At 71.6% G+C, this 54,726-nt stretch carries 56 protein-coding genes, 3 pseudogenes and 1 riboswitch (2 of these 60 running past the window's edge); of the genes and pseudogenes, 30 read left to right on the top strand and 29 right to left on the bottom strand.

Translation table 11 applies throughout. The features are described 5' to 3' along the window. The 8 genes and pseudogenes from ACFY10_RS41085 to ACFY10_RS41120 form a co-directional block, all read right to left on the bottom strand. Nucleotides 1–499, bottom strand: partial view of an alpha/beta hydrolase gene (locus tag ACFY10_RS41085; RefSeq protein WP_390670417.1) — the beginning only. The gene continues 1,097 nt to the left of window position 1, outside the view; 499 of the gene's 1,596 nt are visible here — the first part of the coding sequence; the start codon lies at nt 497–499; its stop codon lies beyond the left edge, outside the window. Nucleotides 500–638: 139 nt separating this feature from the next. Further along, nucleotides 639–1,406 carry an urease accessory protein UreD gene (locus ACFY10_RS41090; protein ID WP_390670418.1) on the bottom strand — a complete coding sequence of 256 codons (768 nt, stop codon included), beginning with the start codon at nt 1,404–1,406 and terminating at the stop codon, nt 639–641. Beyond that, the gene (ureG, locus tag ACFY10_RS41095) at nt 1,394–2,071 is read right to left on the bottom strand and encodes an urease accessory protein UreG (RefSeq protein WP_390670419.1); all 678 of its coding nucleotides are present in this window, start codon (nt 2,069–2,071) and stop codon (nt 1,394–1,396) included. Before ureG ends, ACFY10_RS41090 begins: the two co-directional genes overlap by 13 nt. Nucleotides 2,072–2,243: 172 nt before the next feature. Beyond that, nucleotides 2,244–2,918 carry an urease accessory protein UreF gene (locus ACFY10_RS41100; RefSeq protein ID WP_390670420.1) on the bottom strand — a complete coding sequence of 225 codons (675 nt, stop codon included), beginning with the start codon at nt 2,916–2,918 and terminating at the stop codon, nt 2,244–2,246. Nucleotides 2,919–2,931: 13 nt separating this feature from the next. Continuing rightward, nucleotides 2,932–4,653 (bottom strand): urease subunit alpha, encoded by a 1,722-nt coding sequence (locus ACFY10_RS41105; protein ID WP_390670421.1) that lies wholly within the window; start codon nt 4,651–4,653, stop codon nt 2,932–2,934. Beyond that, nucleotides 4,646–4,957 (bottom strand): urease subunit beta, encoded by a 312-nt coding sequence (locus ACFY10_RS41110; RefSeq protein ID WP_115914097.1) that lies wholly within the window; start codon nt 4,955–4,957, stop codon nt 4,646–4,648. The genes ACFY10_RS41105 and ACFY10_RS41110 overlap by 8 nt, the downstream gene beginning before the upstream one ends. A gap of 10 nt (nt 4,958–4,967) precedes the next feature. Then, a complete protein-coding gene (locus ACFY10_RS41115; protein WP_010355509.1) occupies nt 4,968–5,270 on the bottom strand; it encodes an urease subunit gamma in 303 nt (100 codons plus the stop codon). An 88-nt stretch (nt 5,271–5,358) separates the two neighbouring features. Next, a pseudogene (locus ACFY10_RS41120) lies at nt 5,359–5,782 on the bottom strand (TetR family transcriptional regulator C-terminal domain-containing protein); the annotation flags it as partial. Nucleotides 5,783–5,825: 43 nt separating this feature from the next. Here ACFY10_RS41120 and ACFY10_RS41125 point away from each other — a divergent pair. Next, nucleotides 5,826–6,587, top strand: a pseudogene (locus ACFY10_RS41125) (ABC transporter permease); the annotation flags it as partial. A gap of 94 nt (nt 6,588–6,681) precedes the next feature. On the opposite strand, the gene ACFY10_RS41130 reads toward ACFY10_RS41125, so the two are convergent. Then, on the bottom strand, nt 6,682–6,960 hold the full coding sequence (locus tag ACFY10_RS41130) for a type II toxin-antitoxin system Phd/YefM family antitoxin (protein ID WP_390670422.1): 279 nt from the start codon (nt 6,958–6,960) through the stop codon (nt 6,682–6,684). Nucleotides 6,961–7,022: 62 nt separating this feature from the next. Here ACFY10_RS41130 and ACFY10_RS41135 point away from each other — a divergent pair, with 62 nt between their 5' ends. From ACFY10_RS41135 to ACFY10_RS41145, 3 genes are all read left to right on the top strand, one after another. Further along, nucleotides 7,023–7,658, top strand: a complete 636-nt coding sequence (locus tag ACFY10_RS41135; protein ID WP_390670423.1) for an ATP-dependent Clp protease proteolytic subunit — start codon at nt 7,023–7,025, stop codon at nt 7,656–7,658. 7 nt (nt 7,659–7,665) lie between these two features. Further along, nucleotides 7,666–7,974 (top strand): hypothetical protein, encoded by a 309-nt coding sequence (locus ACFY10_RS41140; RefSeq protein ID WP_390670424.1) that lies wholly within the window; start codon nt 7,666–7,668, stop codon nt 7,972–7,974. A 338-nt stretch (nt 7,975–8,312) separates the two neighbouring features. Beyond that, nucleotides 8,313–8,533: riboswitch (cyclic di-AMP (ydaO/yuaA leader) on the top strand. A 3-nt stretch (nt 8,534–8,536) separates the two neighbouring features. Then, nucleotides 8,537–9,010 carry a C40 family peptidase gene (locus ACFY10_RS41145; RefSeq protein WP_390670425.1) on the top strand — a complete coding sequence of 158 codons (474 nt, stop codon included), beginning with the start codon at nt 8,537–8,539 and terminating at the stop codon, nt 9,008–9,010. A gap of 341 nt (nt 9,011–9,351) precedes the next feature. On the opposite strand, the gene ACFY10_RS41150 is transcribed toward ACFY10_RS41145, so the two are convergent. Further along, nucleotides 9,352–9,810 (bottom strand): ATP-binding protein, encoded by a 459-nt coding sequence (locus ACFY10_RS41150; RefSeq protein ID WP_390670426.1) that lies wholly within the window; start codon nt 9,808–9,810, stop codon nt 9,352–9,354. Between the two features lie 212 nt (nt 9,811–10,022). On the opposite strand from ACFY10_RS41150, the gene ACFY10_RS41155 reads away from it, so the two are divergent. Both ACFY10_RS41155 and ACFY10_RS41160 read left to right on the top strand, forming a co-directional pair. Next, a complete protein-coding gene (locus ACFY10_RS41155) occupies nt 10,023–10,883 on the top strand; it encodes a helix-turn-helix domain-containing protein (protein WP_390670427.1) in 861 nt (286 codons plus the stop codon). Nucleotides 10,884–10,892: 9 nt separating this feature from the next. After that, the gene (locus ACFY10_RS41160) at nt 10,893–11,120 is read left to right on the top strand and encodes a DUF397 domain-containing protein (protein ID WP_390670428.1); all 228 of its coding nucleotides are present in this window, start codon (nt 10,893–10,895) and stop codon (nt 11,118–11,120) included. Nucleotides 11,121–11,210: 90 nt separating this feature from the next. On the opposite strand, the gene ACFY10_RS41165 is transcribed toward ACFY10_RS41160, so the two are convergent. Continuing rightward, a complete protein-coding gene (locus tag ACFY10_RS41165) occupies nt 11,211–12,347 on the bottom strand; it encodes an 8-amino-7-oxononanoate synthase (RefSeq protein ID WP_390670429.1) in 1,137 nt (378 codons plus the stop codon). A gap of 147 nt (nt 12,348–12,494) precedes the next feature. Between ACFY10_RS41165 and bioB the strand changes: the two genes are divergently transcribed. Genes bioB through bioD form a run of 3 tightly spaced genes read left to right on the top strand, consistent with a single transcriptional unit; the run spans nt 12,495 to nt 15,695 of the window. Continuing rightward, nucleotides 12,495–13,688 (top strand): biotin synthase BioB, encoded by a 1,194-nt coding sequence (gene bioB / locus ACFY10_RS41170; protein ID WP_390670430.1) that lies wholly within the window; start codon nt 12,495–12,497, stop codon nt 13,686–13,688. After that, nucleotides 13,681–14,976: an adenosylmethionine--8-amino-7-oxononanoate transaminase gene (locus ACFY10_RS41175; protein WP_390670431.1), complete on the top strand. Its 1,296-nt coding sequence runs from the start codon at nt 13,681–13,683 to the stop codon at nt 14,974–14,976. Before bioB ends, ACFY10_RS41175 begins: the two co-directional genes overlap by 8 nt. 2 nt (nt 14,977–14,978) lie before the next feature. Then, nucleotides 14,979–15,695 carry a dethiobiotin synthase gene (gene bioD, locus ACFY10_RS41180; protein ID WP_390670432.1) on the top strand — a complete coding sequence of 239 codons (717 nt, stop codon included), beginning with the start codon at nt 14,979–14,981 and terminating at the stop codon, nt 15,693–15,695. Between the two features lie 24 nt (nt 15,696–15,719). Here bioD and ACFY10_RS41185 read toward each other — a convergent pair whose 3' ends face one another. From ACFY10_RS41185 to ACFY10_RS41225, 9 genes are all read right to left on the bottom strand, one after another. After that, on the bottom strand, nt 15,720–16,190 hold the full coding sequence (locus tag ACFY10_RS41185) for an SRPBCC domain-containing protein (RefSeq protein ID WP_390670433.1): 471 nt from the start codon (nt 16,188–16,190) through the stop codon (nt 15,720–15,722). A gap of 65 nt (nt 16,191–16,255) precedes the next feature. Continuing rightward, nucleotides 16,256–17,245 (bottom strand): NAD(P)-dependent alcohol dehydrogenase, encoded by a 990-nt coding sequence (locus ACFY10_RS41190; protein WP_390670434.1) that lies wholly within the window; start codon nt 17,243–17,245, stop codon nt 16,256–16,258. Nucleotides 17,246–17,412: 167 nt separating this feature from the next. Next, on the bottom strand, nt 17,413–18,111 hold the full coding sequence (locus ACFY10_RS41195; protein ID WP_390670498.1) for a TetR/AcrR family transcriptional regulator C-terminal domain-containing protein: 699 nt from the start codon (nt 18,109–18,111) through the stop codon (nt 17,413–17,415). Between the two features lie 52 nt (nt 18,112–18,163). Then, nucleotides 18,164–19,303, bottom strand: coding sequence for a pyrroloquinoline quinone biosynthesis protein PqqE (gene pqqE, locus ACFY10_RS41200; RefSeq protein ID WP_390670435.1), 1,140 nt, complete (start codon nt 19,301–19,303; stop codon nt 18,164–18,166). After that, the gene (gene pqqD, locus ACFY10_RS41205) at nt 19,300–19,572 is read right to left on the bottom strand and encodes a pyrroloquinoline quinone biosynthesis peptide chaperone PqqD (RefSeq protein WP_390670436.1); all 273 of its coding nucleotides are present in this window, start codon (nt 19,570–19,572) and stop codon (nt 19,300–19,302) included. The genes pqqE and pqqD overlap by 4 nt, the downstream gene beginning before the upstream one ends. Further along, nucleotides 19,569–20,306, bottom strand: a complete 738-nt coding sequence (gene pqqC / locus ACFY10_RS41210) for a pyrroloquinoline-quinone synthase PqqC (RefSeq protein WP_390670437.1) — start codon at nt 20,304–20,306, stop codon at nt 19,569–19,571. Before pqqC ends, pqqD begins: the two co-directional genes overlap by 4 nt. Then, complete coding sequence (gene pqqB, locus ACFY10_RS41215) at nt 20,303–21,202, bottom strand: pyrroloquinoline quinone biosynthesis protein PqqB (RefSeq protein ID WP_390670439.1); 900 nt, start codon at nt 21,200–21,202, stop codon at nt 20,303–20,305. Before pqqB ends, pqqC begins: the two co-directional genes overlap by 4 nt. Before the next feature lie 8 nt (nt 21,203–21,210). Then, nucleotides 21,211–21,351, bottom strand: coding sequence for a pyrroloquinoline quinone precursor peptide PqqA (gene pqqA / locus ACFY10_RS41220; RefSeq protein ID WP_390670440.1), 141 nt, complete (start codon nt 21,349–21,351; stop codon nt 21,211–21,213). Nucleotides 21,352–21,396: 45 nt separating this feature from the next. After that, the gene (locus tag ACFY10_RS41225; RefSeq protein ID WP_390670441.1) at nt 21,397–22,533 is read right to left on the bottom strand and encodes a PQQ-dependent sugar dehydrogenase; all 1,137 of its coding nucleotides are present in this window, start codon (nt 22,531–22,533) and stop codon (nt 21,397–21,399) included. A 557-nt stretch (nt 22,534–23,090) separates the two neighbouring features. On the opposite strand from ACFY10_RS41225, the gene ACFY10_RS41230 reads away from it, so the two are divergent. Then, the gene (locus ACFY10_RS41230; RefSeq protein ID WP_390670442.1) at nt 23,091–24,116 is read left to right on the top strand and encodes an alpha/beta hydrolase family protein; all 1,026 of its coding nucleotides are present in this window, start codon (nt 23,091–23,093) and stop codon (nt 24,114–24,116) included. 6 nt (nt 24,117–24,122) lie between these two features. Here ACFY10_RS41230 and ACFY10_RS41235 read toward each other — a convergent pair whose 3' ends face one another. Beyond that, nucleotides 24,123–26,393: a LuxR C-terminal-related transcriptional regulator gene (locus ACFY10_RS41235; protein ID WP_390670499.1), complete on the bottom strand. Its 2,271-nt coding sequence runs from the start codon at nt 26,391–26,393 to the stop codon at nt 24,123–24,125. 118 nt (nt 26,394–26,511) lie between these two features. Between ACFY10_RS41235 and ACFY10_RS41240 the strand changes: the two genes are divergently transcribed. Further along, nucleotides 26,512–27,198 (top strand): esterase/lipase family protein, encoded by a 687-nt coding sequence (locus ACFY10_RS41240; RefSeq protein WP_390670443.1) that lies wholly within the window; start codon nt 26,512–26,514, stop codon nt 27,196–27,198. 82 nt (nt 27,199–27,280) lie between these two features. Next, entirely contained in the window at nt 27,281–27,976 is a 696-nt protein-coding gene (locus ACFY10_RS41245; RefSeq protein ID WP_390670444.1) for a class I SAM-dependent methyltransferase, read from the top strand. On the opposite strand, the gene ACFY10_RS41250 is transcribed toward ACFY10_RS41245, so the two are convergent. Together ACFY10_RS41250 and ACFY10_RS41255 are read right to left on the bottom strand one after the other, a co-directional pair. Continuing rightward, nucleotides 27,977–28,351, bottom strand: a complete 375-nt coding sequence (locus ACFY10_RS41250) for a fic family toxin-antitoxin system, toxin component (protein ID WP_390670445.1) — start codon at nt 28,349–28,351, stop codon at nt 27,977–27,979. It abuts the gene before it with no gap. Between the two features lie 4 nt (nt 28,352–28,355). Further along, the gene (locus ACFY10_RS41255) at nt 28,356–28,607 is read right to left on the bottom strand and encodes an antitoxin (protein ID WP_390670446.1); all 252 of its coding nucleotides are present in this window, start codon (nt 28,605–28,607) and stop codon (nt 28,356–28,358) included. Nucleotides 28,608–28,795: 188 nt separating this feature from the next. Here ACFY10_RS41255 and ACFY10_RS41260 point away from each other — a divergent pair, with 188 nt between their 5' ends. The 9 genes from ACFY10_RS41260 to mug all read left to right on the top strand — a co-directional run bounded on the left by ACFY10_RS41260 (nt 28,796) and on the right by mug (nt 39,114). Then, the gene (locus tag ACFY10_RS41260; RefSeq protein ID WP_390670447.1) at nt 28,796–29,593 is read left to right on the top strand and encodes an ABC transporter ATP-binding protein; all 798 of its coding nucleotides are present in this window, start codon (nt 28,796–28,798) and stop codon (nt 29,591–29,593) included. Between the two features lie 4 nt (nt 29,594–29,597). Next, the gene (locus ACFY10_RS41265) at nt 29,598–32,165 is read left to right on the top strand and encodes an ABC transporter permease (RefSeq protein WP_390670448.1); all 2,568 of its coding nucleotides are present in this window, start codon (nt 29,598–29,600) and stop codon (nt 32,163–32,165) included. A 46-nt stretch (nt 32,166–32,211) separates the two neighbouring features. Further along, a complete protein-coding gene (locus tag ACFY10_RS41270) occupies nt 32,212–33,063 on the top strand; it encodes an LLM class F420-dependent oxidoreductase (protein WP_390670449.1) in 852 nt (283 codons plus the stop codon). A gap of 72 nt (nt 33,064–33,135) precedes the next feature. Continuing rightward, nucleotides 33,136–33,561 (top strand): GNAT family N-acetyltransferase, encoded by a 426-nt coding sequence (locus ACFY10_RS41275; protein WP_390670450.1) that lies wholly within the window; start codon nt 33,136–33,138, stop codon nt 33,559–33,561. Between the two features lie 168 nt (nt 33,562–33,729). Then, nucleotides 33,730–35,076 carry a hemolysin family protein gene (locus tag ACFY10_RS41280; protein ID WP_390670451.1) on the top strand — a complete coding sequence of 449 codons (1,347 nt, stop codon included), beginning with the start codon at nt 33,730–33,732 and terminating at the stop codon, nt 35,074–35,076. Continuing rightward, nucleotides 35,073–36,086 (top strand): hemolysin family protein, encoded by a 1,014-nt coding sequence (locus tag ACFY10_RS41285; protein WP_390670452.1) that lies wholly within the window; start codon nt 35,073–35,075, stop codon nt 36,084–36,086. The genes ACFY10_RS41280 and ACFY10_RS41285 overlap by 4 nt, the downstream gene beginning before the upstream one ends. A 67-nt stretch (nt 36,087–36,153) precedes the next feature. Further along, nucleotides 36,154–36,936, top strand: a complete 783-nt coding sequence (locus ACFY10_RS41290; protein WP_390670453.1) for an SGNH/GDSL hydrolase family protein — start codon at nt 36,154–36,156, stop codon at nt 36,934–36,936. A 193-nt stretch (nt 36,937–37,129) separates the two neighbouring features. Further along, the gene (purB, locus tag ACFY10_RS41295) at nt 37,130–38,572 is read left to right on the top strand and encodes an adenylosuccinate lyase (protein WP_390670454.1); all 1,443 of its coding nucleotides are present in this window, start codon (nt 37,130–37,132) and stop codon (nt 38,570–38,572) included. Further along, the gene (gene mug, locus ACFY10_RS41300; RefSeq protein WP_390670500.1) at nt 38,569–39,114 is read left to right on the top strand and encodes a G/U mismatch-specific DNA glycosylase; all 546 of its coding nucleotides are present in this window, start codon (nt 38,569–38,571) and stop codon (nt 39,112–39,114) included. The genes purB and mug overlap by 4 nt, the downstream gene beginning before the upstream one ends. 3 nt (nt 39,115–39,117) lie before the next feature. Here the strand turns inward: mug and ACFY10_RS41305 are convergent, their stop codons facing one another. The 3 genes from ACFY10_RS41305 to ACFY10_RS41315 are packed head-to-tail and all read right to left on the bottom strand — an operon-like array spanning nt 39,118 to nt 41,223. Beyond that, complete coding sequence (locus ACFY10_RS41305; RefSeq protein WP_390670455.1) at nt 39,118–39,519, bottom strand: hypothetical protein; 402 nt, start codon at nt 39,517–39,519, stop codon at nt 39,118–39,120. Between the two features lie 58 nt (nt 39,520–39,577). Beyond that, on the bottom strand, nt 39,578–40,300 hold the full coding sequence (locus ACFY10_RS41310; protein ID WP_390670456.1) for an ABC transporter permease subunit: 723 nt from the start codon (nt 40,298–40,300) through the stop codon (nt 39,578–39,580). Between the two features lie 2 nt (nt 40,301–40,302). Further along, a complete protein-coding gene (locus ACFY10_RS41315) occupies nt 40,303–41,223 on the bottom strand; it encodes an ATP-binding cassette domain-containing protein (protein WP_390670457.1) in 921 nt (306 codons plus the stop codon). A gap of 108 nt (nt 41,224–41,331) precedes the next feature. Between ACFY10_RS41315 and ACFY10_RS41320 the strand changes: the two genes are divergently transcribed. The 3 genes from ACFY10_RS41320 (at nt 41,332) to ACFY10_RS41330 (ending at nt 44,502) form a co-directional block, all read left to right on the top strand. Beyond that, complete coding sequence (locus ACFY10_RS41320) at nt 41,332–42,489, top strand: sensor histidine kinase (protein ID WP_390670458.1); 1,158 nt, start codon at nt 41,332–41,334, stop codon at nt 42,487–42,489. 14 nt (nt 42,490–42,503) lie between these two features. Beyond that, nucleotides 42,504–43,166: a response regulator gene (locus ACFY10_RS41325; RefSeq protein ID WP_390670459.1), complete on the top strand. Its 663-nt coding sequence runs from the start codon at nt 42,504–42,506 to the stop codon at nt 43,164–43,166. A 178-nt stretch (nt 43,167–43,344) separates the two neighbouring features. Continuing rightward, nucleotides 43,345–44,502, top strand: coding sequence for an ROK family transcriptional regulator (locus tag ACFY10_RS41330; protein ID WP_123963677.1), 1,158 nt, complete (start codon nt 43,345–43,347; stop codon nt 44,500–44,502). An 88-nt stretch (nt 44,503–44,590) separates the two neighbouring features. Here the strand turns inward: ACFY10_RS41330 and ACFY10_RS41335 are convergent, their stop codons facing one another. Both ACFY10_RS41335 and ACFY10_RS41340 read right to left on the bottom strand, forming a co-directional pair. Next, on the bottom strand, nt 44,591–45,352 hold the full coding sequence (locus ACFY10_RS41335) for a GntR family transcriptional regulator (RefSeq protein ID WP_390670460.1): 762 nt from the start codon (nt 45,350–45,352) through the stop codon (nt 44,591–44,593). A 190-nt stretch (nt 45,353–45,542) separates the two neighbouring features. Continuing rightward, a complete protein-coding gene (locus tag ACFY10_RS41340; protein WP_390670461.1) occupies nt 45,543–46,427 on the bottom strand; it encodes an RNA polymerase sigma-70 factor in 885 nt (294 codons plus the stop codon). Between the two features lie 111 nt (nt 46,428–46,538). Here ACFY10_RS41340 and ACFY10_RS41345 point away from each other — a divergent pair, with 111 nt between their 5' ends. Both ACFY10_RS41345 and ACFY10_RS41350 read left to right on the top strand, forming a co-directional pair. Further along, a complete protein-coding gene (locus ACFY10_RS41345) occupies nt 46,539–47,192 on the top strand; it encodes an NADPH-dependent F420 reductase (protein WP_390670501.1) in 654 nt (217 codons plus the stop codon). 111 nt (nt 47,193–47,303) lie between these two features. Next, entirely contained in the window at nt 47,304–48,134 is an 831-nt protein-coding gene (locus tag ACFY10_RS41350) for an alpha/beta fold hydrolase (protein WP_390670462.1), read from the top strand. A gap of 93 nt (nt 48,135–48,227) precedes the next feature. Here the strand turns inward: ACFY10_RS41350 and ACFY10_RS41355 are convergent. Then, a pseudogene (locus tag ACFY10_RS41355) lies at nt 48,228–49,073 on the bottom strand (EamA family transporter); the annotation flags it as partial. Between ACFY10_RS41355 and ACFY10_RS41360 the strand changes: the two are divergent. The 4 genes from ACFY10_RS41360 to ACFY10_RS41375 form a co-directional block, all read left to right on the top strand. Then, on the top strand, nt 49,064–50,536 hold the full coding sequence (locus tag ACFY10_RS41360; protein ID WP_390670463.1) for a PLP-dependent aminotransferase family protein: 1,473 nt from the start codon (nt 49,064–49,066) through the stop codon (nt 50,534–50,536). The pseudogene ACFY10_RS41355 and the gene ACFY10_RS41360 overlap by 10 nt on opposite strands. A gap of 186 nt (nt 50,537–50,722) precedes the next feature. Then, entirely contained in the window at nt 50,723–52,306 is a 1,584-nt protein-coding gene (locus ACFY10_RS41365) for an alkaline phosphatase D family protein (RefSeq protein WP_390670464.1), read from the top strand. 293 nt (nt 52,307–52,599) lie between these two features. After that, entirely contained in the window at nt 52,600–54,036 is a 1,437-nt protein-coding gene (locus ACFY10_RS41370; protein ID WP_390670465.1) for a GNAT family N-acetyltransferase, read from the top strand. Between the two features lie 160 nt (nt 54,037–54,196). After that, nucleotides 54,197–54,726, top strand: partial view of a DUF885 domain-containing protein gene (locus ACFY10_RS41375; protein WP_390670466.1) — the 5' portion only. Its footprint extends 1,162 nt past the window's final position; the window shows 530 of its 1,692 coding nt (coding positions 1–530); it begins with the start codon at nt 54,197–54,199; its stop codon lies off the right edge, out of view.

Raw genomic sequence — 54,726 nt, forward strand, 5'->3', positions numbered from 1 at the left:
GGTCAATGCAGGAGATGGGCGCGGAGTGGCCGACACCACGCGGGTCGAAGCCCACGAAGTCGTACGCCTTGGCCACGTTGGCCCACACCGCGTTCTTGGTCGTGACGCGGCGCGGGAAGCGCATGCCGGAGGCGCCGGGGCCGCCCGGGTTGTAGACGAGCGCGCCCTGGCGCTCCTCCTTCGTCCCCGTGTTGCCGATGCGGTCGACGGCGAGCTTGATCTGCTTGCCGTACGGCTTGGCGTAGTCGAGCGGGACGCTGACGTACCCGCACTGGATGGGCTTCTCAAACCCCCAGTCGGCCGGGCAGTCCTGCCAGTCGATCCCGGCCTTCGCGGCCCGCTCGGCCGCGATGGCGGCACCGCGGGCCTCACGGTCCTGCCCGTGCCGCGAGCCCGCAGTCGCGCTGGCACTCGGCGCCGCGACGGCGCCGGCTATGAGCGTCGCCGCGGCGAGCACTCCGGCCGAGCCGAGCGCCGCGGCCCGCTTATTTCGTCTCATATCCCTCAAGTGGGACCTCCCCCAACGTCATTGCGATTGTCAGGGGGATCCTTTCGGTTGTGAACATGCCGAGAACAGGGGTCGTTGACCTTCTTTACCAATCCGATAAACGGTGAACCCTGTCCCGCTCAGCGGAGACTCAGGTGACGGCGGCAAGCGCCTCGTCCAGCACCCGCCGCAGCCGCAGAGCATCGGCCGCCACGGCGCTGACGAGCACGGCGGGCCCGGCGAGCGGCATGACCACGGCACCCTCCCCCACCACCCGGGCCGTCACGGGTTCCACCCCGAACTCGGGCCGTACGACGACCAGTTGCCCCACGGCCCGATGCCCGCCCAGCACGGCCGGACCGTCCCACCCGCCCGGCGCTCCGGGCCCGCAGGCCAGCTCCTGGTCCAGGAGCGCCCGCCCCTCGACACACACCGTAAGACGGCTGGTCAGCCTCCCGGGTTCCTCCCCGGCCCGCCCGAGTACCTGCTCCTCGCGCAGCACGAGCCGGGCGGCACCGCCGAGCTCGACTCGGGTCCTGACGTACAGGTCACTTCCGTGCGCGGAGATCAACTGCTCGGGCAGCCACTCCAGTTCGCCCCCGTCGGCGACGTCGAGCCGTACGTCGTAGCGTGCCTCCCCCTTGGCCTGCCCGGGCAGCGCGATGGTGGCAGCGGCCGACCCGACCCGCAGCCGTGCCCCGCTGCCCACCGCCGCCTCGACGGCAAACTCGTCCCCGCCGAGCGGCCCGCTCATGGCCCCGACCAGCATGACCCGCGCCTCGGCGCCACGGCCCCGCGTCCGCCGCAGCGCGAGCGGTCCGTCCCCCTGGAGCACGGGCAGGGACGTACCACCCCTGCCGTCGTCCCGGGCGACGATCCGAGCGGTGGCCCGCACCCCGCTCACGATCACGCCGTCCACGCGGCGAGCTGCGCCCGCACCCAGCCGGCGACGTCCTTCACCCCGGCCTCACTCCTGAGCGACTGGAATACGACAGGCAGTTCGGCCCGCTGCGCCTTGGCGTCGGCCGCCATCCGCCCGAGGTCGGACCCGACGTACGGCGCGAGGTCGGTCTTGTTGACGACGAGCAGGTCCGCCGTGGTCACCCCCGGCCCGCCCTTCCGGGGAATGTCATCGCCACCCGCAACATCAATGACAAATATCTGGGCGTCGACGAGCCCCTTGGAGAAGGTCGCGGTGAGATTGTCCCCACCGGACTCGACCAGGATCAGATCCAGCGGCCCGACCTCGTCCTCCAGATCCTCCACCGCCTCCAGGTTGGCGGAGATGTCGTCCCGGATCGCGGTGTGCGGACAGGCCCCCGTCTCCACGGCAGTGATCCGCTCGGGCGGCAACACAGCTTCGCGGAGCAGGAATTCGGCATCCTCGCGGGTGTAGATGTCATTGGTGACGACAGCGAGGGAGAGCTCGTCGCGCAGGGCCCGGCAGAGGGCGGCAACGGTGGCGGTCTTGCCGGAACCGACGGGCCCGCCGAGCCCGATCCGCAGGGCACGCCGCGAGCCGTCGGGGCGGCGAGCGTCGGCGCTGACGGCGGCGGGGCCGTCGTGGGAGTGGTCGAGGTGCATATGGCGGCTCCTACTGTCTTTCTGCCTGTCTTTCTGCGGTGCCATCTCAGCGCCGGTCAGGCACTCTCAGCCCGTCCGGCGTTTGAGGACGAGGCCGTTCAGGCCGAAAAGGGGGTCCCGGGGGCAAAGCCCCCAGGGTCGGGCATGGGAAGGGGCGGCGGGGGCGAGACCGTTACGAGGCGAACAGCCGCACAGCCCAGGCGGCATGCACCTCCGCGGAAATCTCCAGCAGCGGCGCAGAAGCCGCAGGCAACGCATCGACCCCCTCGTCGACAACCCGCCGCGCCGCCTCCACCGCCCGATCCGCCACGCGATCCACCTCGGGCGCCAGCCGAGCCAGCACCCCCGTCGCATCGAACGGATCAAGACTCAGCAACCGCACGGTCGCACTCGCAGGCCCACTCACACTCTCGTACGCCGCGCAGTACGCCGCATCCACGGCCTCCAAACCCGCCGCCCGAGCGGCGAGCCCCAGCACCACCGGCTGATGCGCCCCCTTGGGAAACTCCCGTGCCAGGGCGTCGAGTTCACCCGAGGGCCAGGTCGCCCGAGCGGCCCGCATCAACTGCCGTCCGAGTTTCCGCCCGGCGACCCGCAGTGCGGGCGACGGCGTACGGGCATCCGCCGCCGCATCCAACACCACAGGATCCACACCGAGTACGGCAGCGGCAGCCAGCGAGGCCGAGACCAGCCCCGCCGTGTGCAACCGCCCCCGGCAGAAGGCCTCCAGGCTCGCGGCCCCACTGATCCGCCCGGCCTTCACGGCCGCCTCGGCCCCGCCGGAGTGCGCGTGCCCTCCGGCGGGAAAGCGTCCGTCGGCGAGAACGAGAAGTGCTGCTCTCGACATCACGACCACGCCATCAGAAGAGGAAGTACCGCTGGGCCATGGGCAGTTCGGCGGCGGGCGTCGCCTCGACGAGCTCCCCGTCGATGTGCACGGCGAAACTGTCGGGATCGATCTGTACCCGAGGCCGCGCGTCGTTCTCCCGCATGTCGGCCTTGGTCACCCCACGCGTCGACTCGATCGCGACGAACCGCTTCCCGAGCGAGAGCCGCTCCGGCAGCCCGTCCTCGATGGCGAGCGGCGCCACGAAGTTGAAGGAGTTCGAGGCGGGCGCGCGCCCGATCGCTCCGTACATCGGCCGCGGCAGGATCGGCTGCGGCGTCGGGATCGACGCGTTGGCGTCGCCCATCTGCGCATACGCGATCTGCCCGCCCTTGACGACGAGGTGCGGCTTGACCCCGAAGAACGCGGGCTCCCACAGCACGAGATCGGCGAGCTTGCCGCTCTCCACCGACCCGACCTCCCGCGCAAGACCCTGCGCGAGCGCCGGATTGATCGTGTACTTGGCCACGTACCGCCGCACCCGCCGGTTGTCAGCGCGCCCGTCACCCGGCAGCGCACCCCGCCGCCGCTTCATCACATGCGCCGTCTGCCAGGTCCGCATGATGACCTCGCCGACGCGTCCCATGGCCTGGGCGTCCGACGAGATGATCGAGATGGCGCCCAGGTCGTGCAGGATGTCCTCCGCCCCGATGGTGGACGGCCGGATCCGCGACTCGGCGAACGCCAGGTCCTCCGGCACCGCCGGATTGAGGTGGTGGCACACCATCAGCATGTCGAGGTGTTCCTCGGCGGTGTTGACGGTGTACGGCCGCGTCGGGTTGGTCGAGCTCGGCAGCACATGCGGCTCGGAGACGACGCTCATGATGTCCGGCGCATGCCCACCGCCGGCGCCCTCGGTGTGGTAGGCGTGAATGCCGCGCCCCGCGATCGCGGCGAGCGTGTCGCCCACGAACCCGGCCTCGTTCAAGGTGTCGGTGTGAATGGCGACCTGGATACCCGTCTGATCCGCCACGGTCAGCGAGGCGTCGATGACGGCCGGGGTCGACCCCCAGTCCTCGTGCAGCTTGAGCCCCAGCGCCCCGCCGCGGATCTGCGACAGCATCGCCTCGTGCGAGACGGTGTTGCCCTTGCCGAGGAAGCCGATGTTGAGCGGGTACTGCTCCATCGCCTCCAGCATCCGCGCGAGATGCCACGGACCGGGCGTGACGGTGGTCGCCTTGGAGCCCTCGGCCGGCCCTGTGCCACCGCCGACCAGCGTGGTGATGCCCGCGGACAGCGCCTCGTCGGCGATCTGCGGACAGATGAAGTGGACGTGCGCGTCGATGGCACCGGCGGTCAGGATCCGCCCGTTGCCCGCGATGACCTCGGTCTCGGGGCCGATGACCAGGTCGGGATGGACCCCGTCCATCGTGTCCGGATTGCCGGCCTTGCCGATCCCGGTGATCCGTCCGTCGCGGATGCCGACATCGGCCTTGACGATCCCCCAGTGATCGATGATCACCGCACCCGTGATGACGGTGTCCGGGGTGCCCTCTGCGCGCGTAGCACGCGACTGGCCCATGGACTCCCGGATGACCTTGCCACCGCCGAACACGGCCTCGTCACCGGCGAGTGAGGGCCCGCCGGAACGATCCTCCTCGATCTCGACGATCAGGTCGGTGTCGGCGAGCCGTATGCGGTCGCCGGTGGTGGGGCCGAACAGGTCGGCGTACGCGGCACGCGAGATCTCAGGCATCGAGGGCACCTCCGGTCTCCCCGCGCAGCCCGGGCACCACGCGGGCGCCGGCGAGCGGGACGAGTTCTACGTCGACGGGGATCCCGGGCTCGAAGCGCACGGCCGTACCGGCGGCGATGTTGAGCCGCTTGCCGCGCGCGGCGGCGCGGTCGAAGTCCAGACCGGGGTTGGCCTCGGCGAAGTGGTAGTGGGAGCCGACCTGGACGGGCCGGTCGGCGGCGTTGAGGACGGTCAGCCGGGTGACCTCGCGGCCCTCGTTGTACACGACGGGCTCGTCCGCGAACAGGATCTCGCCGGGAATCATCGAGGCCTCCTCAGACGATCGGGTCGTGGACGGTGACGAGCTTGGTGCCGTCGGGGAAGGTCGCCTCGACCTGGACGTCGTGGATCATCTCGGGGATGCCCTCCATGACGTCGTCCCGGGTGAGCAGCTTGCGCCCGGAGGCCATGAGCTCGGCGACGGTGCGGCCGTCACGGGCGCCTTCGAGGATGTGCGACGTGATGAGGGCGACGGCCTCGGGGTGGTTGAGCTTGAGCCCGCGGGCCCGGCGCTTCTCGGCGACGTCGGCCGCCACGTGGATGAGCAGCCTCTCTTGCTCGTGCGGGGTCAGTTGCACGTCCCACCTCACAGTCCTCGCTCCGGACCGTGCGGGGTCCGGTTGCCTCAGCCGCCGGGAAAAGTCCCTGGTGGCGTGGATCGGCAGGCTAGTTGGACCGAGTTTCAAGCAAGTTAACCGAGCTGTGATCCTGCGCGCTCATCAACGCCCGTAGACCGTCCCGCAGGACCTCGCCCGACGCCGGCCCGGACAGGGCCTGCTGGGCGAGGAAGCCCATCGAGGCGGCCGTCATCGTGCGGGCCACGTCGTCCGGGGACACGTCCGACCGCATCATCCCGGCGTCCTGGTACGCCTCGGCGATCCGTGTCCACGCATCCTGCACGGCACCGTAGCCCTCGCGCAGCTGGGCCGCGAGCTCGTCATTGCGGAGCGTCTCCGTCCACACCTGGACGACCAGCCTCGGGAACGCGGGCCGCCCGTCCACGGTCACGGATCCCGCCCTCGTGGACCTGGCCGAGCACCTCGACGACGATCGCGGAGATGAGCTCTTCCTTGCCACTGAGGTAGCGATACGGGTAGCGATACGCGGGCCTCGGTCGGACACAGACCCGCCGCCTGATCGCCGCCGTCGTCCTCGCCCCCGTCCTCGCCGCCCTGACGCTGTGGGCCTTCGCGTGGCCCGCCGCCCGCACCGCATCGCGCGACCTGCCGCTCGGCGTGGCCGGGCCTGCCGCGGCGACCGTCCAGGTGGAGAAGCAACTGACACAGCACGAGGGCGCGTTCAAGATCCACCGCTACGCCGAGGAAACCGCCGCTCGCGACGCCATCGAGGACCGGACCGTATACGGCGCGGTCGTCGTCACCCCCCAGGGCCCCGAGCTGCTGACCGCGTCGGCCGCAAGCCCCGTCGTGGCACAGATGCTGCAGCAGGCGGTGGCCCGGCAGGGATCCGCCGACGGCACGCAGGTCAGGACGGTCGACGTCGTGGCCGCACCGAGGAAGCGCCCTCGCGGCGCGGCCCTGACCGCCAGTGTGCTGCCGCTCGCCCTGGCCGTGAGCGGCGCGGTCGCCGGAATCGCCGCACTGGCCGGTCAGGCCGGCATCGGGATCGTCGCCGGTGTGGTGATGCTGTTCGGCAACCCCTTCTCCGGCGCGTCCTCGGCGCCGCAGATGCTGCCAGAGCCGGTCGGCACCATCGGCCAGTGGCTGCCGCCGGGCGCGGGTACGACCCTGCTCCGCTCGGTGTCGTTCTTGGACGGCGCGGCGGCGACCGGGCCCGCACTGACGCTCGCCCGGTGGGCCGCGTCGGGCCTGGGCGCCGTACTGCTCGGCCATGCACTCAAAGCGCGGGCGAAGGCCACCGAGCCCGCGCCGAACGGGAGCTCGCCCCCGTCGGCTGACTGTGCGGTCGCGCCGAACCGACCGTGCACCCCCGCTGTAGCGGACGGGGGTGCACGGTCTTTGCGTTTTTCTACGAGGCGCCGGTCCCCCGATGGTGCGCCGCGATGCCGAAGCGCTGTTGTTCGCGGGGAGCGGACGCCACCTCGCGGACGTTGGAGACCGAGCTGATCACCTGCTCCTCTGCGGGCTCCGTGAGCTCCTCCAGCCGTTCCAGGTCAGCGGCGGAGACCAGGGCGACGAGGGGCTTTCCGTGCCGTGTCACGACGACGCGCTCACCGCCGTACACCACCCGGTTGATCAGGTCGGCGAGCTCAGCCCTGGCTTGCGTCACCGGAATCTCGTAGGCCATGCCCCCACATTACGTCATGTACGTCCTGTACATTTTCTACAGACGCAGAAGGAGGGGTACCGATGACCCGACCGTCCGCCCGTTACGTCCTGCCCGAGTTCACCGAACGCACCAGCTTCGGCACCAAGACGATGGATCCGTACTCCAAGCTCCTGGAGGAGCGGATCGTCTTTCTCGGGACGCAGGTCGACGACACCTCGGCGAACGATGTGATGGCCCAGTTCATGCACCTCGAGTACCAGGACCCGGACCGGGACATCTCGCTCTACATCAACTCCCCCGGCGGCTCGTTCACCGCCATGTCGGCGATCTACGACACGATGCAGTACGTCGGCTGCGACGTGGAGACGATCTGCCTGGGGCAGGCCGGTTCGTCCGCCGCGGTGCTGCTGGGGGCGGGCACGCCGGGCAAGCGGTTCGCGCTGCCGGGCGCGCGGATGGTGATCCATCAGCCGCTCCTGGCCGAGCCCATCGAGGGGCAGACCAGCGATCTGGCCATCCAGGCCGAGGAGTTGGGCCGGATGCGGGCCCGGCTGGAGGAGATGCTCGTCCGGCACACGGGACGCAGCCCCGAGCAAGTGAGCGCGGACATCGAACGGGACAAGATCCTGGATGCCCAAGAAGCGGTGGAATACGGGCTGGTGGACCGGATCATCCCCAGCCGCAAGACCACCCTCGCCCCGCCCACCGGGCGGTGAACGGCCGGTGCTTCCCCCCGAACTTCCGCCGCTGCCCGCCCTCACGCGCGCCGAGGGCGAGTTGATCGACCGTTACCTCGATGTGGTCGACCTGCTCGGCCGCATCAACCCGGCCCACCACGGAGACACCTATGGCGGGCTGCGCGCCGCGCAGGCGCTGGTGAGCAAGGCGGCCCAGCTGCGCGACGCCCTGGCTCTGATGCACCAGCGGGGCGAGACCGAGCTGCACGCACCCACGCTGGGGCGGGCCCTGCGGGTGTTGGACGGGGAGCGGCGCACCGCCCGGGTCACGGTGCCGCCGCAGTCCGACAGTTGACGCCCGCGCGACCGGTCCGGACCTCCCGCCCCGGCGGCGGAGCGTCCGGACCGGAGCTCAAACGGACCAAATGGTGTACCCCCTTTTGGCGTAGGCGCGGCTCCTTTTTCGCGACCGTCGGGGTTGCACAAGACGCCTGCCCCGAGGGCGGAATGAAGTGCTCCGGTGCTGGTCCGAGGCTCCTCGGGGGCCTCAACGCCCCCTCGAACGCAGGGGTGTCCACCCGAACGGGTGAGTGGTGAGTAACGACACAAACCCCCGGTTCCATTGGGATTTTCGGACTTGTATGGGTGAAGATCCCTGTCTGACGACAAGCCCCCGCCACAGCGGCGGGGCGATCCGGGCGGACGCCGAGTCCTGCCGCCGCCCGGATGACCGGTCGACAGGAGTGGATCGGCAGGAGTGGAGGACCCAAGCAAGACGGGTCGCCGGAACGGTCAGCTCCGCAATGGAAGCGCCGGGTCGAGCAGCCCTTGGGGTGAAGCCGCAGCAGCGGCCGGGCAACTTCGCCAGCCCGAATCCGACAGGTCATCCTTCACAGGCGGCTGACGAAGGGTTGCGCATGACTGCGCTCAATCGTGTCCCGTCGCTGATGGTCCGGGCCGGTACGGCTTCGGCTCTCACCATCGCCGCAGTGGGCGGCTCCATCGTGGTCCCGGGTGTCGCTTCCGACGCCTCGGCGGCCCCCTTGGCGACGAAGGCACTCGAGATCGCGGCTTCCAAAAAAGGTTCCCCGTACAAGTGGGGCGCCACGGGGCCGCGCCGGTTCGACTGCTCAGGGCTCACGCTGTACTCGTTCAAGAAGGCGGGCAAGAAGCTGCCCCGTACCGCGGCCCAGCAGTACAACAAGACCCACCACATCTCCGCGAAGAGCCGGAAGGCCGGAGACCTTGTGTTCTTCCACTCGGGCTCCAACGTCTACCACGTGGGCATCTACGCCGGGAAGGGGAAGATCTGGCACGCCCCGAAGACCGGGGACGTCGTAAAGCTGCAGAAGATCTGGACCTCTAGCGTCTGGTACGGCCGGGTCAGCTGACTCTCCCGCGGGGGCGACGGAGTCCTGACAGACCGTCGCCCCCGTGGGGCCTGACACAGCCCCCTCAGCCGTCCTCACCCCCCAGGTACAGCACGTAGGCGTACGACACGACGCAGCGGTCCGGCAGCGCCCCTGAAGAGGCGCGGGGAACTGCGCGACCAGCCACGACGGCGCTGCAGACGATCCACGACGCATCCCCCACACCAGCGAACCGGCGCCGCCGGTCCCCCCTCCCGGCGTTCGTCGCCCTGGAGCACCTCTCTGCTCCCCCTCGCGGAACTCACCGGCCGGCTTCTGTCAGCATGGCGCCCCCGCATCCGTTCCGGCAGGGCGTCCAGCGGCTACGGCTCCTGCTGTCCCGCTGCCGTCACGGGCTGGGCCGGCACCGTCCACGGCAGTTCGATGGAGACCGTCTTGCCGCCCTCGCGGGTGGGGCGGACATGCAGTCGGCCGCCGCATTCGGCGGCCAGCCAGCGGATGATCACCATGCCACGGCCGTTGTCCTGCTGGACGGCGGCGGGCAGCCGCTTCGGGAAGCGGGGGTGGCTGTCGGTGACGCCGAGGCGGAGCTGTTCGTCACGGTGGAGTTCGATGTCCACCGTGAAGGTGGGTGACTGACCGAACGTGTGCTGTACGGCGTTGGTGGCGAGTTCGGAGACGATGAGGCGGATGGTCTCGGCGGCTTCCGTGTCCGCCGGCAGCCCCCACTCGGCCAGCGTGGTGACGACGAAGCCGCGGGCCGTGGAGACCGAGGCGGGTTCGCTCGGCAGAGTGACGGATGCTTCCAAATGGTCTGCCATGGCGCGGTCGTCCCTTTCCCACGGGACCGGAGTCCGACACGGAGCGGATGGTTCGAGTACGGTCCCGGACTGGTGGTCCGTCGCCAGACTGCCATTACCGCGACGTCACAGGTGGCGATCCACCAAGATATGCATATATCTGTCCCTCAAAGCGGTGAACTCTGCGACGGGAGACCGTATTTGGGTGGCCCGGATGGAGTAAGGAGAAGCGCATGCAACACGGTCCCGCGGTGCGCCGTCGGAAGCTGGGCGCCGAACTGCGTGCGTTGCGCACGAGCGCGGGGCTCACGAGTGGTGAGGCGGCCCGGCTCGTGGGCTGGCACCAGTCGAAGGTGAGCCGCATCGAAACGGGCGCCAGCGGGGTGAAACCGGCCGATGTGCGGTTACTCCTGGACGTCTACGCCGTGGCCGACGCCCAACTCCGGGAGTTGCTGCTGGTGTTGGCAGGCTCCGACGAGGGAGGCGGTCGGCACCACTGGTGGCACGCCTATCGTGGGGTACTGCCGCCGACCTACCGCGATTTCATCAGTCTGGAGTCCCAGGCGAGCGCGATGAGCACGCTGGAGACGTCCGTCGTGCCCGGCCTTTTGCAGACGCCCGCATACGCACGTGCGGTGACCCGGGCAGCGGTCGGCGGACTGGACGACGAGCGACTGGACGCCCTGGTCGAGGTGCGCCTGGCCAGGCAGGACGTGCTGCGTTCGGATCCGCCCCTGGAGCTGAGCGCGGTACTGGACGAGGCGGTGCTGCGCCGGGAGATCGGCGGCCCCGACGTCATGGCGCAGCAGCTCGACCGGCTCCTCGATGCGGCACGCCTGCCCCAAGTGCGGCTTCAGGTACTGCCGTTCGCTGCCGGGGCGCATGTCGGCGTCACCGGGCCTTTCGTAATCTTCTCATTTTCGAGCACTTCTGATCTGGATGTTGTTGTTCTCGACCACTTGACGAGTAGCCTCTACCTCGAGCGGAAAGAAGACCTCCGGGCCTATACCGAGGCCTTCAACACCCTTCAGATCCACGCCCTTTCGCCCGAGGACTCGTTGGATTACATCGCCGCAATAAGTGACGGCGCGTAAGGAGGCACCATGTCTGCACTGCCTCGGAACGTACCTTCCAGTACCGATCTGCACGCCGTGCGGTGGCTGCGCAGCAGCTACAGCACGGGTGCGAACAACTGCGTCGAGACGGCACGGCCGCGCTCCGGCCCCTGGGCCGGGCTGCTCGCCGTGCGCGACTCCAAGGACCCGGCCGGGCCCGCCCTGCTCCTCTCCCCCGGGAGCTGGACGGACTTCACGGCCGCGTTCAAGTCCTGATCAGTGCGATCGATCCTGGTCAGTTCTGACTAGTCCCGATCAGTCCCGATCAGTTCCGCATCGTGCGACACACGGCCGTGTCACGCCGACTCATGGTCGCGTCTCGCCGATCACACGTACAGCGCGTTCGATCTGTGCCTCGGAGAGGTCCGCGCGGGCGGTCAACCTCAGCCGTGAGATGCCGTCGGGCACGGAAGGAGGACGGAAGCAGCCCACGGCGAGGCCTGCCGTACGGCAGTCGGCCGCCCATTGCACGGCCCCCTCCGGGGACGGCGCGCGCACGGAGACGACCGCGGCGTCCGGGCGCACCGCCTCGTGACCCGCGGCGGTCAGGCGTGCGTGCAGCTCGGCGGCCACCGCACGCGCGCGTGCCGCCCGCTCCGGCTCGCGGCGCAGCAGTCGCAGGGCCGCCAGGGCCGCCCCCGCCGCCGCGGGGGCGAGTCCCGTGTCGAAGATGAAGGTGCGGGCCGCGTTGACGAGGTGGTCGATGACCCGGGCGGGGCCGAGCACCGCGCCGCCCTGGCTGCCCAGCGACTTGGACAGCGTGGCCGTCGCGACCACGTCGGCGGCGCCCGCGAGGCCCGCCGCGTACGGGGCGCCGCGGCCGCCGTCGCCGAGGACGCCGAGGCCGTGGGCGTCGTCGACCAGCAGTCCCGCGCCGCGCTCCCGGCAGGCCGCGGCCAGTTCGGCCAGCGGGGCGGCGTCGCCGTCGACCGAGAAGACCGTGTCGGAGACGACGACCGCCGTGGCCGCGCTGTCCTCGTGTGTCTGCAGCGCCTTGCGCACCGCTTCCGGGTCGGCGTGCCCGACGACCTGTGTGGTGCCCCGGGCCAGCCGGCAGCCGTCGATGAGCGAGGCGTGGTTGCCCGCGTCGGAGACGATCAGAGAGCCGTGCGGGGCCAGCGCGGTGACCGCCGCGAGGTTGGCCGCGTAGCCGGAGGAGAAGACGAGTGCCGCCTCGAAACCGCAGAAGGCCGCCAGCTCGCGCTCCAGCTCGGTGTGGAGTTCCGTCGTCCCGGTGACCAGTCGCGAGCCGGTCGAGCCACCGCCCCAGGTCCGCGCGGCCTCGGCAGCGCCCTCGGCGATCTCGGGGTGGTGGGTGAGGCCCAGGTAGTCGTTGCTCGCAAGGTCCAGCAGCGGGGAGTCGGCCGGGCGCGGGCGCAGGGTCCGTACCAGTCCGGCGCGGCGGCGCAGCTCCGCCTGTTCGTCGATCCAGCCGAACGCCATGGCTCCTCCGGGGCTTTTGTAGGCAGTGGACAGACACTAGCCGGACGGGCCGCACCCCATGGTGTGGCAATACACACACGACGAAGTGCTCCTGTTGTTCAATCTCTCCTTGGCCGGGAGCGCTTCCGTAGGACAGGATCGGCTCTCATGGACCTGCTGAACACGCTGGTGGACAAGGGGCTTCGGCGCGAGCTGCCGACCCGTGAAGAGGCTCTGGCCGTCCTCGCCACTTCCGACGACGACGTGCTCGATGTGGTGGCCGCGGCCGGAAAGGTGCGCCGGCACTGGTTCGGCCGACGAGTGAAACTCAACTACCTCGTCAACTTGAAGTCCGGACTGTGTCCCGAGGACTGCTCGTACTGCTCCCAGCGGCTCGGCTCCAAGGCCGACATCCTCAAGTACACCTGGATCAAGCCGGACGAGGCCTCGCAGGCCGCGGCGGCCGGACTGGCGGGTGGCGCCAAGCGGGTGTGCCTGGTGGCGTCCGGGCGCGGGCCGACCGACCGGGACGTGGACCGGGTCGCCGGCACCATCAAGGCGATCAAGGAGCAGAACGAGGGCGTCGAGGTGTGCGCCTGCCTCGGTCTGCTCTCCGACGGCCAGGCGGAGCGGCTGCGCGAGGCGGGCGCGGACGCCTACAACCACAACCTGAACACGTCCGAGGCGACGTACGGGGACATCACGACCACCCACACGTACGCCGACCGGGTGGACACCGTGACCAAGGCGCACGCGGCCGGTCTGTCCGCCTGCTCCGGTCTGATCGCCGGCATGGGCGAGAGCGACGAGGACCTGGTGGACGTGGTCTTCTCGCTGCGCGAGCTGGACCCGGACTCGGTGCCGGTGAACTTCCTGATCCCGATGGAGGGCACCCCGCTCGCCAAGGAGTGGCACCTCACCCCGCAGCGCTGCCTGCGGATCCTGGCGATGGTGCGGTTCGTGTGCCCGGACGTCGAGGTGCGCATCGCCGGCGGCCGCGAGGTCCACCTGCGCACCATGCAGCCCCTCGCGCTGAACCTGGCCAACTCGATCTTCCTCGGCGACTACCTCACCAGCGAGGGCCAGGCCGGCAGGGCCGACCTGGAGATGATCGCGGACGCCGGGTTCGAGGTGGAGGGCGCCGGCGAGGTGACGCTGCCGGAGCACCGGGCTACGGCGGGCGGGGGCTGCGGTTCGCACGCCGGGGCCGGCTGCGGGTCCCACCAGGACGGCGGGTGCGGGTCGCACGAGGACGGCGGCATCTGCGGTACGGCTGCCGCGGCGCCCACGGCCGAGCCCCGCACCGACCTGGTCTCCATGCGCCACCGCGGCGTCGGAACGGACCTCGCGCCCAATGCCTGACCTGCCCGTCTCCGAGCTGCTGGAGCTCGACCGGCGGCATGTGTGGCATCCCTACGGGCCCATGCCCGGCCGCGTCGACCCGCTGGTCGTCGAGTCGGCGAGCGGGGTGCGGCTGCGGACGGCGGACGGCTCGGGCGAGCTGCTGGACGGCATGTCGTCCTGGTGGTCGGCCATCCACGGCTACAACCACCCGGTGCTCAACGAGGCCGCCCGTCAGCAGCTCGGCCGGATGAGCCACGTGATGTTCGGCGGGCTCACCCACGAGCCCGCCGTCCGGCTCGCAAAACTCCTTGTCGACATGTCGCCCGACGGCCTGGAACACGTCTTCCTCGCCGACTCCGGTTCGGTGTCGGTCGAGGTCGCGGTCAAGATGTGCCTGCAGTACTGGCGTTCACTGGGCCGAAGCGGGAAACAACGGCTCCTGACCTGGCGCGGCGGCTACCACGGCGACACCTGGCAGCCCATGTCGGTGTGCGACCCCGAGGGCGGGATGCACGAACTGTGGAGCGGGGTACTGCCGCGCCAGGTGTTCGTGGACGCGCCCCCGGCCGAGTACGAGGAGTCGTACGCGGAGCAGCTGCGCTCGGCGATCGAGCGGCACGCCGACGAACTGGCCGCGGTGATCGTCGAGCCGGTGGTGCAGGGCGCCGGCGGGATGCGGTTCCACTCCCCCGCGTATCTGCGGGTGCTGCGCGAGGCGTGCGACGCGCATGACGTGCTGCTGGTGTTCGACGAGATCGCGACCGGGTTTGGCCGCACGGGCGCCCTGTTCGCGGCCGATCACGCGGCGGTGACGCCGGACGTGATGTGCGTGGGCAAGGCGCTGACCGGCGGCTACATGACGATGGCGGCGACCCTGTGCACGCCGAGGGTGGCCGACGGCATCTCGCAGGGCGAGGTGCCGGTTCTCGCCCACGGCCCGACGTTCATGGGCAACCCCCTCGCCGCGGCCGTCGCCTGCGCCTCGATCGAGCTGCTGCTCGGCCAGGACTGGCTCGGCGAGGTCAAGCGGATCGAGGCGGGACTGCGGGACGGGCTGGCGCCGGCACTTGAGATCCCGGGCGTGGCGGACGTACGCGTCCTGGGCGCCATCGGGGTCGTCCAGCTGGACCACGCCGTCGACATGAAGGCCGCCACGGACGCGGCCGTGCGCGAGGGCGTGTGGCTGCGGCCGTTCCGCGACCTGATCTACACGATGCCGCCGTACGTCACCGGGGACGCCGACGTGGCACGGATCGCGCGCGCGGTGTGCGCTGCGGCGGGGGAGCCGGCGGCGGGAGGCGGCTGAGCATGACGATCCTGGTGATCACGGGCACCGGCACGGAGGTCGGCAAGACCGTCACCACTGCCGCGGTCGCCGCCTGTGCCCTCGCGGCCGGCCGGTCGGTGGCCGTACTGAAGGCCGCGCAGACGGGAGTACGGCCGGACGAGCCCGGGGACGCCGCCGAGGTGGCCCGTCTCGCGGGTGCCGTGACGGCGACCGAACTCGCCCGCTATCCGGAGCCGTTGGCGCCGGGGACGGCGGCCCGGCGGGCCGGGCTGGCGCCGGTGCATCCGCGGGACGTCGCCGAGGCCGCCGCCAAGCTGGCCGCCGAGCACGACCTGGTGCTGGTGGAGGGAGCGGGCGGACTGCTCGTCCGCTTCGACCCGGCGGGCGGGACCCTGGCGGACGCGGCGGAGCTGCTGAAGGCGCCGGTGCTGGTCGTGGCGTCGGCCGGCCTGGGCACCCTGAACACGACGGAGCTGACAGCACGCGAACTCCGTTCCCGGCGGCTCGACTTGGCCGGAATCGTGATCGGCAGCTGGCCCGACTCCCCCGACCTCGCGTCCCGTTGCAACGTGACGGACCTGCCGGACGTGGCCGAGGCGCCGCTGCTGGGCGCCCTGCCCGCCGGAGCGGGGGCGCTGACGTCCGCCGACTTCCGTGCGGCGGCGCCGAGTTGGCTGGCACCGCGGCTGGACGGGACGTGGGACGCGGAGGCGTTCCGGGGGCGGGCGGCGCCGTAGGCACATGGGCGCAGGCCGGATGATTCAGCCGGAATGCTCGTTCGCCTCGACGAGCCGGGCGAGGTTTGCCAGGGCCATGCGCGTGCCCGTCTCGTTGTCGGCGGCAGGCACGGCGTCGGGGATGCCCTCGTGCACCACGAGAACGTCGGTGCCCCCGTCCGCGGCGGTGAGCGTGGTCGTCATCGTCATCGTGCCCCGCAGCGCGGGATCGGCGGTCTCGAACTCGAGCACCTCGACGATCTGCTCGTTCGGTACGAGCTTCGCGAAATGGCCGTGGTAGGTGTCGGTGTGTGCGGCCGACTTGCCGGTGCCGGACGGCGCGTCGTAGGTGAGCGAGACGCGGAACCGCCCGCCCTCGCGCGCATCGAATTCATGCACATGGCTGCTCATACCGTCCGGCACGCGCCATTCGGCGATCGCGTCCGCGTCCACCAGAGCCCGGTAGACCGCCGAAGGCGGGGCTTCCATGTGCCGTGAGACCTGCGCCGCGTACATGGAGTCAACGTAGCGCTCGGCCAGGGCTCATGCCTCCGGCCGACTCGAACCGCCGCCGCGCGTGCTCACGCCACAGTGACCACGGCCTTGCCGCGGGCGTGGCCCTGTTCCACATGGCGTACGCCCTCGGCCGTGTCCGCCAGCGGGTAGGTCCGGTCGACCACCGGGGTGAGCTTGCCGGCATCGATGAGCGCGGTGACTGCGAGCAGGTCCTCGTGGGTCGGCCCGGCCGGGACCGCCGGGAGGATCGGCCGTAGCCGCTGCCGGGCGAACAGGTCGATCGCGGCGAGTCGCAGCAGGGAACCCACGGCTCCGAAGAGGTGGCCGGGCGAGCCGCCGCCGTTGGCCACCAGGGTCCCGGTCGGGGTGAGCACCTGGCGCAGTCGGCTCAGCGGGCGGTTGCCGACGTTGTCGAGAATCACGTCGTAGCGCACGCGCCCGTCGGTGAAGTCCTCCTTGGTATGGTCCACGACGTGCGTGGCGCCCAGTGAGCGCACCAGGTCGGCGCTGCGGGTGCTGCACACCCCGGTGACCTCCGCGTCCAGGGCCGCCGCGATCTGCACGGCGAACGTGCCCACGCCACCGCCGGCCCCGTTGACCAGTACGCGCTGCCCGGCCTGCACCCGGCCGACGGTCCGGATGCCGCGCAGCGCGGTCACCGCCCCCAGCGGCACGGCCGCGGCCTCCTCGAAGTTCAGACCGACAGGCTTGGGCACCAGCAGGTCGGCGGTGGTGCGCGCGTACTCGGCGAAGGATCCCGGGCAGAAGCCGAGTACCTCGTCGCCCGGCCGGAGCCCGACCACGCCGGAGCCGACCGCCTCCACGTGCCCGGCCGCGTCGAGCCCGGCCACCCGGCACTTCGGCCGGAGCAGCCCGACGCCTCCCATGAGCCGCGCCACGTACGGGTCGCCGCGCAGCATGTGCCAGTCGTAGGGGTTGACCGCGGCGGCGTGCACGCGGACCAGCACGTGGCCGTCCCCGACCTCCGGCCGCTCGATGTCCGCCAGTCGCAGGGTGTCGGGCGGACCGAACCGCTCCTGAACGATCGCCTTCATCGGGTTCCCCCATCACCTCGTGGTGGCGGTGTACGACGTACACCTCTAATGGGCACGGTAGGTGTACGCCGTACACCAGTCAAGGGGTGAAGGGAACCAGGGTGGAGGACCAGGGGTGTGTTCGCAGGTGCTGCCCGCGCCTTGTCGGTGCGTCAGGTGTCGGAGGGTCAGGCCGTGCCGCGGAGCCGTTCGAGGCCGTCCAGCGTCAGGTCCAGGGCGAACTCGAACTCGAACTGGTCGTCGCAGCCGGAGCCGACGACGGAGTCCTGGTCGTGGGCGACCGCCATGGCAAGTTCGGTGATGTGGGGGTAGCGCGCGGCCATCTCCTCGGGCGGCAGCGCGTCCGCATCCGGCTCCCGGCCGGAGGCGTCCTCGAACAACTCCTGGGAGAAGCCCAGCAGCCGGCTGCCCATCACATGCATCGCGTGATGGACCAGGTCGACCGAGAACCCTCCGGCCCGGAAGATGCCGATCATCGAGTCCAGGTACGCCAGGACGGCGGGGGTCGGCGTGGTCCGCGCCTTCATCCGCGACTCGATGACCTCGGGTGCCCAGGGGTGGCGCAGCAGCATGCGGCGGGCCGACAGCACCCTTCGGCGGACGGTGGTCTTCCAGTCGGTGTCGCCGGCCGGTGGGTCGATCTCGCCGACGAGGACGTCGATCATGCCGTCCAGCAGTTCGTTCTTGTTGGCCACGTGCTTGTACAGCGCCATGGGCACGACACCGAGCGACTGCGCGATCCTGCGCATGCTCAGCGCATCGACTCCGCCCGCGTCGGCCAGGGTGACGGCGGCGCTCAGGACCCGCTCCTTGCTCAAGGGTGTGCGGGGTCGCGCGCCGGCGGCCTGCGTGGCTATCTCCACCATCCCCTCTCGCCCGGGCACGGCCCCGAGTCGGACCTCAGTGCCCTCGGCGAATCTACAGCGTCCGCCCTGCGGGCCGGCCCGGTGCCCGTCGTCTGATCGCCGGTCTCTGCTCCGTGCCGGAGTCGGCCAGTGTCCGGATCAGGCCGTGGTCGGGGGACAGCCGGCATGCGGGGTCCGTGCGGGCGGCGTCCCCCGTGAGGGCGTAGGCCTGGCAACGGCAGCCGCCGTAGTCCTCGTCGCGGCGGGAGCAGCTGCGGCAGGGATCGGCCATCCAGTCGGTGCCCCGGTAGCGGCTGAACGCCGGGGAGTGGTCCCAGATCCAGGCCAGCGGACGGTCGCGGATGTTCGGCGGGTCCAGATCCGGCAGCGAGGCGGCGGCCGGGCAGGGCAGGACGGTGCCGTCCGGGGCGACGGTGAGCGAGATCGCTCCCCACCCGCCCATGCACGGCTTGGCCGCACCGTCGAAGTAGTCGGGGACGACCCAGACCAGGTCGGGGCCGTCCGGTGCGAGCCGCTCCCGCCATCGCTCGACGGCGTCCCGTGCCCGGGCGAGCTGGTCGCGGGTGGCGAGCAGCGCGGTGCGGTTGAGCAGACCCCAGCCGTAGAACTGTGCGTTGGCCAGTTCGATGCGGTCCACGCCCCAGGACAGGCCCAGTTCGATGACGGCGTCGATGGCGTCGAGGTTCTCGTGGTGCAGGACGACGTTGAGGCCGAGGGGGAGGCCGGCGGCCCGGACGAGCGCGGCGGCCCGTTCCTTCTCGCCGAAGGACCGGCGTCCGGCGATCCGGTCGGAGGCGCGCGGGTCGGCATGCTGGACGGACAGCTGGACACTGCGCAGCCCGGCGGCGGTGAGCGCGGAGAGCCGCTCCCGGTCCAGGCCCACGCCGCTGGTGACCAGCTGGGTGTAGATCCCGGCGCCCTCGGCCGCGGCGACGATCTGCTCCAGGTCCCGGCGCAGCAGCGGCTCACCGCCCGAGAGATGGGTGTGGACCACGCCGAACTCGCCCGCCTGGCGCATCACGTCCGTCCACTGCCCGGCGGTCAGCTCGCGTGAACGCCGCGTCAGCTCCAGGGGGTTGGAGCAGTATCCGCAGTGCAGCGGGCAGGCGTGGGTGAGTTCGGCCAGCAGTGCCCAGGGGCGGGGCGGCGCCGGTGCCGGAGCGGCGGAGGTCGTCGGATCGGTGAGGGTCATCGCAGCCAGCCCTCCTTGCGCAGACGTTCGAGGAAGGGAGGCACGTCGGCGGCCACGGGGGCGCCGGGGAAGCGTTCGGCCAGTTCGTCGACGATGTCGCACACCGTGCGAGTGCCGTCACAGAGGCCGACGACCGGGCCGGCCCCGCCCTGCAGGACGACGACGCGTTCGGGAAGGAGCAGCAGGTCCGTGTCCCGGGCGTGGTCGTGCCGCAGTACGACGGCGGGCGCCGGCACGGGCCGCCAGTCGGTCACCGACGTCGTGCTCACCCCTGCTCCCGGCGGCCCGCCTGGTCCACGGCGTCGAGCAGTGACCACAGGACGTCGCACTTGAAACGCAGCGCGGCCACGGCCCGTTCCTGGTCGTCCCGGGTGCGGGCCCAGTCGAGCACCAGGTCGAGTGCCTCGCGGCTGTCGCGCCGGCCCTGGGAGACCCGGGTGCGGAAGTAGGCGAGGCCCTGGGGTTCGATCCACCGGTAGTGGCGCTGGAACGCCTCGATGCGGGTGCGCATCAGATCGGGGGCGGACAGTTCGGTCAGCGACGCGGCGATGGCTTCGAGGGGCGTTCGCAGCCGGCAGAAGTTGACGTATCCGTCGACCGCCAGCCGTACGCCCGGCAGCACGCCATCGCCGGCGAGCAGCGTCTCACGGTCCACGCCGGCCGCCTCACCGAGCCGCAGCCACCGCTCGATGCCGCCCTCACGGTCCTGCTGCCCGTCGTGCTCCTGGATGCGGCGCAGCCACATCCGGCGCAGCACCGGGGTGTCCAGCTTGGACGTGATCAGGGCGTCCTTGACGGGGATGTGCCGCTGATAGTGGAAGCGGTTGAGGATCCAGCGGCGCAGCTCGTCCTGGCTGAGATCGCCGCTGTGCATACGGAGGTTGAAGGGGTGGCTGTCGTGGTACCGCTCCTCCCCCACCGCGCGCAGTCGTGCCTCGAACTCCGCGGGGCGCCAGGGCTCCGCGAGCGGGGCGGGTGCCGTCGTCACGGCTGCCGTGTTCATAGGTCGATCACCATCCCGTCGTATGCCACCTCGAGGCCCAGTCGTGCGAGCCGCTTGTGCTGGGGCGCCGCCGGGTCGACGAGGGGGTTGGTGTTGTTGAGGTGGGTGTAGAGGCACCGGGCGGAGAGGCGTGCCAGGCGTTCGGCGGTTCCGTCGGGTCCCTCGATGGGCAGGTGGCCCATGCCGGTGGCGGTGCGGTCGGAGATGCCCGTGCTGCGGGGCTCCTCGTCGTCCCAGAAGGTGCCGTCCACGATGACGCAGTCGGCCTCGGCGGCGGCCTGCTGGAAGGGGTCCGGCCAGGCGGCCAGGGCGGGTGCGTAGAGCGCGGTGGCGCCGGAGGCCGGGTCGTACAGGCGCAGCGCGACGACCCATGCGTCGTCGTCCGGGGCGTCGGCGGCGTACCGCGGGCGCTTGCCCGACACCGGGATGCCGCTGATCTGCAGGCCCGATGTGCCGCGGTCCAGCGGTTCGGCACCGCGCGGCGGCAGCTCCCGCCAGGTGATGGAGGTGTACGGCGCCAGTACGTCGCCGAGGTGCAGGCGGTCCAGGAGCGCCTGTCGGACCGGGGCCGTGGTGATCACCTGGAGGCGGTCGGCCTCGCGGAGTCGTGCGATGCCCAGGGTGTGGTCGAGTTCGGCGTCGGTGAGGACGAGTCCGGCGATAGGTGTCTGCCGGGGGCCGGGCCCGGGGTGGAGTTCGGGCCGGGCTTCGATCTGGTCGCCGATGTCGGGGGTCGCGTTGACGATGTACCAGCGGCCGTCGTCGGTGCGTACGGCGAGGGATGCGTGGCGGCGGCGTCGGCCCGGATGGGCGCGTGCCCCGGAGCAGCTGGGGCACGCGCAGTTCCACTGGGGGATGCCGCCGCCGGCGGCGGTGCCGAGTACCAGCAGCAGCATGGCGTCGGCTAGCGGGAGCTGAGGGAGTAGGCGGTGACCTCGAGCGCGGTGTCGACGACCTCGTAGGCGGGCGCCTGCCAGGTGGCCTTCTCCGTCTCCTTCGAGGGGATCTGCTCGACGGGCTTGAGCTGTTCCGTGGCTTCGTTCATGGGTGGTACGTCCTCTCTGGGGGATTTCCGGGTGTGCGGGGAGGGTCACTTGAGGGGCACGCGGAGGATTCTGTCCTTGCCGTATCCGAGATCGCTGGTGCCGACCCAGAGTTCGTCCGCGCCGGGCACCTTGGCGATGGCCCGCAGGCGGCCGAACCGGCCTGGGTAGAGGTCGATCGGCTGACCGGTGAACTCGCTGTCCCCTTCGATCGGGATGCGCCACAGCCGCTTGCCGCGCAGCGAGGTCACGTAGAGGACGTTGTCCACGATGGCGATCTGGGCGGGCACGCCCCACTCCGGGTGGAAGACGACCCTAGGGGTGGTCATGCCCTGGACGTCGCAGGCGCCCTCACAGACGGGAAAGCCGTAGTTGGCGCCCGGCTTGATCAGGTTGACCTCGTCCCAGGTCTGGTCGCCGACCTCCGCCTCCCACAGGCGGCCGTTGCGGTCCCAGGCCAGGCCCTCCGGGTTGCGGTGGCCGTAGCTGTAGACGCGGGTGCCGAACGGGTTGCCGGGGGCCGCGGCGCCGGTCCTGGTGATGCGGAGGATCTTTCCGTTGAGCGACTTCTTGTCCTGCGCGAGCTTCGCCTGGTAGGCGTCGCCGGTGGAGACGTAGAGGTATCCGTCGGGGCCGAAGGCGATCTGGCCGCCGTTGTGGTTCCCGACCCGCTTGATTCCGCCGAGTACCACCTTGTAGTTGGTGAGCGACTGGCCGTCGTAGTCCATCCTGACGACCTGAGTCCGGGTCCTCGTGGTGTGCACGAAGAACACCTGCTTGTCCGTCGTGCCGTTCCAGGTCGGTGACGGAGCGACCCCCAGCAGTCCTCCGGGGCCGTCGTCGTAGGGCTCGGGGACCGTGTTCGGCACCTCGCCGATCAGCTTCTTCGTTCCGTCGCGGTCGAGGCGGTAGACCTGGAAGGTGAGCCGTTCGGTCACCAGCGCCGAGCGTCCGTCCGGCATGAACTTGATCTCCCAGGGCGTCTGCCATCCCGTGGAGAGCGTGGTGACGTCGCTCGGGGCACCGCCGTCCGAGGTGGCAGCCGGCATCGCGGCGGCGGTGGCCGGCGCAGCGGCCGCAGGCGCCGACTGCGGCAGGCCGGCCGCCAGCAGCGCGGCCGCGGCGGCGAGCGATCCCAGAACGAAGCGGGATGGACGCCGCACTGAGCGGCCTGGGTCTGTCATCTCGACGCCCTTCGTCGTTCCTCGAGTCAACCGTCGTGACGCGGCGTGTCCACACGCTCGCGAAAGGCAGCGTATTTCGCGGAGATCGCTACGCCTCGCATTGAAGCCGTGACGATTAGCTATCTATCTGCCATTCGGACGAATCGCCCGGTCGGGGCCCCGGAGGCGGCCCATGCCCACCCCGGGCGGCCCGAGTGCCGGTGTCCGGCGGGCTGTGGGCACGCCGGCGCGCCTGCGGGACGGGGCGGCCTGCACAAGAGGGAACCATCGCGCAGCCGCTGCGAGCAAGTGGCCTACAGTGCAAGGGACTTGACGATGAGCAGGCCGGGCGAAGGCGCCTTCCACGGTGCCGTGTGTCCGGCCGTGGAAGGAGCGCAATGCCTCCCCTTCGCCCAACTCGCCGTGTCCTTCTGGCCGGTGGCCTCGGAGCAGTGGCCGCCGTCGCCGCATCTCCGGCCGCTGTCGCCGCACCCGTGCGGACGCAGCCCGCTTCACCGACGGCCGGTTCCATTCCCCTCCACCTCTCCGGGCCGAGCGGGCCCGCGGCGGTGGGTGCGGTGGAGTTACACCTGGTCGACCCGTCCAGAACCGATCCGTGGTCGGAGGCGGGCCAGCCGCGCGAGCTGATGGTGACGGTGGCCTACCCGGCGGCGAACGTGCACGGCCGCACGATGCTGCCGTGGCTGCCGCAGGGCGCCGAGCGCGCACTCAAAGCCCGTTACGGGGGTGCGCTGGACGCCTTCGTACTTCCGCAGACGCACACCGCGGACTCCGCGCCGGCCCGGTGCGGCCGCCGCCCCGTGCTCCTCTGCTCGCCGGGTTACGCCGAGGACCGCACGTTCAACACCCTGGTCGTCGAGGAGCTCGTCTCGTGGGGCTACACCGTGGTCACGGTCGACCACCCCCACGACTCGGGAGAGGTGGAGTTCCCCGACGGCCGTGTCGTGCTCTCCTGGCCCGACGGCGACGACGACGCGAGGCGCACTGCGGTCGCGGTGCGCGCCGCGGACCTGCGTTTCGTGCTGGACTGCCTGGCCGTGCTGAACCGGGGCGGCAACCCCGACGCTCGGCGGCGCCCCATCCCGCACGGCCTGCGCGGCAGCCTCGACCTCGCACGCACAGGGGCCTTCGGCCACTCGCGGGGCGGGGCGGCGGCAGCAGCCGTCATGAACCTGGACGGCCGGGTGCGGGCCGGCATCGACCTTGACGGCACCTTGCTCGGGCCGGTGGTCCAGCGCGGCCTCGACCGGCCGTTCCTGCTGATGGACACGGCGGTCCACGACGGCCTGAACCGGGACGCGTCCTGGGCCGCGTTCTGGCCGAAACTGCGCGGCTGGCGGCGCTGTCTGCGGCTCGTCGACGCCGAACATCTCTCCTTCACCGACCTCGTGGCGCTCGCCCCGCAGCTCGGGGGAGCGCTGCCCCTGCCGGTCGGCACGATCCCCGCCGACGCGGCGGTCGCGGGCGTGCGAGCCACGGTGCGGGCCTTCTTCGACGTCCACCTGCGCGGACGCCCCGACACCTCGCACGTACTGGCGGGCGCTTCACCGCGCCACCCGGAAATCCGCTACGTCGCCGGTTAGAGCGTGTCACTGCACATGCCCGGCGTCGCCGAGCAGCCGTACCAGGTCGATCCGTGAGCGGATGCCCAACCGGCTGAACACGCCCCGCAGATGGTGGTCGATCGTGCGGGGGCTGAGAGCGAGGCGGGCGGCGATCTCGCGGTTGGTGGCACCGTCGGCGGCCATGCGGGCGATCAGCAGCTGCTGGGCCGTCAGGCAGGTGGTGGGGTCGTCGGTGCGGCCGCGCGCGGGCGTGGCGGGAGCGCCCAGCGCGCGGAGTTCGGCGCGGGCCTGCGTCGCGCAGTGCGGGGCACCGAAGTACTCGAACGCCTCCAGGGCGCTGTATAGCCGGTCGCGGGCCTCCGTACGGCGGCGCAGCCGGCGCAGTGCACTGCCGAACAGCAGCTCCGTGCGGGCGCGTTCGAAGTCGCGGTCGCCCCCCGCGTGCAGGTCGAGCGCCGTGCGGTAGTGCTCGACGGCCTCGGCGCCCGGGGCCAGCAGGGCGCGGCAGCGGGCGCTGAGGGCCAGGTCGTCGGTGCTGCGCACGGCACTCGCCCAGCGGTGGTAGTCGGCGTGGGCGGCCCGGGCGACGCGGGTGTCGCCGGTGCGGACCGCGGCCTCGACGTAGTGCGGGGTGGCCAGGTGGCGGATGGCGCGGTGGCCGTGGCCCGGGCCGAAGCCGGCGAGGGCGCGCAGCCGGGCCGCGGCGCCGGCGAAGCGGCCGTCGGCGAGATCGAGGAAGGCGAGCGCCCACTGTGCGAGCGCGGCGGGCAGGCCGAGGCCCCGGGCGAGGGCATACGTCCGTGCGGTCGCGGCGCGTTCGCGGCAGGTGTCCGCGTCGCCGGTCACCGCCGCGAACATGGCGAGGGCTGCCTGCAGATGGCAGGCACCGTTGTCCTGCCCGGTGGCGTACGCCTGCCGCAGGGCGTCCGTGGCGGTGGCCGCGCCGGCCTGCGGGCGCCCGGTCCAGAAGTCGGCGTAGGCACGGAACTCCAGCGCCTGTGCCGCGGTGGCGGCCGCACCCCGCGCCCGGGCCGAGGCAGCCGCGCGGACGGTGGCGGTGGCGGCGCGGGTGTGGTCGCCGAGCATCAGCGCGGCGATGCCGGCGTGCACGAGCAGAGTGGGGTCGCCTCCGGGACCGCACCGCCCGGCCGCCGCCTCCAGCAGGTCCCGTGCGTCTTCGTACCGCCCCTCAAAGGCAGCAACGAGGCCGCCCAACGTGCCGGGCGCCCCGATCCCCAGCCGCCCGGCCACCACGGCGGCCTCCCGGCAGCGGCGCAGGTCGCCGGTGTAGATGGCGGCTTCGGTGGCGTGGGCGAGGAGGCGGGAGGTGGCGGGGGCCAAAACGGCTCGGGCAGGGGCGGCGGGCGCAGCGCGGCCGCGCACTGCTCCCGCGCTGCCCGGCGCCGCACCGTTCCCGCTTCCCTGGCCGCCCTCCAAGCCGCCCCCCTGGGAAACCGCCGTCAGCAACGCATCGAAAGCCTCCGTCGCGTCGCCCGCCCGGAGTGCGAACAGGCCCGTCAGTCCGTCGTCGGGCGTCGCAGTGGCCGCGAGTCGGCGGGCGCGGTCCGCGTCGCCCGAGTGCCAGGCGGCCGTGGCGGCGCGGGCGCGGAGGCGGGACTGTTCGGACGGGGTGGGGCAGAGGGTGGCCGCGCGTTCCAACAGGGCTCGGGTCAGGGTGAGTTGGCCCGCGGCACGGGCCTGCTCCGCCGCGGCGCGCAGCTCCGCCGCCAGGCGGCCGCTCGGGCCGAGGGCGCCCGCTCCCCGATGCCAGGAGCGGCGGGGCGTCTCGCCGGCGCCGTGCAGGACGCGGGCCAGCAGGCGGTGGACGTCGCGGCGGTCCGCCGGGGAGCCGGTCTCGTACGCCGCGATCCTCGTCCAGGCGTCCCGGAAGACGACGCCGCCCGCTCCCGCCTGCGCGATCCCGGCCGCCTCGGCGGCTTCCAGCGGGCGGGTGTCGAGGCGGACGGCGGCGACGGCCCGCAGGAAGGCATGGGTGGCGACCGGGTACTGGTCCGCGGCCGCGAGCAGCAGGAGCAGACGGGTGTCGTCCGGGAGGGCCCGGATCTCCGCGCGGTGCGAACGCAGCAGGTCGGGGGCGAGTTCGGACGACTGTGTCGGAAGCGGGTCGAGGCCGGCCGACTGGCGGTCGGTCAGCAGCGGTACGAGTTCGGCGGCGGCGCGCGGATCGCCGTACACGGCGTGCAGGACCCGTACGCGGACGCCCTCGGGAAGCTCGGACGCCGTGCGTCGCGGTGGCGAAGTGCGGTCAAGAGGAGGGGGGTTCACCGGAGTCACCACTCAACTGACGTTACTGGCGAGTTAATTGAACCGTAAAGACCGGCGATTTCGCCGATGCGTCGCGCGTAGACCCGAGTCGACACTCCTGGCGACCCCACCCGTGTCAGGAGGCACCATGCAGCGCCACAAGCGTCGTATCGCCACGGCATTCTCGGCCCTGGTCGCATCGCTCCTTCTGTCCCTCTCCCTGTCCGCCGCCCCCGCTCGGGCGGCGACCCACAACCCGATCGTGTTCGTGCACGGCCTGAGCAGCGACTCGAGCAGCTGGAACGACTGGATCGCGGACTTCGAGGCGGACGGCTACTCGTCCTCCGAGCTGTACGCGTGGTCGTACGACTGGTCGCAGTCGAACGCCACCACGGCGCAGCAGCTGGCCACCGAGATCAAGAACGTGCTGGCGAAGACCGGTGCGTCCAAGGTCGACATCGTCGCTCACTCGATGGGTGTGCTCAGCTCCCGTTACTACCTGAAGAACCTCGGCGGAACGTCGTACGTCGACGACTTCGTCTCGGTCGCCGGCGTGAACCACGGCACGTCCGTCGCCTCGTGGTGCGCGTGGCTGTACACGTCCTGCAAGGAGATGCAGATCGGCAGTTCGTACCTGACCGCCCTCAACTCCGGCGACGAGACACCGGGCGCCGTGTCCTATGCGAGCTACTGGTCGGACTGTGACGACGCGGTCGTCCCGAACAGCTCGGCGCTCCTGGACGGCGCGGCCAATGTCGACGCCGGCTGTATCTCGCACACCGACATGAACAACGACCACGGCGTGTACGAGCAGGTGCGGGACTTCGTCGCGTGAGCCGGGCCTGAACCGGCGGAAGGGTGCGCGGGGCCCGTACGGGGGACAATCACGGTAGGCCCGTCCTGCCGAGGAGGTCCTCATGCCGCTCCGGTCCCCCGGCGCCGCCAAGGTGGCGCGGGATCCCGTGCACCATCCGCTGTTCGCCCGCTACTACGCACGGATCAGCGTGGCCGCCGAGACCCGGATGGGAATGGGCGGCGTCCGCGACCGGCTCCTGTCCGGACTGTCGGGGCGGGTGATCGAGATCGGCGCGGGCAACGGACTGAACTTCGCGCACTATCCGAGCACCGTCGCGGAGGTCGTGGCGATCGAACCGGAGCGCAGGCTGCGGCAGTTGGCCCTGGACGCCGCCGTCCACTCCGAGGTGCCCGTCGATGTCGCGCCGGGTGCCGCGGAGGCACTGCCCGTCAAGAGCGAGGCCTTCGACGCGGCGGTGATCTCGCTGGTGCTGTGCAGTGTGCGGGACGTGCCGCGGGCGCTCGCGGAGGTACGGCGGGTGCTGCGGCCGGGCGGCGTCGTACGGTTCTTCGAGCACGGCCGGGGCGGCGGACCGGCGATGACCTTCACCCAGCGTGCCCTGGACCGCACGCTGTGGCCGCCGCTCAACGGCGGCTGCCATCTGGCCCGCGACCCGATCGCCGCGCTGCGCGACGCCGGGTTCGAACTCGGCCCCTACCGGCGGATGCTGCTGCCGGAGAGGGGGCCGACACTGCCAACCTCGTACTGCGTGCTGGGCACCGCGTGGCGGCCGGAGGCCGAGGAACCGGCCGCCTGATCACATGGTCCAGCTGCGCAGCTCCGCCGCGATGTCGTACACCGTGGCGTTGCCCCTCTTGACCAGGCGGGCCAGGTCGCGGACCTGTACCGGCGAGGTGGTGACCCTGAGGCCGCTGGCGATCAGGTACGCGTACGCGACGGCCGAGGCGAAGAGGGCGTTCGAGCGCTCCAACGCGGGGACGTGGATGAGGAGTTGGAGCAGGGCCGCCGCGCGTGCGTGCGGGTCGTCGTAGACGGCGACGTCGAAAATCTCGGCGTCGTGGCGCGCGACGGCCGCGACGAGGGCGCCCCAGTCGGTGACCTGGGGATCCCCGGGCGTCTTCTGTTCGGCGAGCATGAGAAGCCAGGCGAGGTCGATGCTGAGGTTGCTCAAGGGATCAGTGGCGACCTTCGCCTCGCCCGGCCTCGCGGCCCTCGCCGTCGGTGCCGAACTCCTCGGCGAAGACGGACTCGTACTGCTTCATGAAGTCGGCGGCGGCCTCGACGAACGTCTGGCCGACCTCCCCGGTGTCCTGTTTCACGAGTTCCTCGATGTAGCGGTTGACGCTCATGCCCCGGGCCAGGGCCCGCTCGCGGGCGGCGCGGGCCGTGCCCTCGTCCACTCTCACGTTCAGCTGGGTCTTCGCCATACCTCGAAGCTAGCGCCGAAGTGCTAGCACGGCAAGAGGGCGTCGGGAAGGGTGGAGATTGCCCCTTACACCGGTATCAGGGACACGACCTGCGGTGGAGACCACCTCGGCCCCACGGGGGATACCGGGTGTGGGCTCGCTCACATTACCTTTGCCACCATGAGTGGCGAGCCACCGAGGAGGAAGCGTTGTCCGCACCTGCTGTGCAGCAAGCCGCCCGCGCCCGCGGTCTGACCAAGGCGTACGGCTCGGGCGAGACGACCGTGCTCGCCCTGGACTCGGTGGACGTGGACATCGCGCGCGGCCGCTTCACCGCGGTCATGGGGCCGTCGGGCTCCGGGAAGTCCACGCTGATGCACTGCCTGGCGGGGCTCGATTCGGTGTCGGCCGGCCAGGTGTGGCTCGGCGACACCGAGATCACCGGGCTCAAGGACCGCGAGCTGACCCGGCTGCGCCGGGACCGGATCGGGTTCATGTTCCAGTCGTTCAACCTCATTCCGACGCTGAACGCGGCCGAGAACATCACCCTGCCCATGGACATCGCGGGCAAGAAGCCCGACGAGAAGTGGCTGGACCAGGTCATCGACACGCTGGGGCTGCGCGACCGGCTCAAGCACCGGCCGGCTGAGCTGTCCGGCGGCCAGCAGCAGCGCGTGGCGTGCGCCCGGGCGCTGGCCTCCCGGCCGGAGCTGATCTTCGCGGACGAGCCGACCGGCAACCTCGACTCGCGGGCCGGACTCGAGGTGCTCGCCTTCCTGCGCGAGGCCGTCGACAGCCTCGACCAGACCGTCGTCATGGTCACCCACGACCCGGGCGCCGCCGCCCACTCCGACCTGGTGCTCTTCCTCGGGGACGGACGCATCGTCGACGAGATGGAGCACCCGACGGCGGAGGCCGTACTGGAGCGAATGAAACGCTTCGATGTGATGCGCAGCCAGTTCGAGGACAACGGTCCCACCGGCGACGTAACCCTCGACAAGGACTGAAGCCGTGCTGAAGGCAACGCTCCGCAGTTTTCTCGCCCACAAGGGGCGGCTGCTGCTCTCCGCTCTGGCGATCGTGCTGTCCGTGGCGTTCGTCGCGGGCAGCCTGATCTTCTCCGACACCGTCACCCGCACCTTCGACCGGCTCTTCCACTCCACGTCCGCCGATGTGACCGTGGAACCGAAGCAGGACCTCAAGTCCCAGGTGCCGACGGGGGCCGCCGACACCGTGCCCGCCTCGCTCGCGACCCGCGTGGCGAAGGTCGACGGGGTCGCCTCGACACACGCGGACGTCAGCGTCCAGAACATCACGGTCGTCGACAGCAGGAACAAGTCGGTCGGGCCCACCACCGGCGCGCCCACCATCGCCACGGACTGGTACCTGACCGCCCGCAGCCCCGTGAAGCTGACCTCCGGACACGCCCCGCAGACCGGCGGCGAGGCACTCCTGGACGCCGACACGGCTGACAAGAAGCACGTGAAGATCGGCGACACGCTGACCGTGCTCGCGCAGCCGGGCACCTTCAAGGTGCGCATCGTCGGCATCGCCACCTTCACCACCACCAACCCGGGCGCGGCCCTGGTCTTCCTCGACCCGAAGACCGCCGCGGCCCAGCTGCTCGGCTCGGCGGACAAGGCCACGAGCATCTCGGTGGACGCGGCGAAGGGCACGAGCGACGCCCTGCTCAAGACCCGGGTGGCCGCCGCGGTCGGCACCGGCAGCTACGACGTCAAGACCGCCGACGAGCAGGCGAAGTCGGCCGCCTCGGACCTCGGCGGGTTCCTCGACGTCATCAAGTACGTGATGCTCGGCTTCGCCGGGATCGCCGTCCTGGTCGGCGTCTTCCTGATCGTCAACACGTTCTCCATGCTGATCGCCCAGCGCACCCGGGAGCTGGGCCTGCTCAGGGCCCTCGGCGCCGACCGGCGGCAGGTGCGGCGCTCCGTGCTCACCGAGGCGATCCTGCTCGGCCTGGTCGGCTCGACGCTGGGCCTGGCGGCGGGCATCGGGCTCGCGGCCGGGCTGATCAAGCTGATGAGCGTGTTCGGGATGAACCTCAAGACCACGGAGATGGTGGTCGGTTGGGGAACTCCCGTGGTGGCGTACGTCGTCGGCGTCGGCGTCACCTTCGTGGCGGCCTACCTGCCGGCCCGGCGCGCGGCGGGCGTCTCGCCGATGGCCGCGCTCGCGGACGCCGAGATCGCCGGCGTGGGGCGGCCGTTGAGGACGCGCGCGATCGTGGGTTCGGTGGTCGGCGTGCTCGGCGCTGCGGCACTCGTCGGCTGTGCCACCGCGACGAAGACGGCCTCCTCTGCCTCGCTGCTCGGGCTCGGTGTCGTACTGACCCTCATCGCCACCGTGATCGCGGGCCCGCTGCTGGTCCGCCCGGTGATCCGCGTCCTGGGCGGCGCCTTCCCGGCCCTGTTCGGCTCGGTCGGCCGCATGAGCCAGCGCAACGCCCTGCGCAACCCCCGCCGTACGGGCGCCACCGCGGCCGCCCTCATGGTGGGCCTCGCCCTGGTCGGCGGCATGTCCGTGGCCAGCGCCTCCATGTCGAAGTCCTTCGACCAGCAGATCGACAAGACGCTGGGCGCCGACTTCATCGTCCAGAACACCAACTTCGTGCCCTTCAACCAGGAAGTCACCGACAAGGTGCGCGGCACGCAGGGCGTCGGCCTCGTCGTACGGCAGCGGTTCGCACCGGTGGCCGTACGCCTCCCGGACGGCAAGCGCATCGAGACCACCGCCGCGGGCTACGACGACGGAGTCGACCACGTCGCACACGTGACGTACACGGCCGGAAACACGGCGGCGGCGCTGGCGGGCGGCAGCATCGGCATGGACGTCAAGTTCGCGAAGAAGCACGACGTCAGGATCGGCAGCACCATCCCCGTCGAGTTCCCGGCCGGCCGGAAGACCGAGCTGAAGGTCGGCGCCCTCACCGACCAGGACCAGGCCGAGGGCTTCGGCATGCAGGGCGGGCTGTTCTTCGGGATCGCGACGGTCGAGAAGTACGTGCCCGGCGGGCAGGACTCCGCGCTGTACGTCAACAAGGCCTCCGGCACGAGCGCCGATCAGCTGCGCAAGAACCTGGAGCAGTCGCTCAAGCCGTACCCGCAGGTCCAGGCCCGCGACCAGGCCGACTACAAGAAGCTGGTGCACGACCAGATCGCCGTACTGCTCTACCTCGTGTACGCGCTGCTCGGGCTGGCGATCATCATCGCGGTGCTCGGCGTCGTCAACACCCTCGCCCTGTCCGTGGTGGAGCGGACCCGGGAGATCGGGCTGCTGCGCGCCATCGGGCTCGCCCGGCGGCAGCTGCGCCGGATGATCCGGCTGGAGTCCGTGGTGATCGCGGTGTTCGGCGCGGTCCTCGGGCTCGCGCTCGGCCTGGTGTGGGGCGTGTGCACCCAGCAGGTGCTGGCGCTGCAGGGCATGAAGGCGCTCGCGATCCCGTGGACCACGATCGTCGCGGTGGTGATCGGCTCCGCGGTGGTGGGCATCGTGGCGGCGCTGCTGCCCGCGTTGCGTGCATCCCGCATGAATGTGCTGGCGGCCATCGCGCACGAGTGATGGAATCGCGGTACAGACTCAAGTCGCTTGCTGCCGAGGAGAGTTCATGCCGCATCCGTTCCGTTTCGGCGTCAGCCTGCTCAACCCCGCGCCCGCCGAGGAGTGGCACGCCAAGTGCCGCCGGGCCGAGGAGCTCGGCTACGACGTGATCCATGTCCCCGACCACCTCGGCATGGTCGCGCCGTTCCCGGCGCTGGTCGCCGCGGCCGCGGTCACCGAACGGCCGCGGCTGGGCACCCTCGTGCTCAACGCCGGCTTCTGGAATCCGACGCTGCTCGCCCGCGAGGTGGCCACGACGGACGCCCTGACCGGTGGCCGCCTCGAACTCGGGCTGGGCACCGGCTACGTAGGGGCGGAACTCGAAGCGGCCGGGCTGCCGTTCGGCTCTGCGCGGGAGCGCGTGGACCATCTGCAGCGCACGGTCGAGGAGTTGGCCCACACGTCACGAGTGCCGCTGATGATCGGCGGCAACGGCGATCGCGTGCTGCGCCTGGCCGCCGAGCACGCCGACATCGCGGCGTTCGGAGGCGCCTACGCCGACCCGCAGAGCACAACGGGCCGGCTCATCCCGGTCACCGCGGAGCAGCTCGACGAACGGGTGGCCCGGTACCGGAAGTTCGCCGCGAACCGCGAGGAACCCGCGGAGCTTAACCTGCTCCTGCAGATGGTCGTCGTCACCGAGGACCGCGCAGCCGTCGTCCAGCCCCTCCTCGACAGGGTGCCGGAGGTGACCCTGGAACAGGCCCTGGCGCTGCCCGTCCTCCTGATCGGCACCCTCGACCGGATCGTCGCCCAGGTGCTGGCCCAGCGCGAGCGGTACGGTTTCTCGTATCTGACGGTCCTGGAGCCGTACATGGAGGCGTTCGCGCCGGTCGTCGCGGAGCTGGGCGGCCACTGACCTTCCGTGTGACCGCCCGTCCGGATGCTGGAATTACGCCTTCGGGACCGCCGTAGGTGATGGGATCGCCGCATGACCGATCTGCGTATACGGGCCGCGACGGCCGCCGACCTCGACACCGTCCTCGCCTTCTGGAAGGTGGCCGCCGAGGGAACCAGCATCAGCGACGACCGGGACGGCGTGGAGCGGCTGGTCGTCCGCGACCCCGAGGCACTGGTCCTGGCCGAACAGGACGGCGAACTCGTCGGCACTGTCATCGCGGGCTTCGACGGCTGGCGCTGCCATCTGTACCGGCTGGCGGTGCACCCGGACCGCCGCCGCCAGGGCATCGGCACGGCGCTGCTGGCCGCGGCCGAGGAACGGTTCGTACGGCTCGGGGGGCGGCGCGGGGACGCGATGGTGCTGGTGCGCAACGAGACCGGGCAGCATGCCTGGCGGGCGGCCGGGTACACGCCCGAGGAGCACTGGCGGCGCTGGGTGAAGCACCTCACCCCCTGACCACCTTTGCCGATCCTTTACCATTGGGGTGCCGTATCCGGATCCGATCCGGTCCTCCAATGAAAGGTGTGAGCGTCCGCCCATGGGCGAGCCTCCCAGTAGTGCGCGCAGTACACGACATCGCGCGTTCCTCCCGTCCCTGGCCGACGATGGGACGGAGGTGACCCGATGACCGAAGTGCTCCTCCTGCTGGTGGCGATCCTGCTGTCGCTCGCCTGTGGCGCCTTCGTCGCGGCCGAGTTCTCGCTGACCACGGTCGAGCGGGCCGCACTCGAGCGGGCCGTGGAGCGCGGCGAGCGGGGTGCGGCGGGTGCCCTCAAGGCCGTACGGAGTCTGACGTTCCAGCTCTCCGGCGCACAGCTCGGCATCACCGTGACGAACCTGGTCGTCGGCATGCTCTCCGAACCGTCGATCGCCAGGCTGATCGCGGGCCCGCTGGAGGCACTGGGCATCTCGTCCTCGGCGGCGAGCTCGCTGGCCCTGGTGCTCGGTACGGCCCTGTCGACCGTCTTCCTGATGGTCGTCGGCGAGCTGGTGCCCAAGAACTGGGCGATCTCCTCGCCGCTGGCCGTGGCCAAGCGGGTGGGCAACGCGCAGCGCCTGTTCAGTGCGGCCTTCCGCCCGTTCATCAGCCATCTCAACAACACGGCGAACCGCGTGGTGCGCCGCTTCGGCCTGGAGCCCACCGAGGAGCTGGCCTCGGCGCGCGGCCCCAAGGAGCTGGCCGCGCTGGCCCGGCACTCGGCCAAGGAGGGTGCCCTGGAGGCGGACACCGCCGAGCTGTTCGTACGGACACTCAGCCTCGCCGGCCTGACCGCGGAGAACGTGATGACGCCCCGCGTCCAGGTCATCGCCCTCGAGGTCCAGGCGACCTGCGAGGACGTGGCGAACGCGACCCGGGCGACCGGGCTGTCCCGGTTCCCGGTCTACCGCGGCAACCTCGACTCCGTCGTGGGCACCGCGCACATCAAGGACGTCCTGGCGATACCTGCCGACCGCCGCACTCACACCCGCGTCTCCGAACTGATGCGGGAGCCGCTCCTCGTCCCCGAGACCCTGACCGTCGACCGGCTGCTCGACCGGCTGTCCGGCAAGCGCACCATGGCCGTCGTCATCGACGAGTACGGCGGCACCGCGGGCGTGGCCACGCTGGAGGACATCGTCGAGGAGGTCGTCGGCGAGGTACGGGACGAGCACGACCCGCACGAGACACCCGACCTGGCCCCGGCGGGCAGCGACGACGCGGGCCGCGCCCTGTACTCGGCCGACGGCTCGGCGCGGGTGGACCAGCTCGCACGCGTCGGACTCAGGGCGCCCGAGGGTCCGTACGAGACGCTGGCCGGCCTCGTCGCGACGGAGCTCGGCCACATCCCGGCCGTGGGCGACTTCGTCGAGGTCGCCGGCTGGCGGCTCGACGTGGTGGACGCCTCGGGGCGCAGGGCCGCGCGGGTACTGATGCACGCGCCGTTCGAGGACGAGACGGACGAGACGACGGACCGGGAGGGCACGAAGTGACCGCGGTACAGCTGCTGATCGGCCTTGCGACCCTCGTCGTCAACGCCTTCTTCGTCGGCGCCGAGTTCGCGCTGATCTCCGTACGGCGTTCGCAGATCGAGCCGCACGCAGACGAGGGCGACCGGCGGGCGAAGAGCGTGCTGTGGGGCCTGCAGCACGTGTCCGCGCTGATGGCGGCCGCACAGCTCGGCATCACGCTGTGCACGCTGGTCCTGGGTGTGGTCGCGGAACCGGCCATCGCCCATCTGCTGGAGCCCGTGTTCCACGCCCTGGGCGTGCCGAAGGGCGCGGGGCACGCGGTGTCCTTCGTGATCGCACTGACCCTGGCGACCTATCTGCACATGCTGCTCGGCGAGATGGTGCCGAAGAACATCGCGCTGGCGGAGCCGGTGCGCAGCGCGCTGCTGCTCGGGCCGCCGCTGGTCACGTTGGCGCGGGCGCTGCGCCCGGTGATCTTCGCGATCAACGCCTTCGCGAACACCCTGCTGAAGCTGCTGCGGGTGGAGACCAAGGACGAGGTCGCGGCCACCTTCTCGGACGCCGAGCTCGCCCGGATCGTGCGGGACTCGGGCGAGGCGGGACTGATCGACGACCGCGCGCTGGAGCGGCTGCACGACGCACTGGAACTGGGCCGCCGCCCGGTCCGCGACGTGGTGCTCCCGCTGGAAGGCGTCGTCTACGCGCGCGTGGGCGTCACCCCGGAGGAGCTGGAGCGGCTGTCCGCCCAGTCGGGCTTCTCCCGCTTCCCGGTGGTCGACGAGGGCCGCCGCATCGTCGGCTATCTGCACGTCAAGGACGCGCTGGACGCCTCTCCGCGGGATGTGCCGTTCCGGGTGCGGGACATGCGGCCCATCGCGCGCGTACGGGAGGGCACACCGCTGGACGACGTGCTCACGGCGATGCGCGGCAGCCGTACGCACCTGGCGGCCGTGCTCGGCGGCGACGGCCGGCTGGCCGGGCTGGTGACCATGGAGGACGTGCTGCAGGAGCTGTTCGGGCAGCGGGCATGAGCCGTCCGGCGGGAGAGCCGGGCCGACCGACCGACGGGTATGGGACCGGGTTACCATCTCTTCCGCCATGCAGAAGAACCCCATACACACCAGCCTGGTCGCGGTCGGCGACTCCTTCACCGAGGGCATGTCGGACCTGCTGCCGGACGGCTCCTACCGGGGCTGGGCGGATCTCCTCGCCGGGCGGATGGCCGCGGTCAGCCCCGGGTTCCGGTACGCCAACCTCGCGGTGCGCGGCAAGCTGATCGGGCAGATCGTCGACGAGCAGGTCGACGTGGCGGCGGCCATGCGGCCCGACGTGATCACGCTGGTGGGCGGCCTCAACGACACCCTGCGGCCCAAGTGCGACATGGGGCGGGTACGAGCGCTGCTCACCGAGGCCGTCGAACGGCTCGCCCCGGCCTGCAAGCAGCTGGTGCTGATGCGCAGCCCCGGCCGCCAGGGTCCGGTCCTGGAGCGCTTCCGGCCGCGCATGGAGGAGCTGTTCACCGTCGTCGACGAGCTGGCCGCACAGCACGGCGCGGCGGTCGTCGACCTGTACGGCGCCCCGTCCCTTGCCGACCCGCGCCTGTGGGACGTGGACCGCCTGCACCTGACGGCCGAGGGCCACCGCAGGGTCGCCGAGGCCGTCTGGCAGACGCTCGGCTACGACCCCGAGGACACCGAGTGGCACACGCCGATGGCGGCGACGCCCCCTCCGGGGTGGGCCGCGCGACGGGTGGCGGACGCCCGCTTCGCCCGGCAGCACCTGCTGCCATGGATCGGCCGACGCCTGACGGGCCGCTCTTCGGGCGACGGCCTGCCGCCCAAGCGCCCCGAGCTCCTGCCGTACGAGGGGGGCCTTTTCTAGCCCGTCCGGCGTTTGAGGACGAGGCCCCTTCAGGGCCGAAGCGGGGGTCTGGGGGCGGCAGCCCCCAGGTACGGGAAGGGTAGGGGCGGCGGGGGCGAGACCTTTCCGGCCCCGGCGTGACGCAGCTCTCGTAGGTTCCACCGAACGCACCCGCGGCGCTGGCCTGCACGAATCGCCAGTAGAATCCGTCTACGTGACTTCCGCTCCCGCCAAGCCCCGCATCCCGAACGTCCTCGCCGGACGCTACGCCTCCGCCGAGCTCGCCACGCTCTGGTCGCCCGAGCAGAAGGTGAAGCTGGAGCGGCAGCTCTGGCTCGCCGTCCTGCGGGCCCAGAAAGACCTCGGGATCGAGGTGCCGGACGCGGCGATCGCCGACTACGAGCGTGTCCTCGACACCGTCGACCTGGCCTCCATCGCCGAGCGCGAGAAGGTCACGCGGCACGACGTGAAGGCGCGGATCGAGGAGTTCAACGACCTCGCCGGGCACGAGCACGTGCACAAGGGCATGACCTCGCGCGACCTCACCGAGAACGTCGAGCAGCTGCAGATCCGGCTCTCGCTGGAGCTGATGCGCGACCGTACGGTGGCGGTCCTGGCGCGCCTGGGCAAGCTGGCGGGCGAGTACGGCGAGCTGGTCATGGCCGGCCGCTCCCACAACGTGGCGGCGCAGGCCACCACCCTCGGCAAGCGCTTCGCGACCGCCGCCGACGAGCTGCTCGTCGCGTACGGCCGGGTCGAGGAGCTCCTTGCCCGTTACCCGCTGCGCGGCATCAAGGGCCCGGTCGGTACGGCGCAGGACATGCTGGACCTGCTGGGCGGTGACGCGGGCAAGCTGGCCGACCTGGAGAACCGGATCGCCCGGCACCTCGGCTTCTCGCAGGCCTTCACCTCCGTCGGCCAGGTCTACCCGCGCTCCCTCGACTACGAGGTCGTGACCGCTCTGGTGCAGCTGGCGGCGGCCCCCTCCTCGCTGGCCAAGACGATCCGGCTGATGGCCGGACACGAGCTGGTGACCGAGGGCTTCAAGCCGGGCCAGGTCGGCTCCTCTGCGATGCCGCACAAGATGAACACCCGCTCCTGCGAGCGCGTGAACGGCCTGATGGTCATCCTGCGCGGCTACGCGTCGATGACCGGCGAGCTGGCCGGCGACCAGTGGAACGAGGGCGATGTGTCCTGCTCGGTGGTGCGCCGGGTCGCGCTGCCGGACGCGTTCTTCGCGCTGGACGGTCTGCTGGAGACGTTCCTGACCGTGCTCGACGAGTTCGGTGCGTTCCCGGCCGTCGTGGCCCGTGAGCTGGACCGCTACCTGCCGTTCCTGGCCACGACCAAGGTGCTGATGGGCGCGGTGCGCGCGGGCGTCGGCCGCGAGCTGGCGCACGAGGCCATCAAGGAGAACGCGGTCGCCTCCGCCCTCGCGATGCGGGAGCAGGGCGCCGAGCGCAACGAGCTGCTCGACAAGCTCGCCGCCGACGGGCGCATCCCGCTCGACCGCGCCCAGCTGGACGCGCTGATGGCCGACAAGCTGTCCTTCACGGGCGCCGCCGCCGACCAGGTCACCGCGGTCGTCGGCCGCATCGAGGAGATCGTCAAGCAGCACCCGGAGGCCGCGGGCTACACGCCGGGGGCGATCCTCTGACCCGCTTCACCCAGGCGGAACTTGAGGCCGCCCGCGACCGCCTCGTCCCGGACGTGGTCGCGGACGGCCTTTCTGTTCTCTTTTGCGGCATTAATCCTGGCCTTATGACGGCGGCTACGGGCCATCACTTCGCCCGCCCCGGCAACCGCTTCTGGCCGGTGCTGCACCGGTCGGGCTTCACGCCCAGGCTCATGAATCCGTCGGAGCAGGGCGAGTTGCTGTCGTACGGGCTCGGCATCACCAATGTCGTGGCCAGAGCGACCGCGCGCGCCGACGAGCTCAGCGCGGAGGAGTACCGAGAGGGCGGGCGGCTGCTGGCACTGAAGGTGGCACGGCTGCGGCCGCGGTGGCTGGCGGTGGTGGGGGTTACCGCGTACCGGGCGGCGTTCGACGACCGCAGGGCCCAAGTGGGGCCGCAGGAGCGGACGTTCGGGGAGACGCGGGTGTGGGTGCTGCCGAATCCGAGCGGGTTGAATGCGCACTGGACGCTGGAGACGATGGCGGAGGAGTTCGCGCGGTTGAGGGCGGCGGAGGGCTCCTGAAGGTCAGACGGGGTCTATGTCCGAGGCTACGGCGAGCAGGTGGGCCTCATCGGTTTCGTCCCGGTCCGCGATGCCGAGGGCGATCCAGCGTTCGGTGCCGGGCGGCTGCCACAGGTTCAGCTGCTCCATGAGGTTGCTCGTCGCCAGCCAGGGTTCCGGTATGTCCTCGCCGCGGTCGAAGCGCACGCGGAGCGTGGGCATCCCCCATGGGTCGTGCTGCTCGCCCCAACGGGCGTTCAGCACCTGGGAGATCCACTCTCCGAGCACATGCAAGTCGTCCACGTCCACTAACCGCACTATGCGGTAACCGGGTCCCGCCAGGAACAGATCCGACCCGCTGTACTCCGCGGAGAGATCCGCGGTGCACAGCGCATCGATCGTGGCGAGGTGCTTGTCGCTGTCCATGTGATCCAGTATTGCGGCCGCCACTGACAATTGGCGGCGCATCAACCGCCTTCAGTCGTCAGGCATCCCGCCGCCGCACACTCCAGGCCCCCAGAAGCAGCGCAGCCCCAGCCCAGAGCCCCGTCACCGCAAGCCCCGACCACGGACCCAGCGCTCCGTCCCACGTCTCGTGGAACACCACCTGTCCCGCCCTGTCCGGCAGGACGTCCGCAACGGAGCCCGACATGTCTCCGATGACGAAGGACACGATGAGCAGAAACGGGATGACGATGCTCAGCGTGGCGACGCCACTGCGCAGCACGGCCGTCAGTCCCGCCGCGAGCAGCGCCATCAGCGTCAGATAGACCCCGCAGCCGACGACTGCGCGCAGTTCCTCGCCCCAGGTCAGCCCGTCCGCCTTCGCCCCCAGGACGGCCTTGCCGACAGCCAGGCTCACAGCTCCCGTCACCAGCCCCACCCCCAGCACCGGCACGGCGATCGCCACCGCCTTGGCGGCGAACCAGCGCCCACGCCGCGGTACCGCGGCCAGCGTGACGCGCAGGGCGCCGCCCCGGAACTCGCAGGACATGGCGGTCGTGCCGAACGCGATCGCCGCGATCTGCCCGAAACTGACGCCGAAGAACACCGAGAACAGCGGGTCGAAGTCCGCTTGGTCGCTGTCGGCTCCGGCGAGCGCCGAGAACATGGCGGTGGCGAGCAGGACGGCGGCCAGGCCTCTGACGAGCGACCTCAGCGTACGGATCTTGAGCCACTCCGAGTGGAGTGCGGGCGTGAATTCCATGGTCAGGCCTCCTGGGTCTGTGCGGTGAACTCGGTTTCCGTGCCGGTGAGATCCAGATAGGCCTGCTCCAACGTGCCCTCCTCCTGGGCGAGTTCGAGGAGGGGCACGCCGGCGGCGGAGGCGAGGCGTCCGATGTCGTCCACGCGTGCGTGGTCCACGATCCAGTGCCCGTCCTCGTGCTCGACGGCGTCGTGACCGTGCCGGGCGAGCACGCTCTTGAGCGCGATGGCGTCCGTTGTCCGGATCCGCACGCGCGGCTGCACGCGCGCGTCGATGAACTCCCGCATCGGGGTGTCGGCCAGCAGGCGTCCGAGTCCCAGGACGACGAGGTGGTCGGCGAAGGACGCGGTCTCGTTCATCAGGTGGCTGGAGACCAGGACCGTACGGCCCTCGCCCGCGAGCCGGCGCAGCAACGCGCGGATCCAGATGATGCCTTCGGGGTCGAGGCCGTTGGAGGGTTCGTCGAGCATGACCACCTCGGGCTCGCCCAGCAGCGCGGCGGCGATGCCCAGCCGCTGTCGCATGCCGAGGGAGTACGTCTTCACTCGGCGCCGCGCCGCCGATGCGAGCCCGGCCTCCGCCAGGACCTCGTCCACCCGGCGCTGCGGGATGCGGTTGCTCGCCGCCAGCATGCGCAGGTGGTCGCGGCCGGTACGGGAGCCGTGCGCGGCCTGTGCGTCGAGCAGGGCGCCGACGTGGCGCAGGGGTTCGTGGAGCGCGGCGTAGGGGCGGCCGCCGATGGTGGCGGAGCCGGAGGTGGGCCGGTCGAGGCCGAGGACGAGCCGCATGGTGGTGGATTTTCCGGCGCCGTTGGGGCCGAGGAAGCCGGTGACACGGCCGGGGCGGACGGTGAAGCTGAGGTGGTCCACGGCTCGCCTGCTGCCGTACTCCTTGGTGAGGTTCTGGACGTCGATGCTGGTCATGGCAGCAGCGTGGCCGCCGGGGCGGGGTGTTTTCCTCCCCCGCCGGTGGAGACCGGCTCCCCCACGCGGGGGAGGTCCGTTGTCAGTGGCGGCTGGCACGATGACGAAATGGCCCGCCTTCTGCGCCCGTTGCTCCGGGGGACGACGTACACACGGCTGCTGCACCTGTGGGTGCCGATGCTGATCGTCAGCGTGTGGCTGTTCATCGACATGTCGACGCCGTGGATGCCCGCGGCCGCCCTGGTCCCGGTCGGGCTCATCCCTGCCGTGCGGATGGGCGAGGGCGTGCAGGCGCGGCTGCTGCTGACGCCGGGCGAGCAGGACTCGGGGATCTCCGTGAACCCGTCCGCGACGTGGCGGGACCGGCTGCGCACCGTGCTGTGGCTCGAGGTGCGGATGGGGCTGGGCGCGGTGGCGATGGCGAGCTGCGTCTGGCTGCCGGCACTGGTCTACGAGCTGGTTCGCATCGCGCTCGGCCACGCACCGGACGGCGGCATCCCGCTGCTGAGCGAGGCCCAACCGCACTGGGCGTACGCCCTGTTGGTGCCGTTGCCGCTCCTCGCGCTCTACGGGGTGGTCGTCGGCCTGGGCGAGCTGGTCACCGCTGTCGCCCGCCGGCTCCTCGGCCCGTCCGTGGCGGAGCGTCTCGCGGCCCTGGAGGAGCGCACGGATCAGCTCCTGGAGCGCAACCGCATCGCCCGCGAGCTGCACGACTCCATCGGCCATGCGCTCACGGTGGCGGTCGTGCAGGCCGGCGCGGCCCGTGCGGCGGGCGACCCGGAGTTCACCGACCGGGCCCTGGCTGCCATCGAGGACACCGGGCGGGCCGCACTGGAGGACCTGGAGCGCGTGCTCGGCGTGCTGCGCGAGGCGGAGCGGCCGGTGAGCAGCCGTCCGACGCTGGCCGAGGCGGACCGTCTGCTGGAGTCCGCGCGCGCGTCCGGGGTGAAGGTCGACATGGATGTGTCCGGTCCGCTGGAGTCGATACCCGGGCCGGTCTCACGTGAGGGCTATCGCATCCTCCAGGAGTCCCTGACCAATGTGCTGCGGCACGCGGGAGCGGTCCCCGTGCGCGTCCGTGTCGAGGTCACCGGCAGCACCCTCGTCCTGGAGGTGCGCAATCCGCTGACCGCCGACATACCGGGGCCCGGACGGGGCAGCGGGCTGCGCGGGATACGCGAGCGCGCGGCGCTGCTGGGCGGCCGCGCGCGCACCGGGCCGGACGAGGGTGACTGGCAGGTACATGTGGAGCTGCCGTTGAGTTGATCTACGCTGGGCGGATGCCCGTGACCGTTCTACTCGTCGACGACGAACCCCTCGTACGCGCCGGTCTGCGGGCCGTCCTGGAGGCGCAGCCCGACATCGAGGTCGTCGGCGAGGCGGCCGACGGGGCGGCGGTGATCCCACTGGTGCGGCAGCTGCGGCCCGACGTGGTCGCCATGGACGTCCGGATGCCGCTGCTGGACGGCATCGAGGCCACGCGCGCGGTGCTGCGAACGGTCGACGAGCCGCCGAAGATCCTCGTGGTGACCACGTTCGAGAACGACGAGTACGTGTACGAGGCGCTGCGCGCGGGCGCCGACGGGTTTCTGCTGAAGCGGGCCCGGCCGGCCGAGATCGTGCACGCGGTGCGGCTCGTCGCCGAGGGCGAGTCGCTGCTGTTTCCGGCCTCCGTGCGGCAGTTGGCCGCCGAATACGGCGACGGCGACGGGAACCGCGCCGCCCGGGCCGCGATGGAGCGGGCGCGACTTACCGAGCGGGAGGCCGAGGTGCTGCGGCTGATGGCCCGGGGCCTGTCGAACGCAGAGATCGCCGCCAGGCTGGTCGTCGGCACGGAGACAGTGAAGTCACACGTCAGCGCCATCCTGGCGAAACTGGGCGCGCGCGATCGCACCCAGGCGGTGATCGCCGCATACGAGTCGGGCTTCGTGGCCCCGGGATGAGCAAGCGCCCCAAAGGGGCGCGGGGCTGTGACATCAGCGGCTCCGCCGCGGGGCGCGACCAGCCACGACAGCGCCGCGGACGAAAGACGGCACAAGGTGGCACTGCCAAGCGGCCCTACCCAGCGGAGCGACCCGGTACGATCCGGCCAACACGCGCACGAGCTGGGAGGACGGGACGTTGGGGCGGCTGACCGGCGGGGATCCCTCGCTGCTGCGAAGGATCAACTCCGCGGTGGTGCTGCACGCCCTGCGTGCCACGGACGCGGCGACACTGACGGAGATCACCCGGGTGACCGGGCTGTCCCGGCCGACCGTCGAGGGCGTCGTCGAGGGGCTCATCGAGGCCGGTTACGTCGTCGAGAAGGCGGCCGACGAGAGCGAGGTGCGACGGCAGGGGCGGCCCGCGCGGCGCTTCCGGTTCCGGGCCGAGGCCGGGCATCTGCTGGGCCTGGACATCGGCTCCCACCGGGTCGCCGCACTCCTCGCCGACCTGGACGGCCGGATTCTCGGCTCGGTCGCCAAGGACGTCGACGAGACGGCTCCGGCCGACGAGCGCCTGGAGCGGCTGCGCACCGCGGTGGCCGAACTGCTGCGCCGCGCCGGGGTCGCACGCGGCTCGCTGCGCGCCGTGGGGGTCGCCTCACCCGGCATCGTCGAGGCCGACGGCACCGTGCGGCTGTGCGCGGCGCTGCCCGAGTGGACGGGGCTGCGGCTCGGCGAGCGGCTGAGCCGGTCCTTCAAGTGCCCGGTGCTGGTCGAGAACGACGCCAACGCCGCGGCCGTCGCCGAACACTGGAAGGGCGCGGCCACCGAGTCCGACGACGTGGTGTTCGTGCTGGCCGGGCTGAGCCCGGGGGCCGGTTCGCTGATCGGCGGGCAGCTGCACCGGGGGTACGGCGGGGCGGCCGGCGAGATCGGCGCGCTGCATCTGCTGGGCCGCGAGGTGACCCCCGAGACGCTGCTGTCCACCACGGACGAGCCGCTGCACCCGCTCGACGAACAGGCCGTCGCCGAGGTCTTCGCGCAGGCCCGCGAGGGCGACCAGCGGGCCCGCGCGGCCGTCGACCGGTTCATCCAGCGGCTCGTCCACGACGTGGCCGCCCTGGTCCTGGCGCTCGACCCGGAACTCGTCGTCGTCGGCGGCTGGGCGGCCGGCCTGGACGGCGTACTGGAGCCCCTGCGCCGCGAGTTGGCGCGCTACTGCCTGCGCCCGCCGAAGGTGGCCCTGTCGCTCCTCGGCGAGGCGGCGGTGGCGACGGGCGCGCTCCGGCTCGCCCTGGACCACGTGGAGGAGCAGCTGTTCGCGGTGGAGGGCACGGTGACGGCGCGGCGCTGAGGCCGCTGCGCAGCAATGTGCGGTGCCCGGGAAACGTGCTGTGCCCCGGAGGAGTTCCGGGGCACAGCACGACTGGCGAGGTCGGGGCTCAGGAGGCCTGGCGCTCGGGCCCCTGGTGGATCTCCACGCCGCCCGAGTCGCCGAAGGTCAGGCGGCAGGTGTCCGCGCGGTACGTGGCGACGGAGAGTGCCGCGGTGCGGCCGTCGGCGAGGAAGCGGGTGGTGACGACGAGGACGGGCGCCCCCGGGAGCCGGTCCAGCTCCTTGGCGTCGTCCGCGCGGGCGGAGCCGAGCTCGACGGCACTGTCCTGCCCTTCCAGCTCCAGCCGCTGCAGCTCGCGCAGCACCGCACGCGCGCGTGCGGGTCCGGACGGTGCGTCTATGGCGGAGAGGTCGGGCACCGACGACTCCGGGACGTAGAGCAGCTCAGCGGCGACGGGCTGGCCGTGGGACACGCGCGAGCGGCGCACCGTGTACACGGCCTCCTCCGGGCCCGTCTCCAGTGCTGCGGCGACGGCCGCCGGCGCGGCCGCGAGCGTGCAGTCGACGGCCTGCCAGACGTCCCCTGTGGCTCCCGGCCAGGCGTGCTGCTCGGTGCCGACGGCGACACCCACCCGCGGCGGGGCGACGGTCGTCCCGACACCGCGGCGGCGCTGCAGCCTGCCTTCCAGTTCGAGCTGCTCCAGGGCCTGGCGGAGCGTGGCTCGGGCGACGCCGAAGCGGGCGGCGAGATCGCGTTCGTTGGGCAGGATCTCGCCCACGGAGAACTCGGAGTCCAATGCCTCACTGAGCACGGTCTTGAGGTGCCAGTACTTCGGTTCCGGCACCGATTCCAGCTGCGTGGTCCCCACCCTGTCCTCCGCAATCGCCGTGGTCCGGCGGCGTTTTAGCGCCCTTGTTTATTAAAGGTTGTTGCACTTATCTGCGACCATAGGGCGGCCCAAACCCTTGGTCAAGACCAATCCTGGATCCCATGGGCACGACACAGGGCGCTTGCCGATCAGCGTTCACGAGGTGTTCGTACGGGGCAGCCCTCGCCGCCTACGCGGAGGCCAGCGAGAGCAGCTTGTCCGGGTTGCGGATGATGTAGACCGACTGAATGCGGCCCTCGAAGACATCCACCTGGAAGACGCTGTCGGGCTTGCCTGCGGAAAGGACCACGACCGCGAGGCCGCCGTTGAGCTCCGTGAAGCGGAAGGACGGGTCCGGCACGCCCTTCTGTGCGGCCCCCACGAGGAAGCGGCCCACCTTGTCTGCGCTCTCCAGGACCCGCAGCGGCGCCCTGGACTTGCCGCCGCTGTCGCCCACCAGCCGCACGTCGGGTGCCAGCAGCGCCATGAGCCCTTCCAGATCCCCCTCCGCCGCGGCGGCGAGGAACCGCTCGGTCAGCTCACGGCGCCGGCCGGGATCGACCTCGTACCGAGGCCGCCGCTCCTCGACGTGCTTGCGGGCCCGCCCGGCGAGCTGACGCACTGCCGCCTCACCGCGGTCGAGCATGACGGCGATGTCCGCGTACGGGTAGCCGAACGCCTCCCGGAGCACGAACACCGCCCGCTCCAGCGGCGACAGCGACTCCAGGACGACGAGGACGGCCAGCGAGACGGAGTCGGCGAGCACGGCCCGCTCGGCGGTGTCCGGGACGGTGTCCCCGAAATCGGTCGCATAGGGCTCGGGCAGCCACGGGCCGACGTACGTCTCGCCCCGCGCCTTGACCTGGCGCAGCCGGTCGATGGCGAGGCGGGTGGTGATGCGCACCAGGTAGCCGCGCGGTTCGCGCACCTCGCTGCGGTCGGCGCCGGACCAGCGCAGCCAGGCCTCCTGGACCACGTCCTCCGCATCGGCCACCCGCCCGAGCATGCGGTAGGCGACCCCCAGCAGGACGGGGCGGTGCTCTTCGAATACGTCGGTCGCGGTGTCGGTGGTCACGGCCCCCATCCCATGCGACGCGTCCGGCCATGTCTAGGAGAAATCCGCGTGTCCCGGAGCAGAATGAGCCGCGGGCCGCCGGCGGTCGGCGGCCGACTTGCGGAGGTGGCCATGCGGTATGCGGTTCTGGGCACGGGCGACGTCGGCCGCACGCTCGGCGGCAGGCTGGCGGGGCTGGGCCACGAGGTGACTCTGGGCTCGCGCACGAAGGACAATCCCGCCGCCCTGGAGTGGGCGCGGAGCGCCGGCGCGGGAGCGCGGGCCGGCACGTTCGCCGAGGCGGCCTCGTCGGCCGAGGTGGTGGTGGTCGCCGTCGGCGGGCGGGTGGCGCTCGCCGCACTGGAGGCGGCCGGGGCGGCGAATCTGGACGGGAAGGTCGTCGTCGACGTCTCCAACCCGATGGCGTTCGAGGCCGGGGAGGTGCGGCTGTCCCCCGTCGAGTCGGACAGTGTGGGCGAGCAGATCCAGCGCGCCTTCCCGCACGCGCGCGTGGTGAAGACGCTCAACACGGTCAACTGCAAGGTGATGGTGGATCCTTCGCTGGTGCCGGGCGAACACCAGGTCTTCGTGTGCGGCGAGGACGCGGGCGCCAAGGATCAGGTCACCGGTCTGCTCGGGGAGTTCGGATGGCCGCCGCACCGGGTGCTCGACCTGGGCGGCATCCGGTCGGCACGCAGCGTGGAGATGCTGCTGCCGCTGTGGCTCGATCTCTTCCGGCATCTCGGGCACGCGGACTTCAACCTGGAGGTGCGCAGGGGGCACTGAGGGGCGTACGGCCGCGAGGTGGACGACCCCCGGGGGGCTACCCGTCGGTAGCAATTGCTGACAAGCTGTCTACACGGCGTCCGTCAGCGAGCCCCAGACGAGGAGCACCCCATGTCCGCCACCGTCTCCTTCAAGGTCCCCTCTCCACGCGGCCCGCAGCCCGTGACCGTCTCCTACGCGCGCGTGGGCAGCGGCGAACCGCTCCTCCTGCTGCACGGCATCGGTCACCACCGGCAGGCCTGGGACCCGGTGGTCGACATCCTCGCGACCGAGCGCGACGTGATCGCCGTGGATCTGCCCGGCTTCGGCGTCTCCCCTGCCCTGCCGGACGGGCTCGCCTACGACCTGCCCACCACGACGGCCGTCTTCGGCGCGTTCTGCGAGGCACTGGAGCTCGAGCGTCCGCATGTGGCGGGCAACTCACTGGGCGGCCTGCTCGCCCTGGAGCTCGGCCGCGAGCAGCTCGCGCGGTCCGTGACCGCCCTGTCCCCGGCCGGGTTCTGGTCCGAGGCCGAGCGGCGCTACGCCTTCGGCGTCCTGCTCGCCATGCGGCACATCTCCCGGCGGCTGCCGGTGCCCCTGGTGGAGCGGTTGTCCCGCTCGGCGCCCGGACGCACCATGCTGACGAGCACGATCTACGCCCGCCCGGGCCGCCGTTCACCCGAGGCCGTGGTTGCCGAGACGCTGGCCCTGGCGCAGGCGACGGGGTTCGATGCGACCCTCCGGGCCGGCAGCAGCATCCAGTTCACCGACGACATCCCGACCATCCCGGTCACCGTGGGCTGGGGCACCAGGGACATGCTGCTCGTGCGCCGTCAGGGGGTGCGCGCCAAGCAGATCATTCCCCGGGCCCGGCTGGTGCGGCTGCCCGGCTGCGGGCACTGCCCGATGAACGACGACCCGGCGCTGGTCGCCCGCGTCATCCTCGACGGCAGCCGCTGACGCACCGCGCCTGAAGGCCAACGCGCCCGATCCGAGGGCGACTCCGGCGCCGACCAGGGCACTGCCGACGGCCTGGGCAGCCCCGTAGGAGCCCGTTTTCACAAGCGGGGCCGTGCAGGCGGCGGCGACCGGGATGAGCCCGGAGAACAGCGTGGCGCGCTCGGCGCCGATCCGCTGCAGGCCCATGTACCAGCACACGAAGCCGACGACGGTGACGACCGCCGCCTGCCACAGCAGCGCGGCGGCCTCGGTGGCGTCGGGGCGCCGCAGCCACGCCGTGCCGTCCACGAGCAGTCCGGCCGCCGCCGACTCGGCCGCCGCAAGGCCGCACACCGTGGCCGACAGCAGCCGGGGTCCCAAGGGCCGCAATACGGGCACGGCGAGTACGGCGAAGCCGACCTCGCCGGCCAGCGCGCAGGCCGAGAAGGCGATCCCCGTGCCGTCCGTACGCCCCCACCCCTGGACCGCGAAGGCACCGACGGCGACCAGCAACGCCCCGTACAGGACCCGCCGTTGGGGCCGGCGGCCCTCCAGGACCGGGACGACGACGGCCACCACCACGGGCGCGCATCCCACGAAGACGCCGGGCACCGCCGGTTCCGCCGAGCGCTCGGCCGCGATGACGGCCAGGTTGAAGCCGACCATGCCGACGGCGGCGAGCAGCGCGAGACGGGCCCACTGGCGGGGCGCGAGCAGCCGCAGCCGCGCCGTCGCTCCCGGGCCCGCGAGCGGGAGGAGCAGCAGACAGGCCAGGCCGTAGCGCAGGAACTGGCCGCCCGCGTACGGGTAGTGGCCCAGGACGCTGTTCGCGGTGAAGGATCCGCCGACGAGGACACAGGCGAGTGCGGCGAGGAGGGCTCCTCGGGTGGTGGTGGCGTTCATGGCAGCGACGCTAGGCAGCGCGGCGGTCCGGTTTAAGGTCCATTTCCATGACGTCATCGGAGACCAATCGGGACGCGGTTCCTGATCCGGGCCGGAGTGCGGAGCCCGGTCAAGCGGGCTCGCCCTCCTGGGAACTGCTCCTGCCGGCCGCCTCCGCGCCGGCACGCACGCGTGGACGTTCGCTGCAGGCGGCGCTGCGTGAGGCGGTGCGGACGGGGAGGCTGGCGCCGGGCACCCGGCTGCCGTCGAGCCGGGATCTCGCGGCCGACCTCGGGGTGTCGCGAGGGCTGATCACCGAGGCGTACGAGCAGTTGACGGCGGAGGGCTATCTGCGCAGCGGGCGAGGTGCGGGCACCTGGGTGGGCGGTGCCGTGCGGGCCGCGCCCCCACGCGCGCGTGATCTCGCCCCGCGCTCCCCCGGTGCACGCGCCGACTTCGTGCCCGGCACGCCGGATCTCTCGCTGTTCCCGCGCGCCGCCTGGGCCGCGGCGCAGCGCGCGGTCCTTGCCGAACTGCCCCACCAGGACCTCGGCTATCCCGACCCGCGCGGGCTGCCCCGGCTGCGTACCGCCCTGGCGGAGCTGCTGGCCCGCCGCCGGGGTGTGGTCGCGGACCCGGAGCGGATCGTGATCGTCTCCGGGGTGGCGCAGGCGACGACGCTGCTCGGATTCGCACTCCACGCGCGCGGGTTGCGCACGGTCGGCGTCGAGGATCCCGGGAGCCCCCAGCACGACGCGCTCTATGCCTCGGCCGGTGTCACCACCGTGCCCCTGCCCCTGGACGGCGAGGGAGTCGTCGTCGGACCGCTGCGGGACTCGGGTGTGCGGGCCCTCGTGACGACACCCTCCCACCAGTTCCCCACCGGGATCGCCTACTCCGCGCGCCGCCGCACCGAACTCCTCGACTGGGCTCGGTCCGTGGACGGGCTCGTCCTGGAGGACGACTACGACGGCGACTTCCGGTACGACCGCGCCCCCGTGGGCGCGCTGCAGGGGCTCGACCCGGAACACGTGGCCTACACGGGCTCGGTCAGCAAGTCACTCGCTCCGGGCCTGCGGCTGGGCTGGCTGCTGGTGCCCCAGGCGCTGGCCGACGAGGTCGTCGAGCGCAAACGCACCATGGACCTCGGCCATCCCGCCCTCGACCAGGCGCTGTTCGCCCACTTCGTGGAGCGCGGCGACTACGACCGCCAGCTGCGCCGCTGCCAGCGGACGTACCGCGAACGGCGTGACGTGCTCGTGGCCGCGCTCCAGGAACACTTCCCGGGCGCGGAGGTCGGCGGGATCGCGGCGGGACTGCACGTCATCGCCGCGCTTCCGCACCGGTACGGCCCCCAGGACACGTTCCTCGCGCGCGTGGCCGCGGCCGGTGTCGCCGTACGCCCGCTGACGGACTACACGCACGCGCGTGCGGAGCACGAGGGCAGCGGCGGCGTGCGGCTGGTTCTGGGGTACGCGCATCTGTCGCCCGCCGGGATCCGTGCAGGTGTACGGCTGATGGCGCAGGCATCCGGCGCATGACCATGGGGTGACCGGGGCGGAGAGCGACGGGTGGCTGATCCATTTCGCCACCGCCGGCGCCCCCGTCGCACACCGGTTCCCTTGTCCCTGCGGCCAGTTGTTCACTTGTGGTTTCCGTGTGCGCTGCGGCGCACCAGTAGTTGTGGCATCGCACACTGGCCGGATCCCGTCCCTGGAGGCGCATCCATGTCACATCGTCCGTTCCCCGGCCGCCGCAGCGTGCTGCGCGGCTCCCTCGCCGCGTCGGCGGCCCTGACCCTGCCCAACACCCTCGGCGCGGCACCGGCGTTTGCCCTCTCGGGGCGCCCCGAGGCGGGCTGGGGCGTGCAGGCGGGAGACGTGACCTGCCACTCGGGGCTGGTGTGGGTGCGCTCCGACCGTCCGGCCCGGATGATCGTCGAGACGTCCGCGACGGAGTCGTTCCGCAACCCGCACAGATGGCACGGTCCGCTGCTCGGCGCGGACTCGGACTTCACCGGCACGACCCGGCTGCGCGGGCTGCCGTCCGGCGAGCAGATCCACTACCGCGTGCTGCTGGCCGATCCGGACGACCCGCGCCGCACCGGCGAGCCGGTGACCGGCACGTTCCGTACCGCGCCCGCGAAGCGCCGCCAGGGCGTGAAGTTCGTGTGGTCCGGCGACCTGGCAGGACAGGGCTGGGGCATCAACGAGTCGATCGGCGGCTACCGCATCTTCGACGCCATGGCCAAGGTGGACCCGGACTTCTTCCTGTGCAGCGGCGACAACATCTACGCCGACGGCCCGATCTCCGCCACCGCCACGCTGCCCGACGGCAGCATCTACCGCAACGTCACCACCGAGGAGAAGTCGCACGTCGCGACCACCCTGGACGACTACCGGGGCAACTTCCGCTACAACCTGCTCGACCAGGCGCTGCGCAGGTTCAACGCCCAGGTGCCCAACATCATCCAGTGGGACGACCACGAGGTCCGCAACAACTGGTACCCGGGCGAGGTCATCGGCACCGGCACGCCCTACCCGGCCGGCACGAAGCTGGACGACCTGGCGCTGCGCTCCCGGCAGGCCTTCTCCGAGTACTTCCCGATCTCCACCATCAGCGGGCGCCCGGACGGCCGGATCTACCGTGTCGTCAACCACGGCCCGCTGCTGGACGTGTTCGTGCTCGACATGCGCACCTACCGCAATGCCAACTCGCCGGACAACCAGACCACGGACCCGGTGGGCATCCTCGGCCGCGAGCAGCTGGAGTGGCTCAAGCGGGAGCTCTCGAAGTCCCGCGCGGTGTGGAAGGTGATCGCCAACGACATGCCGCTCGGACTGGTCGTGCCCGACGGGGTCGAGGGCAAGCCGAACTTCGAGGCCGTCGCGCAGGGCGACCCGGGCGCGCCGCTGGGCCGCGAGCTGCAGTTCGCCGAGCTGCTGCGGTTCATCAAGCACCGGCGGATCACCGGCACCGTGTGGCTGACGGCCGACGTGCACCACACCTCCGCCCAGCACTACGACCCGTCGCGCGCCGCGTTCAAGGACTTCGAGCCGTTCTGGGAGTTCGTGTCCGGCCCGCTCAACGCCGGCGCCTTCCCGGCCAACGCGCTCGACGGCACCTTCGGCCCCGACCGGGTGTTCGTGAAGGCGCCGACGACCGCGAACGTCTCGCCGGCCCAGGGCTACCAGTTCTTCGGCGAGGTCGACATCGACGGGGACAGCGGCGAGCTGACGGTGCGGCTGCGCGAGTACGACGGCACCGTGCTGTTCACGCAGGTGCTGCAGCCGGGCCGGGTCGGCCAGTAACTCCCGTACCCTTTTCCTTGGGCCGCGCACCGGCGTCATCCCCCGGTGCGCGGCGCCGAGGACCATCCCCCGCTTCTTCGCAGGCTCCTGACGTCTCCTCAGGTGGCCTCCATTGGGCTGCCGGCGGTGGCGGACGTGGCCGCCTGACCAGGTGCGTCGCCCGCCTCCCGATTCCCGCAGCACAATCCGTTGAAATATCTACAAAAGGAACATAACCACACTTTACCGATCAGTCACAAAGCGTTCGTGATCACGCAACACCTTTCCTTCACAGTGGCTGCATGAGTCGAGAAATGTCTGATGTGACACGTGCGAAGAATGGCCGTCCCGTGCACCACTGGCGACGGGACGTCGTCGAACTCGCCGCCCTGTTCACGGCCGTCGCCGTGGCCGACGGCGTGGCAAACCTGATCGGGCACGGCCCCGACGGCCCGGCACTGCTGGTGATCTCGGCGGTCCTGCTGGCCGCCACGGCGGGGTTCCACACCTGGTGGACACGCCGCCACGGTCACGCACCTCCGGCCGGTGATACCGACGCCCGGTCGCTGCCGCAGGAGCAGCAGGCCGGGCCGTCCGACCAGTCGTCGGCGACGCCGGAGGCCGTGCCCGGTCAGAGCGCGCTGTGGCGGATGCGGACGACGGTGAAGGACGAACCGGGGTCGCTGGCCGCGCTGTGCACGGCGCTGGCCGGGCGGCAAGTCGACATCCTGAGCCTGCAGACGCATCCGCTGGCCGACGGCACGGTGGACGAGTTCCTGCTGCGGGCTCCCGGTGGGCTCATGGCGTCCGAACTCACCAAGGTGGTCTCGCTGGCCGGGGGTGCCGACACCTGGATCGAGCGGGCCGACGCCCACGATCTGGTGGACGCACCCACCCGGGTTCTGGGCCTGGCCGCCCGCACCGCCCTGGATGCGGCCGAACTGCCGCTCGCGCTGCGGCAGTTGCTGGGCCGGTGCACCATCCGCCAGCTGCCGGCCACGCCGGTCGGCGGCGGCCGGGGTCCGGCGGGCGTGCCCGTGGAGGGAGCGCTCGAGGACACCGTGATGCGCCTGCGGGCGCCGGAAGGCGGAGTGATCACCGTGGAGCGGCCGTATCTGCCGTTCACCCCGACCGAGTTCGCCCGGGCGCGGGCGCTGGTGGAGCTGGACGCCCTGCTCGGGCCGCGCGTGCCGCACAGCCAGGACGTGCTGACGCTGCCCGAGGGCAACGAGATCACCGTGCGGCGGGCCGACGCACGCGACCTGGAGCCCGCGAAGGCGATGCACGAACGGTGCTCGGCACGGACGCTCGGCATGCGCTACCACGGGCCGGTCGGCGACGCGGACCGTTACCTGAACCACCTGCTCAGCCCGCGCTTCGGCCGCACCCTCGCGGTGCACACCGCGTCGGGACGCATCGTCGGCCTCGGCCACCTGCTGTGGGACGGGGACGAGACGGAGGTCGCGCTGCTGATCGAGGACAAGTGGCAGCGCCGCGGCATCGGCAGTGAACTGCTGGAGCGGCTGGTGGCGATGGCGGCCGAGGCGGGCTGCGAGAGCGTGTACGCCGTGACACAGGCGTCCAACACCGGCATGGTCGCGGCGATGCGCGGCCTGGGGCTCCCCCTCGACTACCAGATCGAGGAGGGCACCCTGGTGATCACGGCCCGCCTGCAAGCGGGCCAGGCCGGCTCCCGGCTGCCGTACGGGGTGGCGGAGGAGCAGGTCGGCGAGCGGATCGCACGGGACTAGCGCCCGGCACGGCGCAGCTGCGGACGGCCCGGCGGGAACGCCGGGCCGTCCCGTGTCCGGGGGGCGCGGCCCGGAGCGCGCCGTACGCCCGCGCCCGCCGCGTACGCCCTCGGCTCAATCCGGGTGACGCGCGGCGACCACTCGTATGAGGATGGACTCCATGCAAGAGACCACCAACCCGCTGCCCCGCGAGGTCGCCGACGCGTACGTCGACGAGCTCATCGCCCTCGACCCGGTGACCGGTACGTACCTCGGTGTGAAGGAGAGTTCGAGCAGGCTGCCCGACCTTTCGCCCGCGGGCCAGGAGGCGCTCGCGGAACTCGCGCGACGGACCCTGGCGAGGCTCGACGAGGCCGAGCGGCAACCCGGCGCGGACAGTGACATCGAGCGCCGCTGCGGCCGGCTGCTGCGCGAGCGGCTGACCGCCGAACTGGCCGTGCACGAGGCCGAGGAAGGCCTGCGCGCCGTAGGCAACATGGCCACGCCCGCGCACTCGGTGCGCGAGGTCTTCACCGTGACGCCGAATCAGTCCGAGGAGGACTGGGCGGCGATCGCCGAGCGACTGCGTGCCGTACCGGCCGCGTTCGCCGGTTACCGCGAGTCCCTCGCGCTCGGGCTGGAGCGCAAGCTGTACGCGGCTCCGCGCCCGACAGCCACGTTCGTCGAGCAGCTCACCGAGTGGTCGGACAC

Origin of the sequence: Streptomyces sp. NPDC001401, assembly GCF_042895385.1 — a bacterium.
In the GTDB taxonomy this organism is placed as follows: Bacteria; Actinomycetota; Actinomycetes; order Streptomycetales; family Streptomycetaceae; genus Streptomyces.

Excerpts from the sequence above, each read along its gene's own strand:
- ureG (WP_390670419.1), bottom strand. The coding sequence starts at position 2,071 with ATGCACCTCGACCACTCCCACGACGGCCCCGCCGCCGTCAGCGCCGAC.
- ACFY10_RS41100 (WP_390670420.1), bottom strand. The coding sequence starts at position 2,918 with ATGTCGAGAGCAGCACTTCTCGTTCTCGCCGACGGACGCTTTCCCGCC.
- ACFY10_RS41105 (WP_390670421.1), bottom strand. The coding sequence starts at position 4,653 with ATGCCTGAGATCTCGCGTGCCGCGTACGCCGACCTGTTCGGCCCCACC.
- ACFY10_RS41110 (WP_115914097.1), bottom strand. The coding sequence starts at position 4,957 with ATGATTCCCGGCGAGATCCTGTTCGCGGACGAGCCCGTCGTGTACAAC.
- ACFY10_RS41130 (WP_390670422.1), bottom strand. The coding sequence starts at position 6,960 with ATGGCCTACGAGATTCCGGTGACGCAAGCCAGGGCTGAGCTCGCCGAC.
- ACFY10_RS41135 (WP_390670423.1), top strand. The coding sequence starts at position 7,023 with ATGACCCGACCGTCCGCCCGTTACGTCCTGCCCGAGTTCACCGAACGC.
- ACFY10_RS41145 (WP_390670425.1), top strand. The coding sequence starts at position 8,537 with ATGACTGCGCTCAATCGTGTCCCGTCGCTGATGGTCCGGGCCGGTACG.
- ACFY10_RS41150 (WP_390670426.1), bottom strand. The coding sequence starts at position 9,810 with ATGGCAGACCATTTGGAAGCATCCGTCACTCTGCCGAGCGAACCCGCC.
- ACFY10_RS41155 (WP_390670427.1), top strand. The coding sequence starts at position 10,023 with ATGCAACACGGTCCCGCGGTGCGCCGTCGGAAGCTGGGCGCCGAACTG.
- ACFY10_RS41160 (WP_390670428.1), top strand. The coding sequence starts at position 10,893 with ATGTCTGCACTGCCTCGGAACGTACCTTCCAGTACCGATCTGCACGCC.
- ACFY10_RS41165 (WP_390670429.1), bottom strand. The coding sequence starts at position 12,347 with ATGGCGTTCGGCTGGATCGACGAACAGGCGGAGCTGCGCCGCCGCGCC.
- bioB (WP_390670430.1), top strand. The coding sequence starts at position 12,495 with ATGGACCTGCTGAACACGCTGGTGGACAAGGGGCTTCGGCGCGAGCTG.
- ACFY10_RS41175 (WP_390670431.1), top strand. The coding sequence starts at position 13,681 with ATGCCTGACCTGCCCGTCTCCGAGCTGCTGGAGCTCGACCGGCGGCAT.
- bioD (WP_390670432.1), top strand. The coding sequence starts at position 14,979 with ATGACGATCCTGGTGATCACGGGCACCGGCACGGAGGTCGGCAAGACC.
- ACFY10_RS41185 (WP_390670433.1), bottom strand. The coding sequence starts at position 16,190 with ATGTACGCGGCGCAGGTCTCACGGCACATGGAAGCCCCGCCTTCGGCG.
- ACFY10_RS41190 (WP_390670434.1), bottom strand. The coding sequence starts at position 17,245 with ATGAAGGCGATCGTTCAGGAGCGGTTCGGTCCGCCCGACACCCTGCGA.
- ACFY10_RS41195 (WP_390670498.1), bottom strand. The coding sequence starts at position 18,111 with ATGGTGGAGATAGCCACGCAGGCCGCCGGCGCGCGACCCCGCACACCC.
- pqqE (WP_390670435.1), bottom strand. The coding sequence starts at position 19,303 with ATGACCCTCACCGATCCGACGACCTCCGCCGCTCCGGCACCGGCGCCG.
- pqqC (WP_390670437.1), bottom strand. The coding sequence starts at position 20,306 with ATGAACACGGCAGCCGTGACGACGGCACCCGCCCCGCTCGCGGAGCCC.
- pqqB (WP_390670439.1), bottom strand. The coding sequence starts at position 21,202 with ATGCTGCTGCTGGTACTCGGCACCGCCGCCGGCGGCGGCATCCCCCAG.
- pqqA (WP_390670440.1), bottom strand. The coding sequence starts at position 21,351 with ATGAACGAAGCCACGGAACAGCTCAAGCCCGTCGAGCAGATCCCCTCG.
- ACFY10_RS41225 (WP_390670441.1), bottom strand. The coding sequence starts at position 22,533 with ATGACAGACCCAGGCCGCTCAGTGCGGCGTCCATCCCGCTTCGTTCTG.
- ACFY10_RS41240 (WP_390670443.1), top strand. The coding sequence starts at position 26,512 with ATGCAGCGCCACAAGCGTCGTATCGCCACGGCATTCTCGGCCCTGGTC.
- ACFY10_RS41245 (WP_390670444.1), top strand. The coding sequence starts at position 27,281 with ATGCCGCTCCGGTCCCCCGGCGCCGCCAAGGTGGCGCGGGATCCCGTG.
- ACFY10_RS41255 (WP_390670446.1), bottom strand. The coding sequence starts at position 28,607 with ATGGCGAAGACCCAGCTGAACGTGAGAGTGGACGAGGGCACGGCCCGC.
- ACFY10_RS41270 (WP_390670449.1), top strand. The coding sequence starts at position 32,212 with ATGCCGCATCCGTTCCGTTTCGGCGTCAGCCTGCTCAACCCCGCGCCC.
- ACFY10_RS41275 (WP_390670450.1), top strand. The coding sequence starts at position 33,136 with ATGACCGATCTGCGTATACGGGCCGCGACGGCCGCCGACCTCGACACC.
- ACFY10_RS41280 (WP_390670451.1), top strand. The coding sequence starts at position 33,730 with ATGACCGAAGTGCTCCTCCTGCTGGTGGCGATCCTGCTGTCGCTCGCC.
- ACFY10_RS41290 (WP_390670453.1), top strand. The coding sequence starts at position 36,154 with ATGCAGAAGAACCCCATACACACCAGCCTGGTCGCGGTCGGCGACTCC.
- ACFY10_RS41305 (WP_390670455.1), bottom strand. The coding sequence starts at position 39,519 with ATGGACAGCGACAAGCACCTCGCCACGATCGATGCGCTGTGCACCGCG.
- ACFY10_RS41310 (WP_390670456.1), bottom strand. The coding sequence starts at position 40,300 with ATGGAATTCACGCCCGCACTCCACTCGGAGTGGCTCAAGATCCGTACG.
- ACFY10_RS41315 (WP_390670457.1), bottom strand. The coding sequence starts at position 41,223 with ATGACCAGCATCGACGTCCAGAACCTCACCAAGGAGTACGGCAGCAGG.
- ACFY10_RS41320 (WP_390670458.1), top strand. The coding sequence starts at position 41,332 with ATGGCCCGCCTTCTGCGCCCGTTGCTCCGGGGGACGACGTACACACGG.
- ACFY10_RS41325 (WP_390670459.1), top strand. The coding sequence starts at position 42,504 with ATGCCCGTGACCGTTCTACTCGTCGACGACGAACCCCTCGTACGCGCC.
- ACFY10_RS41345 (WP_390670501.1), top strand. The coding sequence starts at position 46,539 with ATGCGGTATGCGGTTCTGGGCACGGGCGACGTCGGCCGCACGCTCGGC.
- ACFY10_RS41350 (WP_390670462.1), top strand. The coding sequence starts at position 47,304 with ATGTCCGCCACCGTCTCCTTCAAGGTCCCCTCTCCACGCGGCCCGCAG.
- ACFY10_RS41360 (WP_390670463.1), top strand. The coding sequence starts at position 49,064 with ATGACGTCATCGGAGACCAATCGGGACGCGGTTCCTGATCCGGGCCGG.
- ACFY10_RS41365 (WP_390670464.1), top strand. The coding sequence starts at position 50,723 with ATGTCACATCGTCCGTTCCCCGGCCGCCGCAGCGTGCTGCGCGGCTCC.
- ACFY10_RS41370 (WP_390670465.1), top strand. The coding sequence starts at position 52,600 with ATGTCTGATGTGACACGTGCGAAGAATGGCCGTCCCGTGCACCACTGG.